This window comes from Pseudoflavonifractor sp. SW1122, assembly GCF_012027765.1.
Taxonomy (GTDB): domain Bacteria; phylum Bacillota; class Clostridia; order Oscillospirales; family Oscillospiraceae; genus Enterenecus; species Enterenecus faecium.
In genome coordinates, this window is the sequence record NZ_SJOS01000021.1 from 1 (window position 1) to 42406 (window position 42406).

Sequence of the window (42406 nt, forward strand, 5' to 3'; positions counted from 1 at the left end):
GGGCTGGATGTCTGCCCCCAGGGCCAGGGCTGCCCCGGACAGCCCCGCCAGCAGGGCGTGGCTCTCACTGGTGGGCAAGCCAAACCGCCACGCCGCCACCCCCCACAGGATGACCGCCAGCAGCGCCCCACACAGTCCCGCCTGGGTGTCCTGGGGGGAGGAAAAGCGCACCAGATTTTCCATGGTGGCGGCCACCGCGGGAAAACACAGACAGGCCAGGGCCACCCCGGCAAAGTTGCACACCGCCGCCAGAGCCACGGCGGGGCGGAAGGACAGGGCTCCGGAGCCTACGGCGGTGGCAATGGCGTTGGGGGCGTCGGTCCAGCCGTTGACCAGAATGACGCATAGCACCAGAACGGGTAACAGGGCGGCGTGAATGGGCATGAGACATTCCTCCTTGCCATACCCTATGGAGGGGACAAGAGGGGTATGAAAAAAGTTTTCAAAAAATTTTGATAAAAAGAAGGATTCCCGCCAGATATGGAGTATATAGTGATAGGAAATATCGGATAGGAGGGGTGCAAATGGAAATTCGTACCTATGCCGAGGAGTTGGAGCGACAGATTCTCTCTCCCCGGGCCTGCTTGGCTGCCCAGTCCAAAGGGCGGGCGGTGGACATCCCTCCCTGTCCCATGCGCACCTGTTTTCAGCGGGATGTGGACCGGGTGGTGCATTCCAAGGCCTTTCGGCGGCTGATGCACAAGACCCAGGTATTCCTCCAGCCGGAGGGGGACCATTACCGCACCCGCATGACCCACACCCTGGAGGTGTCGGGAATTGCCCGGAGCATGGCCCGGGCGTTGGGGCTGAACCAGGACCTCACCGAGGCCGCCGCCCTGGCCCACGATTTGGGCCACACCCCCTTTGGCCACGCCGGAGAGCGGGCGCTGAGCCGGATGGTGGAGGGGGGCTTCCGCCACTATGAACAGTCCTTACGGGTGGTGGACCGCCTGGAGCGGGACGGCGCCGGGCTGAACCTGTGCTATGAGGTGAGGGACGGCATCCTCCGCCACACCACCGGACCCATGGCGGAGACCCTGGAGGGGCAGCTGGTGCGCTACGCCGACAAGATCGCCTACATCAACCACGACATTGACGACGCCATGCGGGGCGGCATCATCTACCCCACCGACATCCCCGTGCACATCTCCCAGGTGCTGGGCTTCACCCACGGGGAGCGCATTGAGCGGCTGGTGCTGGACATTGTGGCCAATAGCCAGGAGGGAATGGAGATTCACCAGTCCCCGAAGGTGGCCAAGGCCATGGCAGAGCTGAAAAACTTCATGTTTGAGGCGGTGTACTTCAACCCCAAGGCAAAAGGGGAGGAGTCCAAGGCGGAGGACATGATCTGCCACATGTTTGAATACTACTGCAAGCACAACGATAAGCTCCCCTGTGAGTATCAGGACATTCTGGTGCGGGAGGGCGTGGAGCGGGCGGTCACCGACTACATCGCCGGCATGAGCGACGCCTACGCCGTAGAGAAATTCGAAGAACTTTTCATCCCCATGCGTTGGATGATTAAATAACAGGGCAACACCGAACAATATCGTCTGCGCACCTTTGCGGAAATTTTGCACCCATATTTCGTTGTGATTTTTTGCAATACACCAAGTATTGCTGCAAAACCACGCCTCATCTGGATGTAAAATTTACTCGCAAATCCGTCTTGCCGAATTGTGCGGTGTTACCCAGGTGAATTATGGCTACAATTGGGGGTGATACCATGGCCATACCGGAACAATTTTTGGACGAGCTGAGCAGTCGGCTCAACATTGTGGACGTGGTGTCCGCCTACGTCCCCCTCACCCGGAAGGGTGGCAACTACTGGGGCCTGTGTCCTTTCCACCGGGAAAAGACCCCCTCCTTCTCCGTCAACGAGAGCAAGCAGATTTTCCACTGCTTCGGCTGCGGCAAGGGGGGCGGTGCGGTGCGCTTTGTCATGGAGATGGAGAATCTCCCCTTCCCCGAGGCAGTGCGCAAGCTGGCCGCCCAGGCTGGCATGGAGGTGCCCGAGGACAACAGCAATGGGGCGTGGCGGGAAAAACGCCAGCGCATCCTGGAGCTGAATAAAGAGGCCGCCCGGTTCTATCGCTCCATGCTCTCCCAGCCCGAAGGTGCCCAAGTGGCGGAGTATATCGCAAAAAAGCGGCGCATCAGCCCCAAGTTTTCCGCTCGGTTCGGCCTGGGGGCCGCCCCCAATGCCTGGGACCGTCTCATTCTGGCCATGCGGGAGAAGGGATACGACAAGGCCGACCTCATCGAGGCGGGCCTGGCGGTGGCGGGGAAAAACGGCGGCATCTATGACAAGTACCGAAACCGCCTCATGCTCCCGGTCATCGACGTGCGGGGCAATGTCATCGGCTTTACCAGCCGGGTGATGGACGACTCCACCCCCAAGTACTTGAACACCCCGGAGACCGCCATCTTCAAAAAGCGGTCCATTTTGTACGGCCTCAACTACGCAAAAAACACCAAACGGCCCAACATGATTCTGGTGGAGGGCAACATTGACGTGATTACGCTACACCAGGCGGGCTTTGACAATACCATTGCCACCATGGGCACGGCTTTGACGGAAGAGCACATCCGCATTCTGGAAAAGTACACCCAGGAGCTGGTGCTGTGCTACGACAACGACAACGCGGGTGTGGACGCCACCCAGCGGGCCATCGCCCTGCTGAAAGGCTCCCAACTGCAAGTGAAGGTACTCCAGCTGCCCCGTCGGCGGGACGACAGTGGCCAGCTGGTGAAGCAGGACGCCGACGACTTCATCAAGCACCAGGGGCCCGAAGTATTTGAAGGACTGCTCCAGGGCTGCGCCAACTCGGTGGAGTACCGCCTGGAGGAGGTGCGCCAAGGCTTTGATTTGAGCCAGGACGACCAGAAGGCCCAGTACTTACAGGCGGCGGCGGGTCTGGTGGCGGGCCTCAACAGCCCGGTGGAGCGGGAGATCTACGGAAACCGAGCCGCAGACGCCGCAGGTATCAGCCGGGAGGCTATGGCCCAGGAGGTGGAACAGCAGCGCCGTCAAAAAGGGCGACAGGCCCGGCGACAGGAGGAGCGGCGCAGCCTCACCCCCACCCAGACGCTACAGCCCAAGCAGCGGGAGCTGCGCTACACCAATGTGCGTTCGGCTCTGGCCGAGGAGGGCGTGCTGCGGGTAGTGCTGCTGGACGGCAGCTACTTCAAGCAGCTCAGCGACTTACAGGAGTCCGACTTCTCCGCACCCTTGCTGGGGCGGGCCTATGGCCTATTGCGGCAGCGGTGGCAGGAGGGCAAGCCGGTGAGCTTGGCGGCCCTGGACGGGGTGTTTACCCCGGAGGAGATGGACCACCTGTCCGCCGTGGTGCAGCAGCCTCAGCCCATGCACACCGCTCAGGCGGCCTTAGACGATTATAAGCAGACCATCCTTGCGCAACACCGCAGGGCAGACATACACAGCGGCCAGGACTTGGCCCAACTCAGAGACCTACTCAAACAGAAAAAAAGCTACGGAGGATGAAAACCATGAGTGAAAAGAAGAAAAACGGCAAGAAGCCCGAGGTGGCTTCCGGCATTAGCATGGTCAGCAAGGAAAAGTTCGAGAGCGCCAAGGCCGAGCTGGTGAAGCTGGTGGACGGCATCCAGGGCGGTGAGCGTCTGGTGGAGCTGGTGGACGCCGGCTACAAGAAGGGCAAGCTGTCCTCCGGTGAGATGATGGAAGTGCTGGAGTCCATGAACCTGGAGAGCGAGCAGATGGACAAGATGTACGACATCATGGAGAACCTGGGCGTGGACGCCGCCGGGGAAGAGGACCTGATGCCCATCCTCAGTGAGGAGGACCTGCTGCCCCCCGCCGAGGAGATGGAGGACTTCAACGAGGAGGAGCTGGTGGACCCTAACACCCTGGTGGACTCCTTCGCCATCGACGACCCCGTGCGCATGTACCTCAAGGAGATCGGTAAGGTGGACCTGCTCTCTCCCGACCAGGAGATCGAGCTGGCCCAGGCCATGGCCGCTGGCAACCTGGCCAAGGAGCAGAAGGCCGAGCTGGAGAAGACCGGGGAGGAGCTGCCCGCCGAGGTGCTCCAGGAGCTGAACAAGAGCATCAAGGCCGGGGAGCGGGCCAAGCAGAAGCTGGCCGAGGCCAACCTGCGTCTGGTGGTGTCCATCGCTAAGCGGTATGTGGGCCGTGGTATGCTGTTCCTGGATCTGATTCAGGAGGGCAACCTAGGCCTCATCAAGGCCGTGGAGAAGTTCGACTACACCAAGGGCTACAAGTTCTCCACCTACGCCACCTGGTGGATTCGTCAGGCCATCACCCGCGCCATTGCCGACCAGGCCCGTACCATCCGCATCCCCGTGCACATGGTGGAGACCATCAACAAGGTCATCCGGGTCAACCGTCAGCTGCTCCAGGAGCTGGGCCACGACCCCACCCCCGAGGAGACCGCCGCTGAGATGAACATGCCCGTGGAGAAGGTGCGGGAGATTTTGAAGATCGCCCAGGAGCCCGTCTCCCTGGAGACCCCCATCGGCGAGGAGGAGGACAGCCATCTGGGCGACTTCATCCCCGACGAGGACGCCTCCGAGCCCTCCGAGGCCGCCTCGTTCACCCTGTTGAAGGAGCAGCTGGTGGACGTGCTGTCCACCCTCACCCCCCGAGAGGAGAAGGTGCTGAAGCTGCGCTTCGGCATTGAGGACGGCCGTACCCGCACCCTGGAGGAAGTGGGCAAGGAGTTCAACGTCACCCGGGAGCGTATCCGTCAGATCGAGGCTAAGGCCCTGCGCAAGCTGCGCCACCCCAGCCGCTCCAAGAAGCTGAAGGACTTTTTGAGCTAATAGAAGCACAAACCCCCGCTGTGTCTGCCTCTAATTTGGGCAGATGCAGCGGGGGTTTCACTTCTTTGGAAAGGAAGACATAGGCTTGCCAGCCTGGCGGGGACGCTCCCCGCTGGGGGTTCCTTTTGCCCGGTCAAAAGGAACCAAAACCCGCTTAGGGCGTTCCCCCCTAAGGACCTCCCTGGGGTACGAGGCTGGACCTGCGTCAAGTCTCAATTCGGCCCGTGACCCTTGCTGTGGCCCCTGTTTTTGCCACCAGACCAGGCCAACTCGGGCAACTGGCCCTATCACCAGGTGGTTTCCATGCCCGGGCCTACCTTGGCGCAGCGGCGTTCCCGCCGCCGGGAGCCAGGCATCCGAGCGCTGGGAACAGCGGCGCACCAGGGTAAGGCCCTGGGGGTAGAAGAACATGCTAACATAGAAGTAAGTGCCGCCCATAGGACTGGTAAGCCATCTATGTGACCCCACCGGGCCAAGGGCCGAAAAGAGAAGGTTGCACCCTCCACCCAGTGCCGCAGGGTGGATTCCACAAGGCGGGGGAAGGCCCCGCCTTTGGCGGTCTTTGGTGACTTTCTGGCGGCAGAAAGTTACCCCAGCGGAGCGTCCCTGCCAGGGGCGCAGATTTGCGCCTAGAAAATTGGAGAACATCAATGTTCTCTTGTAAAATACAATAAGCAAAAGACAGGCGGTGAACATCACCGCCTGTCTTTCTATCTTATTCTTCGTAATCCCAGTCCTCGTTTTCCTCCTCCAACTCGGGGTGGAAGGAGCGGAACTTGGAAAGCATGTACTCCACCGCTTCATCGTCCATGGGGTTGTAGTAGAAGCGGACAGGAGACTGGCCCGGCAGCTGATAATAAAAGTACAGGGCGTTGGTTCCTCCGCCAAAGGCAGTCCAGGCCTTATCCAGCTCGCTGTAGCGGTAATAATGCCCGTTTCCCGGTCTGGTTTTGTGGTAAAAGCCATTCTTGCCCACCAGGAACTTCATGATGAACTGGCGATACAGCACCATCAACGTCATCACCAGCATGAACAGAGCAAACAGGCTCATAAAGAATACCGCCGGATTGTTGGCCAAAGCCAGCGCAATGGCGATACCGCCAGATATGACCAAGCCAATCAGGGGGAACACCACAGCAAAACCATCTTTCCCAATTTCATAGACCCATTTATCTTCTTCCATGTTCTTTCCTCCTTGAACGGTCCAAACTCATCGAGTGGTTCGGTTGGAATCCCGACGCACCTTCACCGGAGCGGTGGCGGGCTTTTTTAAGTTCCAGGCCACCACACCCACACACCCCAGGCCCAAGACCGTGGAGAGGGACCCCAGCAGCGTTTTGCTCATGGGGACGGTTTCCCCGGTGCCTCCGCCTATGGAGTCCCGGGAGAACTGGGGAGAGGCGGGGTTATAGTACACCGAGATGGTGTCGCCCAACCGCATAGAGGTGTCCGAGGTGGTAGAGTTCTGATAGGACGCACCGTTGACGGTGTAGGAGTAGACGATATTGTAGGAATCGTCCTGGGTGGAGACGTTTACCACCGTGGCGGTGGTCTGGGTCCAACTGTTGTTCTGAGGGTTCAGACGCAGCATGGCCACGATGTGGGGGGAGAGCAGGTACAGCCCGATGCCCAGCAGCACAATCCCCAACAGCAACAGCGGCAGAGGGGGAACCTTGCTGGAAGCGGCGGTCCGGGTACGAGGGGACGCCGTGGGGCGAGTCGGCTCCTGGGCGTCCTGGTGCTGGGCCGCCGCAATGCGGGCCTTTAGCACCTGAATCTCGTGACTGAATCGCTCCTTCTGAAAGAAGAATTGCCGGGTGACCCCGGACCCATCGGTGAAGAAGAAGAGAAAGGCATAGGAACGGGTGGCTCTGCTGCCCTGGGCCCCACGGGGACGGTATACCCGCCGAACCTCTCGGCACTCCTTGATATCGGTGTAGCGGTAGTATTTACCGTTGAAGGGAGTGGTGCGAAGGTAGAACCCCTGGGCGTCTATCTTCACCTGAAAGCACCGATAGCGCGCCGCCAAATAGACGAGAATACCCACCATGGCCACAGCTCCGATGCCGGAAAAAAGGGCCAGGGAATTCTTGTGGGCAGTCACGCTGTGCAGGAGGATGGGCAGCAGGAGGAAAACCAGCAGCGCCAAAATCACCCCTGCCAACACCAGATAGCTCTTGCCGTTGGGCCTTCCGGTGATTTCACACCGCTCAGGCTCAGGTTCTGTGGCGGTGGATTCCAGGCTTTGGTCCCGGGTCCGGGCCTGCCTGGATGTGTCTTTGTATCTGTTCATGGCGTTTGCCCATCTCAGCGGAACACTCGGTTGAAGTCCCGGGGCATCTTAGCCTTGAAGGTGGTGGGCTGTCCGGTGGCGGGGTGGGTGAAGGACAGCTCATTGGCATGGAGGCACAGCCGCCCGATGGGGTTGGTGCGGGCGTCATACTGCTTGTCCCCGGCAATGGGACAGCCTCGCTCCTTCATGTGGACACGAATCTGGTTTTTCCGGCCAGTGTCAATGGAGATATCCAGCAGGGAGTAGCCAGAGCCGCTCTTAATGACCTCGTAGTTGGTGATGGCCTCCTTGGCCCCGGGGCCGGGGTCGCCGGAGAAGATCATGTGGGTCTTGGTCTCCACCAGGTAGGAGTGGATGGTGTCCCGTTCCGGCCGGGGGGTGCCCTCCACCACTGCCAGATAGCCCCGGCGGGTGACAATGTCGTTCCAACGGGACTGGAACAGCTCTTTGGTGGCCTCGTCTTTGGCGAACATCAGCACCCCGGAGGTGTCCCGGTCCAGCCGGTGGATGACAAAAATGCGGTTGTCGATGTGCTGGCTCTTCACGTAGTCGGTGACCATGTGGTAGGCCGTGCGCACCTTCTCCTTCTCGTTGCCCACGCTCAAAAGCTTGGCGGGCTTGTTGACCACAATGAGGTGCTCGTTCTCAAAGAGGATGGGGAAGGGGAGGGTGTCTTGCTTGGGGGCGGACACGGACAGGATGGTCACCACCTGGCCGGGGGCCAGGGGTGTGTCGAACTGGGAGGTGGGCTTGCCGTCCACCGTCACCAGCTTGCGGGAGAGCAGGGACTTGACGTTGTTGCGGCTCTTCCCCTTGAGGGTAGCCAGCAGAAAGGGAAGGAGCGTGGTGGGCTCGGCTACCGTGTAGCTGGGCTCCCGGCTCTTATCCCGGTATTTGGAGTTGTTTGGTTGCATGGATGTTGTACCGCCTTTTCTTCACATTCCTCTTTACTCTATCACAACCTGGGGCAAATGTCCACGTAAAATCCCATTGGGACAGGCAAGTGGAGGGCTGATGGTTCATAGAGTTTCCAGAGGTGATGGACATGGAGAAAAAGCAGAGCCTGTTGGAGCGGGCCTCCCGGCTGTTGGATGTGCCGGGGGATGTGTTGGCGGGGCTGCCCCGGCTGGAACTCATCGGAGACGGGGAGCTGCGCATGGAGCCACACCGGGGAATTTTGGCCTATGGACCGGAGGAAATCCACATCTCTGCGGGCAAACTGCTGGTGATGGTGAAGGGGGAGGGGCTGGAGCTGCGGGCCATGAACCCCACCCAGCTGCTCATTACCGGGCGCATCACAGCAGTGGAGTTGACGAGGTGAGAGTATGAAAAAATGGTTCAACCTGCTGTTGGGTTACGCCGTCATCCAGGTGACCGGGGCCTATCCCGAGCGGTTTCTCAATCTGTGCGCCCAGAACCGCCGGGGCTTTTGGCGGCTTAAGTGGCCCGACGCCCACACCGTCCAGGTGCGGGTGCACCTGTCCGACCTGGAGGAGCTCAAGGAGCTGGCAGGGCGGTGCGGGTGCACCCTGGAGGTGCTCTCACGCCGGGGCGGCGTGGCCCAGGCCCAGCGGCTGTCCAAGCGGTGGGGATTTGTATTGGGGCTGGGGCTGTGCCTGGCGGCGGTGAGCATCCTCAGCCAGTTTGTGCTGGTGGTGGAGGTGGTGGGCAATGAGACGGTGCCCTCTGCGGTGATTCTCACCCAGTTGGAGCGGCTGGGGGTGCGTCCGGGGGTGTACGCCCCCTCCATCGCCCAGCGGGAGGTGGTCAACGAGGCCCTCATCTCCCTGCCCGAACTGTCCTTTATGGCCATCAACATCTACGGCACCCGGGTGGTGGTGCAGGTGGAGGAGGCCGACCCCCAGCCGGAGCTTCTGGACCAGTCCACCCCGGCGGACATTGTGGCCACCGCCGACGGCATCATTGAAGACATCCAGACTTCCGCAGGCCAGGCGCAATTTGTGGATGGTGATATCGTGGCCAAGGGGGAAGTGCTCATCAGCGGGACCATTCCCCTCTACCAGCAGAACCCGGAAAAGCCCTACGCCGGGGACCTGGTGGTCCACGCCACCGGCACCGTCACCGCCCGCACCTGGCGCACCCTGGAGGAGCGTCTGCCCCTGACGGTGCCCACCAAAGTGTATGAGAAGGACACCCACACCGGGTACCGCCTGGGAATTTTGGGGCTGGAACTGGATTTTTTCGAAAAGAGTAGCATTTTCCCCGAAGGATATGATAAAATAACCAACACGGAGTTCCTGGAACTGGGCGGCTACACCTGGCCGGTGTGGTGGCAGACCACCACCTACCGGGGGTACACCGTTCAGGAGCAGCAGGTGGACCCACAGCAGGGAGAAGCGCTGTTGAAGGAATTGTTGCAGCAGCGGCTGGAGCAGCTGCTGGAGGTGGGAGACGGGGAGATTCTCCACCAGGACTTTGTCACCCGGGTAGAGGGGGACACCCTGGTGGTGTCCATGGTGGCCGAGTGCCGGGAACAGATCGGCCGCACCGTGGAGCGCCCAGGTACCACCGGACACATAGAACTGGAAACCCAGAGTGGGGAGGAATCTTAACAAATGACAGAGCAGTGCATCAGCATTGAGCGTATGGAGGAGGCCATCAACCTCTTTGGCCTCTTTGATGAAAATATCCGCATCATCGAGCAGGAACTGGGGGTCACGGTGGTAAACCGGGAGTCCAACCTGAAAATCTCCGGCGACGGGGAGGCGGTGATGTGGGCGGTGAAGGCGGTGCAGGGCCTTCTCTCCCTGTCCGCCAAGGGGGAGCCCATCAACCAGCAGAATGTGCGCTACATCATCGAACTGGTGCGAGCGGGCAACGAGGGCAAGATCGCCCAGCTGGCGGGGGACGTGGTGTGCGTCACCGCCAAGGGTAAGCCCATCAAGGCCAAGACCGTGGGCCAGAAGAAGTATATTGACTCCATCAAAAACAACACCGTCACCCTGGGCGTGGGCCCTGCCGGTACCGGTAAGACCTACCTGGCGGTGGCCGCGGCCGTGGCCGCCTTCCGGGAAAAGCAGATCAACCGCATCATCCTCACCCGTCCGGCGGTGGAGGCGGGGGAGCGGCTGGGCTTCCTGCCCGGCGACTTGCAGTCCAAGGTGGACCCCTACCTGCGCCCCCTGTACGACGCCCTCTTTGATATGCTGGGGGCGGAGACCTACCAGAAGTACCTGGAGCGGGGCAACATCGAGGTGGCCCCTCTGGCCTACATGCGTGGCCGCACCCTGGACGACAGCTTTATCATCCTGGACGAGGCCCAGAACACCAGTCGGGAGCAGATGAAAATGTTCCTCACCCGTATGGGCTTCGGCTCCAAGGTGGTCATCACCGGCGACGTGACCCAGATCGACCTGCCCGCCGACAAGACCAGCGGCCTGAAGGAGGCCATGCGGGTGCTGCGTGGGGTGGAAGACATTGCCATCTGCCAGCTCACCGACCAGGACGTGGTGCGCCACGTCATTGTCCAGCGCATCATCAAGGCCTATGACGACTACTATCACGCCAACCAGCCCCCCAAGGACAAGGATAAGGGCGGCGATAAGCAGGGGAGGAGGAAGACCCATGGCTGAGAAGCACCAGATCTCCATCTCCACCGAGGTGGAGGGAGCGGACACCGAGGAAACCTGTGCCCTCATCCGCTCCACCATTGCCACCGCTCTGGCTGCCCAGGGGGTGGAAGTGCCCTGCGAAATTGACGTGCTGCTCAGCGACGACGCGGGCATCCACGCCATCAATCTGGACATGCGGGGGGTGGACCGCCCCACCGATGTCCTGTCCTTCCCCATGTTCGACCTCACCCCCGGGGAGAAACCCCAGGCGGATTGGGCCGACCCAGACAGCGGCTGTGTCCCCCTGGGGGATATGGTGCTGTCTCTGGAGCGGGTAGAGGCCCAGGCCCAGGAGTACGGTCACAGCCGGGAGCGGGAGCTCTCATACCTGGTGGTGCACTCGGTGCTCCACCTGCTGGGCTACGACCACCTGGACGAGGGACCCCAGAAGGCCCAGATGCGGGAGCGGGAGGACGCCATCATGGAGGAAATTGGACTGACCCGATAACCAACGTGTGAAAAGGAGGCTGTACCATGAAGAGGTTGCTGATGTTATCCGCTGCCACCCTGTGCGCCGGGCTGCTTCTCACCGGATGCACAGCCTTTATCAACAAAACCGAAGTGACTACGGAGGAGAAGGTCACCACCCTAAAGCCCGTTCAGACCCCAGAACCCGTGGGACAAACAGAGGTGTTTGACGCCCTGGCGGGAGAGAGCATTCTGGGTGTGGTGATTCTAAATCCCACCCAGGCGGAGCTGGACCTGGCGGGCAATGTGGACCAGGTGTACCCCGACCAGGAGTACGGCGAGTATATGCTCATTGTGCCCAAGCTTCCGGGGAGCACCATCACCTTGCAGGAGATCTCCTACGATACGAACACCGGAGAGATCACCGACATCCAGGACGTGCACACCACCAGCGGCCCCGAACCCGTGTCCATGCTGGTGCAGCAGGATATCCCCGAGGGCTTTCCCACCCTGCGGGTGGTCATTGAGGCCGACGGCCGCACCGGAGCCTATGAGTTGAGCTATTACGGCAAAGGGGACGGACGGCGGGACTTCTATGTCATGTGGGATAGAGAGAATTAAATTCTCTTCCAAATAAAACTGGCTATGTTCAATGCCAATACCAAAGAAAGTTGAGGATCATCTACTATGTCTCAGATCAAGAAAAGCGGAATTATCACCATCGTGGGCCGCCCCAACGTGGGCAAGTCCACCCTGACCAATACCCTGGTGGGGGAGAAGATCGCCATTGTCTCCTCCAAGCCCCAGACCACCCGTAACCGCATCTGTGCGGTGCTCAACCGGGGAGACACCCAGTTCGTCTTTGTGGACACCCCCGGCCTGCACAAGGCCCGCACCCGCCTGGGCGACTACATGGTGAAAGTGGTGCGCCAGTCCGTGGCGGACGTGGATGGCGTGATGCTTCTGGTGGAGCCTGTGGACCGCATCGGCCCCGCCGAGGAGGAGCTCATCGGCCGCATCAAGGCCCTGGGCGCCCCCGCCGTGCTGGTCATCAATAAGATTGACACCATCGAGAAGGAAAAGCTGCTGTCTGTGATGGCCGTGTATGGCGCCGCCCACAACTGGGACGCCGTCATGCCCATTTCCGCAAAAACCGGGGAGGGTGTGGAAGAACTGCTGGACCTGCTGGCCAAGTGGATTCCCGAGGGACCCCAGCTGTTCCCCGACGACGTGGTCACCGACCAGCCCGAGCGGCAGATCATGGCGGAGATCGTCCGGGAGAAGCTGCTGCGCAACCTGGACCAGGAGATTCCCCACGGCACCGCCGTGGAGGTGACCCGATTCACCCAGCGGGACGATGACATCATCGACTGCCACGTTACCATCTACTGTGAGAAGGACTCTCACAAGGGCATCATCATCGGCAAGAAGGGCTCCATGCTCAAGAAGATCTCCACCCAGGCCCGGGAGGACATGGAGGCCTTTATGGGGGCCAAGGTGTACCTGGAAACTTGGGTGAAGGTGAAGGAAAACTGGCGTGACAATGTGAATCTGATTCACAATTTCGGATATACCGAGGACTAAAGCCTCGCAGAGTTCGCACCCGCAGGTGCGAAAAAATTGAAAACCATTTTCTTCGGCGACATGTGCGGCGAAGAAAATACTTCTCAGCCCGCAAGTGTGGAATTTGTCCTCCCACGCTGGACAAATTATGCGCGCGGCGGGCTGCAACCCACTCAAAAAGATGCTTGCATCTTTTTGAAGGATTTTCCACACATAACCCCACACATCCCCTCTCACCCTAAGGGTAGAAAGGGGATGTGAAGCGTGAAGCCATTGGGGAACTGGGACCTGTTTTGGAAGACCGGGCTGCCCGAGGCGTGGCTCATGACCCGCTGGGAGCGCCCGGAGACGGAGAAAGAAGGAAAGACCAATGCTCAAACGTGTCACCCAGGTGGAGCCGGAGACGGTGCGCCGTCTGGTGGACCTCTACCGGGAGTCCATGGACCAACTGGCGCGCCATTTTGAATCGCCCCAGGCCATGGAACAGGCCTATGAAGAATTTTTAACCGAATTTGTCACCCACCACCGCCAGATGGTGCTGGTGGAGGAAGTGGACGGCGAGTGGGTCAGCGCCCTGCGCTGCGTAGAGAGCGCCCCGGGGGTGTGGTATCTGGAAGCCCTGGAGACTGCTCCCCAGGCCCGAGGCAAGGGCTGGGCCAAACAGCTGATGAAACACACCCAGGAGCTGCTCACCGGGCAGGGAGCGGGCGAGCTATTCAGCCTGGTCTCGCCTCGGAATACTCCCTCCATCGCCACCCATGTGTCCTGCGGCTTTGTGGCCACGGATCGCCAACCCATCAACGGCTGGGGAGAGGAGGAGCCGGGCATGATTTTGTATGCCTGGCAATCGGAGGACACCCCATGTACCTGACCACCACAGCTCTGGTCCTGCGGGAAGTGGAGTACAAGGACTCGGATAAGCTGCTCACGGTGCTCACCCCGGAGCAGGGCAAGCTCACCCTGTCCGCCCGAGGGGTACGCAAGAAGAAGGACGCCACCGCCGCGGCCTGCCAAGTGCTGACCTGGGCCGAGTTCACCCTCTCCCAGCGTCAGGGCCGCTGGCAGGTGAAGGAGGCGGTGACCCAGCGGGCCTTTCGTGGAGTGCGGGAGGACTTGGACAAGCTGGCCCTGGGCAGCTATTTCGCCCAGGTCACCGAGACCCTGTGTGAGGAGGAACAGCCCGAGCCGGAACTTCTGGCCCTCACCCTCAACGCCCTCCACGCCCTGGATGAGATGTCCGTGTCCCTCACCCAGGTGAAGACCGCCTTTGAGTGGAAGGCCATGGCCCTGGCGGGCTATGAGCCCATGGTGGGAGAGTGCGGGGTGTGCGGCTGTGAGACCCCGGAGGCCCCCTGCCTCCACCTGCGGGAGGGCGTGCTCCACTGCAAGGGGTGCCGGGAGAAGCTGGGGGAGGGAGTGTCCATGCCCCTGACCGGGGCGGCTCTGGCGGCCCTGCGATACATCATGTGGGGCAACCCCAAGCGGCTGTTCTCCTTTACCCTGGATGAACCGTCCCTTAGGAAGCTGGCGGACGCCTCCGAGGCCTATCTCATGACCCAGTTGGAACGAGGATTTCATACCCTGGACTTCTATAAGTCCTTGCATACGGAGACTATGACATATGACAGAACTACTTGAAAAATCCATACAGACCCTGGAACTGCCGCGGGTGCTGGCCATGCTGGCTGACGAGGCGGTGACCGAGGAGGGCAAGGAGACCTGCCGCAAGGTGCGACCTCAGACGGTGGTGTCCGACGTGTCCCGGCTGCAAAAGCAGACCTCGGCCGCCTTTCAAATGCTGGTCAAGCACGGCACGCCCTCCTTTTCCGGGGTGCGCCCGGTGGCCGCTGCCTTGCAGCGGGCGGACCGGGGCGGCGCATTGAACACCCGGGAGCTGCTGGACATCGCCCAGGTGCTGCGCTGCGCCCGCAACGTGCGGGAGTACGGAGTGGGGGAGAGCACGGAAAAGACCGTGCTGGACGGCTATTTCCACAGCCTGTCCCCCAACCGCTTTTTGGAGGAGAAAATCAGCGGTTCCATTCTCAGCGAGGATGAGATTGCCGACTCCGCCTCCCCCGAACTGGCGGACATCCGCCGCCACATCCGGGCGGCGGCGGGGAAGGTGCGGGACGTGCTCAACCGCCTCATCTCTTCCAACCAGTCCAAGTATTTGCAGGAGTCCATCATCACCATGCGGGGTGGCCGCTACGTGGTGCCTGTAAAGAGCGAGCACAAAAACGAGATTCCCGGCCTGGTCCACGACGTGTCCGGCTCCGGCGGCACCTTCTTCATCGAGCCCATGGGGGTGGTCAACGCCAACAATGAGCTGCGAGAGCTGCAAATGAAGGAGCAGAAGGAGATCGAGCGCATTCTGGCGGAGCTGTCCGCCGACTGCGCCGGGTTCCGGGAGGGCATCGAGGACAACTACCGCACCCTCATTGCCCTGGACGTGATCTTCGCCCGGGCCAAGCTGTCCACCCACATGGGGGGCATGGAGCCGGTACTGGGGGACTACATCGAGCTGAAAAAGGCCCGCCATCCCTTGCTGGACCCCAAGACCGCTGTGCGCAACGACCTGTACTTGGGCAAAGATTTTGACACCCTGGTCATCACCGGCCCCAACACCGGCGGTAAGACGGTGACCTTGAAGACCCTGGGCCTCTTGACCCTCATGGCCCAGTGCGGCCTCCACATTCCCGCCATGGACGGGTCCACCATCCGGGTGTGCTCGGCGGTGCTGGCGGACATCGGCGACGAGCAGTCCATTGACCAGTCTCTGTCCACCTTCTCCTCCCACATGGTGAACATTGTGGCCATGTTGGAGCAGCTGGATGAGGACACCCTGGTGCTCTTCGACGAGCTGGGTGCGGGCACCGACCCGGTGGAGGGCGCCGCTCTGGCCGCCGCCATCATCGAGTCCGCCCGTCAGCTGGGGGCCCGTGTGGCGGCCACCACCCACTACGCCGAGTTGAAGGTGTACGCCATGACCACGGAAGGGGTGGAGAACGCCTCCTGTGAGTTCAACGTGGACACCCTGGCCCCCACCTACCGGGTGCTCATCGGCATTCCCGGCAAGTCCAACGCCTTTGCCATCTCTCGCCGCCTGGGGCTGCCCGACTACATCATCCAGCGGGCTGCCGACCGGATCGATGCAGAGAACGTCCGGTTTGAGGACGTCATCAGCCAGCTGGAGAGCCAGCGCCAGGCCATGGAGCGGGAGAAGGAGAAGGCCCAGGAGCTGCGCCGAGAGATGGAGCGCACCAAGGCCGAGGCGGACCACTACCGGGAGCGCATCGAGGAGGAGCGGCGGAAGGCCACCGAGAAGGCCCAGGCCGAGGCCCGTGCCATCATCCAGGAGGCCCGGGACACCGCCGATGCCGTGTTTAAGGAGCTCAACGCCATGCGCCGCCGCCAGGAGAAGGCCAAGGAGTGGGTGGACGACAACCAGCAGCGCTCCGACCTGCGTCGCACCCTCAACGAGGCGGAGAACGCCCTGGGCGCCAAGGGCGAGGAGCTGGAGACCCCTGCACCCACCCGTCCGGCTGTGGTGGGAGACATGGTGGAGGTGCTGAAAACCCACACCCAGGCCCAGGTGGTGGGGGTGAACAAGGACGGCACCCTCCAGCTCCAGGCGGGCATCTTGAAGCTCAAGGCCAAGCAGGACGAGGTGCGGGTGCTGGAAGAGGCCACCGCCCGTCACAAGCAGAGCCAGAAGGACAAGGCCCGCAAAGCCACCGTCCCCCGCCCCTTCCGGGCCGCTGCCGCCAAGGCGGAGCTGGACCTGCGGGGCATGATGGTGGACGAGGCCCTGGCCGCTGTGGACATGTTCCTGGATAACGCCCTCATGGGCAAGCTGGAGACGGTGACCATCATCCACGGCAAGGGCACCGGGGCTTTGCGCAAGGCAGTGCGGGAGCACCTCAAGCACAGCCGATATGTGAAATCTGCCCGCCCTGGTGCATATGGTGAAGGAGAGGACGGCGTCACCGTGGTGACCATGAAATAACCAAGGAACGGGTGAATCGTACTTTTCACCAAACGGACCGCTGCGATTTGTACAAAATGCTGTTGACGTTACTTGCCAAATTTGGTATGCTAGGAATGCAAAATATTTTCGGGGAAAGCGCGGGATAGTACTCCCCCAATCCAAGCAAGAATATGGAGGGACTCTCTTATGGTAACGAAAGAGACTGTTGTGAACAACCAGGTTGGCCTGCACGCTCGTCCGGCCACCTTCTTTATCCAGAAAGCCAATGAATTCAAGAGCTCCGTGTGGGTGGAAAAGGAAGAGCGCCGTGTCAACGCCAAGAGCCTGCTGGGCGTGCTCTCTCTGGGCATCGTGAAGGGCACCGCCATCACCCTCATCGCCGACGGCCCCGACGAGGAGGAGGCTGTCAACGCTCTGGTGGAGCTGATCAACTCCGATTTTTCTGAGTAAGCCAGACAAATAGATGAAAGCGCCGCAATTTGCGGCGCTTTTTTCGTGGGGAGGGTATCTATGACCTTTGAAGAGCTGCGGGACAAGGCCCACGCACTGCCGTTAAAGCCTGGGGTGTATATCATGCAAAACGCCGCCAGCGAAGTGATCTACGTGGGCAAGGCCAAGGCGCTGAAAAACCGGGTGAGCCAGTATTTCCAGGACCAGAGCCGCCACAATGAGAAGACCCGGGCCATGGTCGCCCAGATCCACCACTTTGACGTCATTGTGGTGGCCACGGAGTTCGAGGCCCTGGTGCTGGAGTGCGCCCTCATCAAGCGCCACCAGCCCCGGTACAACATTCTGCTCAAGGACAGCAAGGGCTACCCCTATATCCGCCTCAGCGTCCAGGAGGAGTACCCCCAGTTCTCCTTCACCAGCAAGGTGGCCCGGGACGGGGCCCGGTACTTCGGTCCCTACGGCACCCGGGGAGCCAGTCAGGGCATCATCGACGCCCTGCTCTCCGCCCTGCGCCTGCCCACCTGCAAGCGGAAGTTCCCCCGGGACATCGGCAAGGAGCGCCCCTGCCTCAACTTCCACATGGGCACCTGTGACGGCTATTGCCGCGCCGATATGGACCAGAGCCAGTACCGGGCCAACATGGACAAGGCGGTGCAGCTGCTGGAGGGCAAGCTGGACCAGGTGGTGGCGGAGTGGACCGGAGAGATGGAACAGGCGGCCGAGGACCTGCGCTTTGAAAAGGCCGCCCAGTACCGAGACCGGATTCGAGCGGTGCAGCTGCTGGCCAAGCGGCAGAAGGCGGTGGTGGGCTCTCTGGCGGACACCGACGTGGTGGGCTACCACCGGGGAGAGGCCAAGAGCTGCTTTGTGGTGCTCCACTATGTGGACGGGGAGCTGGCGGCCAAGGACTGGCAGCTGCTGCCCCTGCCCATGGAGGAGGACGAGGGGGAGAGTGTGGCCACGCTGACCGCCCAGTATTACCAGGGGCGCCAGGCCCTGCCCCGGCAGATTCTCCTCCCCCTGGACTTTGACGGCCAGGTGGAGCTGGCCCGGATGCTCACCCAGGCGGTGGGCCGGAAGGTGGAGCTGCTCACCCCCCAGCGAGGGGCCAAAACCGAGCTGGTGGCCATGGCCAACCAAAACGCCGCCGAAGAGGTGCAGCGGGCCACCTCCGCCCAGGAGCGCACCTCCAAACTCATGGAGGCCCTGGGGCGGCTGTTGGGCCTGCCCAAGCCCCCCCACCGCATGGAGGCCTTTGACATCTCCAACAGCGGAAATGCGGACATTGTGGCCTCCATGACGGTGCACGTGGACGGCAGGCCCCTGAAACGGGATTATCGCCACTTCACCCTCAAGGGGCTGGAGCACGCCGACGACTACGCCTCCATGGAGCAGGTCATTTCTCGCCGCTTCCGGCGGTATCTGGACGGGGACGAGAAGTTCGGGGAGATGCCCGACGTGCTGCTCATGGACGGCGGCGTGGGACAGGTGCGGGCGGCGGCCTCTGCCCTGAAGGAGCTGGGCCTCAGCGTCCCCATCTTCGGCATGGTCAAGGACGACCGACACCGCACCCGGGCCCTGGTGGACGGGGAGGGGCAGGAGATCGGCTTGCAGCAAAACCAGGCCCTCTTTGCCCTCATTGGCCGCATCCAGGAGGAGACCCACCGCTTTGCCATTGAATTTATGCGCTCTAGGCAGGGCAAGCGGATGAAGGGTTCGGTGCTGGACGAGATTGCCGGGGTGGGCCCCACCCGCAAGACCGCTTTGCTCCGCCATTTTAAAAGCATTAAGGCCATTCGAGGAGCCTCGATGGAGCAGCTGCGAGAAGTGGTGCCTCAAAACGCCGCCCAGGCGGTATATGACTATTTTCATAAGGAGTGAGACGTTACCATGCGTGTCATCACGGGAACGGCCCGGGGAAAGCGGCTCAAGGAGCTGCCCGGCATGGACACCCGCCCCACCACCGACCGGGTGAAAGAGGGGCTTTTCAACATCATTCAGTTTGACATTCCCGGCCGACGGGTACTGGACCTGTTTGCCGGCACCGGGCAGCTGGGCATTGAGTGCCTGTCCCGGGGGGCGGCCTGGTGCGATTTTGTGGACCACTCGCCCGCGGCCATGAAGATCGTGCGGGAGAATGTGAAGGCCTGCAACCTCACCGACCGGGCGGCTTTCAACCAAACCGAGTTCGACGCCTTCCTGGCCAGCGCCAAGGGGCCCTATGACCTGGTGTTTCTCGACCCGCCCTATGCCTCTGACTGCATAAAACAGGCCCTGGAACGCATGACGGCAATTGACATTGTGTCGAGAAATGGTATAATAGTATGCGAGTCTCCAGTGGAAGCCCAGCTTCCGGAGCTTGCGGTCCCCTATGAGAAGGGGCGTGACTACCGGTACGGGAAGATCAAGCTGACCTTGTACCGCAGGAGTGTGTGACCCAATGAAACGAGCCATCTACCCCGGCAGCTTTGACCCGGTGACGCTGGGGCATTTGAACATCATCAAGCGGGCGGCCGCCATTTTTGACGAGCTCATCGTGTGTGTGATGGTCAATTCCAGCAAAAACGGCCTGTTCACCCCGGAAGAGCGGGTGGAACTCATTGAGAAGGTGACGGAAGGATTACCAAATGTGAAGGTGGACTGTTCCCGCCAGCTGCTGGCCGACTACGCCAGACAGCACGGGGCCAAGGTGCTGGTGAAGGGTTTGCGGGCCGTGTCCGACTATGAGTCTGAGATTCAAATGGCCATGATCAATGCCAAGCTGTATGAGGAGCTGGACACCGTGTTTTTGTACACCAGTCCCAAGTACGCCTATCTCAGCTCCACCGTCGTGAAAGAAATGGCGAGATACGGGGCGGACCTATCGGAATTTGTCCCGAGACAGATTATTACCCAGGTACAGAATCGGGTCAATGGGGCCCAGGAACAATAAGGAGGAATTACCTATGGCAACTTCTGTGGAAGAATTGCTGAATATGCTGTTTGATATGGTGGACGAGGCCCGCAATGCGCCTTTGAGCTCTGAGAAGTGCGTCATCGAGCGGGACAAGGCCCTGGACCTCATCGAGGACGCCAAGGCCCAGCTGCCCGTGGAGCTGGCCGAGGCCCGCAAGGTGCTCAACAACCGCAACGAGCTGCTCTCCAGCGCCAAGCGTGAGGCCGAGGAGCTGCAGAAGCGGGCAGAGAACGAGGCCCGCCGCCTGGTCAGCGAGACCGAGGTGATGGCAGTGGCCCGCCAGAAGGCCAGCGAGATGATGGCCCAGGCCGACCAGAAGTCCAAGGAGATGCGCACCGTTGCCAACCAGTACTGTGAGGACGTGATGCGCCGGGCGGAGGAGGCTCTGGGCGAGGCCCACGCCGAGATGCGCCGGGTGCAGAGCAAGTTCCACGAGGCCCTGGGAATTCCCAGCAGCACAACCTCTGCCAACCGCGCCTACGACGCCGAGGCAGATCAATAAGAGAGATTTGAATGGAGGACCGCAGGATGGCGCACATTCTGCGGTCCTTTCCAATTTTAAACCCTTCGTTGGGAGGCACACGCTTTGTGGTCCTCCATTTTACTCCACCACCCGGGGCGCCCGGGAGGTATGGAACGAATAAGTGACCCAATTCCCGGCGTTTGGCAGAATAAACAGTGGAATCCGTGATTTTATTCAAGAAAACTTCATATTTTTCCAGGAAAAAAGTCCTTGCAATTTCCACCAGGGGGATGTATACTAGGGATAACTTGGAGTGAAATGGAGTGAAATGGAGGGGACGCAGGATGACTGGCACCTACGAGCATAGTCTTGACAGCGCCGGGCGTCTCATTGTGCCGTCCAAACTCCGGGAGAAATTGGGCTCCCAGTTTTACCTGGCTGTGGGGGTCAAGGAGAACTTGACCCTGTACCCCATGGCGGCGTGGAACAAGCTCCAAGAGCGGGTGGCCAACCTGACCACCGCGCAGGCAGCCTCCATGGATGTCTTCTTTGCCTCGGCTCAGTTGTGTGAGCCGGACAAGCAGTGGCGCTTTCAGGTGCCCTCTTATTTGAAGGACTATGCCAAGATTGATCGGGATGTGGTGATCACCGGCAACAACGACCGGGCCCAGATCTGGAGTGCGGAGAACTGGAAGGCCAAGACCGCACAGCAGCTCAACCCCGAGCACATTGCGGCACTGTTGGAAGGACTGGGGATTTAATCCATGGAATATACACACAAGTCTGTGCTGCTCCAGGAGTGTCTGGACGGCTTGAACATCAAGCCCGACGGCATCTATGTGGACGGCACGTTGGGCCGGGCGGGGCACTCGCGAGAGATTGCCAAGCGCTTGACCTCTGGCCGACTCATCGGCATTGACCGGGACGCCGCCGCTCTGGAAGCCGCGCCGGCCCGATTGGAAGGGCTCATGGACCGGGTGACCCTGGTGCGTGGGAACTTCAGCCAGGTGGGGGAGATTCTCCGCAAGTTGGATATCCCCGCCGTGGATGGTATGTTGTTTGACCTGGGTGTGTCCTCGCCCCAGCTGGACGAGGCGGCCCGAGGTTTTTCCTATTTACAGGATGCCCCTCTGGACATGCGGATGGACCAGTCCGCCGCCCTCACCGCCTATGAGGTGGTCAACGAGTGGTCTCAGGAGGAGCTGAAACGAATCTTGTGGCAGTACGGGGAGGAGCGTTACGCCGGCCCCATCGCCGCAGCCATTGTACGCCACCGGGCTCAGGCTCCGGTGCGCACCACCCTGGAGTTGGCGGATTTGATCCGCAGCGCCATGCCCGCCAAGGCGTGCCGGGAGAAACAGCACCCGGCCAAGCGGTCCTTCCAGGCCATTCGCATCGCCGTCAACGACGAGTTGGGGGAAGTGGAGCGGATGCTGAATACCGCCCTGGACCTCTTGAATCCCGGCGGACGGCTGGCCATCATTTCCTTCCACTCCCTGGAAGACCGCCTGGTGAAGACGGCCTATGCAGGGTGGGCCAAGGGTTGTACCTGCCCCCCGGACTTCCCCGTGTGCGTGTGCGGGAAGACCCCCAAGGTGCGCCTGGTGGGGAAAAAGCCCATTGTTTCCACCCCCCAGGAACTTGAAGAGAATCCAAGGGCTCGCAGTGCCAAGTTGCGTGTGGCAGAGAAGCTGTGAGTGAGATAATAAAAGGAGACATCACTATGGCAACCCAGCGCAAAGTTAGACAGTACGCCACCTATGGCAACGTAGCTTATAAAGTAGACAACACCGCCCCCGCCCGGGAGCGGAGAAGAGAGGTGGAGCAGCCCCGGCGGCCCAGAGTCAGACCCCGGGAGCGGGTGGCCACCCGGCCCCAGGTACAGGTCCGGGCCCAGAGCGCTGTGGCGCCCTTCACCATTGTGGGATTTGTGGCAGCCATCGCCTGTGCCCTGTTGCTGGTGGTGTGCAGCGCCCAGCTGGCCATGGTCAACGCGGAGACGGTAGAACTGCGTTCTACCCTGTCCGAGTTGCAGGATGAGAAAAAAACACTGATGGCCCAGTATGAAAAGACCTTTGACCTGACGGCGTTGGAGCAGCAGCTCACCGCTGACGGTTCCATGGTGGAGGCGGGCGCAGGCCAGACCGTCTACCTGGACTTGTCCCAGGACGACAGTGTGGTGTACTACCAGGAGGCTCGGGAGGGAGTCTCCGGCCTGATTCGCCAAATTGAGGAATTTCTGAGCGGCATGCTGTCATAATGGCCGCCCCAGAACACATACAATGAAATGCGGACATAAGAGAGAATGAGGGGCGTAAGAAAACTTTGACCGGTTTCTTACGCCCTTCTTGTCCCGATATGCCGCCACGCCAAACCGGAATATATATAGGAGCGAAGACATATGCAAAAACCCAAATCCAATTCACGCCGCTCCCCTGGACAGGGAAACCGTAGTCTCTTCCGCCGCACGGTGGTGCTGCTGGCGGTGGTGGGAGTGGTGGCCTTTGTGCCCCTGGTGGCCCAGCTGGTGAAGCTGCAAATCTTCCAGCACGACCAGTGGGAGCAGCGGGCGGCCAATCAGCAGACCCTGGACGTGGCGGTCAACGCCGGACGGGGTGCCATCTACGACGCCCAGGGCCGTACCCTGGCCCGGTCCGGCACCGTCTATCAGCTGATCCTCTCCCCCCGGGACGTGGTGGTTTCGGTGAATAAGAGCAGCTATGAGGACGAGGACGGCAACCTGAAGCAGGAGGAGTACGAGCAGGCCATCGAGGACAAGCGGGACCTGATTGTGGACGGCCTGGTGGACCTGCTGGGCCTCAACGAGGACCGGCTGCGCCAGCGCATTGAGAACACCGACTCCGCCTATGAGCCTCTGGCCTACGAGCTGGAGGAGGAGGAGACCACCGCGGTGCGGGAGTTTATTAAGGAGAACAAACTCTCCTCCATGCTCTACTTCGAGCCCTCCAGCAAGCGCTACTACCCCTACTCCTCGGTGGGCGCCCACATCCTGGGCTTCATGGCCTATACCGAGAGCAGCGGCAGCGTGAAGGTGGGTGCCCAGGGTGTGGAGGCCCTGTACCAGGATGTGCTGTCCGGAGCCACTGGACGAGTGGTCACCTCCAAGACCGGAGCCGGCACCGAGATGCTCTCCACCTATGAGGAGTACATCGACGCCGAGAACGGCGGCAACCTCCACCTGACCATTGATGCCACCATCCAGTCCATGCTGGAGCAGACCCTGGAGGAGGGCATCCAGACCTACAACGTGAAAAAGGGTGGCTTCGCCATCGCCCTGGACCCCTCCACGGGAGCGGTGTTGGGTATGGCCAGCAGCCCCAACTTTGACCCCAACAGCTATGCCAGCGTCTTCGACCAGGAGCTGCTGGATGAGCTGAAATCCCTGGCCGAGGAGTACGGCGAGGACAGCGACGAGTACAACCAGGCCGTCAGCGACGCCCTCAACCTCCAGTGGAGAAACAAGGCCCTGTCTGACACCTACGAGCCTGGTTCTACCTTTAAGCCTCTGGTGGTGGCGGCAGCTCTGGAAGAGGGCATCATCTCTCCCGACGACCACTTCTACTGTGACGGCGGCCAGAAGGTGGCCGACCGATACATCACCTGTCACAAGCGCACCGGACACGGGGACCAGACGGTGACCCAGGTGCTGGAGAACTCCTGTAACGACGGTATGATGCAGATTGCCGCCAAAATGGGCGCCGATACCTTCTGGGATTACCTGGAGAGCTACGGCCTGTTTGACTCCACCGGCATCGACCTGTACGGAGAGGGCGCCAGCGTGTTCTGGTCCGGCGGACGGGACTTCTTCACCAGTATCTACGGTGAGACTTCCGTGGCCACCGCCTCCTTCGGTCAGACCTTTAAGATCACCCCCATCCAGATGGTGAGCGCCTTTGCCTCTGTCATCAACGGCGGCCACCTGTTGGAGCCCTACGTGGTGCAGTCGGTGAGCGACGACGACGGCAACAGCACCTACTACCACCAGGTGCAGGAGGTGCGCCAAGTCATCAGCGAGGAGACCTCCTCCACCCTCCGCGGTATGCTGGAGAGCGTGGTGGCAGGCCCCTCCGCCTCTGGCCGTAACGCCTACATGGCAGGCTACCGCATCGGCGGTAAGACCGGTACCTCCCAGAAGCGAGATGAAAAGACCGGCGACCTGATCTGTTCCTTCATGGGCTTTGCCCCTGTGGATAACCCCAAGGTGCTGGTGCTGCTGGCCTACGACTCTCCCGAGCAGTCGGCCTCCAACTCCAACTACACCCCCTCCGGCACCTACATCAGCGGCGGTAACATCGCCGCCCCCATGGCCGGGCAGCTGCTGGCCGACATTCTGGACTACATGGGCGTGGAGAAGCAGTATACCACCGACGAGCTGGAAGCTTCGGACACCACCATGATCAACGTCACCGGCTATGAGCTCACCGTGGCCAAGGGCCTGCTCACCGACCGTGGCATCCGCTGCCGCACCGTGGGCAGTGGCAACACCGTCACCGGACAGCTGCCCGCCTCCGGTGTGACCATCCCCGGCAGCTCCACCGTGATCTTGTATCTGGGCGAAGAGGTGCCCAAGGACAAGGTGAAGGTGCCCGACCTGGAGGGGTTGAGCCCCTCGGAGGCCAAAAATACCCTGGAAGAGATGGGCCTATTCCTGCGAGCCACAGGTGTTACTGACGACGGCGGCAACCTGGAGGCCATCAACCAGAGCATCGCCGCCAATACCGAGGTATCACCGGGCACCGTGGTGGAAGTGAGGTTTGTCAGCAGTGTTATCGACTACGCCGATCAAGAACTCCCAGATTGATGACCCCATTGCCGTGGTGGGACGGGGAAACACCGCCACGGCCCACCTGCTGCGCCGATTGACCGGGGCACCGGTGGTGGAATTGACCCCATATGAGGCCGCCATGGCTGGGGACGACACGTCCCGCTACCAGGCTGTGGTGGTGGAAAACTTCGAGCTCCGGGACCGCCGCACCCTATCCCCCTGTGCGGTGGCCCGGTGGGAGCTGTCCCGGCGGGCCGGGGTCACGGTGGTGGCCCTGGACGACGGGGAGGGGCGGCGGACGGCCCGGGCCATGAGGGGCCGGGTGTTCGCCTACTCCGACGGCAGGCCCCAGGCGGACCTCACCGCCAAAAATGTCTGTCTGCGCCGCCAGCGGGTGGAGTTTGAGGCTCTCACCCGAGACGATTTGCTCCGGGTGCGGGTACCCCGGGGCCAGGGCGGCCTCTATGAGAGCCTGGCCGCCTTGGCGGCGGCTGTGGCGCTGGGCGTGCCGCTGGAGCAGGCGGCCCAGCGTTTGAACCAATCCTAGATACAAAAGAGAGAGTGGAGGTTTATAAACCATGATGAGTTTCGCAGCGGCGGCAACCGCCTTTCTGGTCACTGCGGTGGTGGGTAAGTTCCTGATTCCCGTCCTCCGGGCCATGAAGGCCGGCCAATCCATCAAAGAGATTGGCCCCAACTGGCACATGACCAAGCAGGGTACCCCCACCATGGGCGGCATTATGTTTATGGTGGGCATTACGGTGGCGGTGCTGATCTTCTGTTGGAAGGACCTGATGAGCGGAGACTATTCCGCCCTCATCGTGCTGGGCCTGGCCCTGGTATACGGGGGCATCGGCTTCATCGACGACTTTGCCAAGGTGCGCAAGCATGAGAACACCGGCCTCACCGCCGGGTGGAAGCTGCTGCTGCAGCTGGCCGTGTCCGTGGCCTTCCTGGCCCTGATGCGCAATTTCGGCTATCTCTCCCCCAACCTGTACGTCCCCTTTGCCAACATTGATATCCCTCTGCCCTGGGCAGTGTACCTGGTGTTTGCCGCCTTCGTGCTGGTGGGCTGTGTCAACTCGGTGAACCTCACCGACGGCCTGGATGGCCTGGCGGGCTCTGTGACCCTGCCCGTGGCCATCTTCTTCTCCCTGCTGGCTGCCTGGTGGGATAAGGGCAGCGTGGGCGCCTTTGCCGCCGCTCTGGCCGGAGGCATTCTGGGCTTCCTCATTTACAATTTCTATCCCGCCAAGGTGTTCATGGGGGATACCGGCTCCCTGTTTTTGGGCGGCGCCGTGTGCGGCATGGCCTTCGCCGTGGACGCACCCCTCATCCTCATCCCCGTGGGTATCATCTACATCGCTGAGACCATGAGCGATATCATCCAGGTGACCTACTTCAAGCTCACCCACGGCAAGCGTATTTTCCGTATGGCCCCCCTCCACCACCACCTGGAGCTGGGTGGGTGGAGCGAGGTGCGCATTGTGCTCACCTTTACCGCCATCACCGTGGCCTTCTGTCTGCTGGCCTTTGCCGGCGCGATGTACCGCTACGGCGTATAACAGGACCTGATTCCAGGCCCTACTTCGCATTTTTCGTTCCGGGAAGGAGGCGCACCCGTGCGCAAAACAGCCAAACGAGATCTCACCATAGAGCAGCAGCTGGCCCGGGGGCCGCTGGACCTGCCCTACCTGGCCCTGGTGCTGCTACTGACGGCCATCGGCCTGGTTATGCTGCTCTCGGCCTCCTATGCTTCTGCCTACTACGACCTGGACCCCGGCGTGAAGACAGGAGGCAACCCCTATTACTACTTTTTGGGACAGCTGAAGTTTGCCGTGGCAGGTGTGGTCGGCATGTATATCGTGTCGAAAATCGACTACCAGTGGTGGCGGGGGCTGTCGGTACCCGCCCTTGCGGGCAGTATTTTTCTGCTGATTCTGGTCTTTACTCCTCTGGGACGGTCCAGTAACGGCGCACGGCGCTGGCTGGACATCGGCTTCTCCTTCCAGCCCTCCGAGCTGGTGAAGGTGGCGGTGATTCTGTTCTTCGCTGCCCGGCTGTCCAAGCGGAAGGACCAGATCAAAGCGCCCCCCAAGAAGTGGAATCGGCGTACCCTCCGGGGCCGCATGGGGGAGTTTGCCGAGAACATCGGCCTGCTGGAGCTGATTCCCTACGGGGTGATTCTGCTGCTGATCCTCTTCTTGCTCTACAAGCAGCCCCACATGTCGGGTATGATTCTGGTGTGCTCGGGGGCGGCGGCGGTGCTGTTCGCCTCGGGCATCCGGCTGTACTGGTTTGTGGGCGGCGGCGCTGCCGTGGGTGCGGCGCTGCTCTTCCTCATCACCCAGACCGAGTACATGACCGCCCGTATGCAGTCCTGGCTCAACCCTGGCAGCGACCTGCGGGGAGACGGCTATCAGCTGTGGCAGTCCCAGATTGCCATCGGCTCCGGCGGTCTGCTGGGCACTGGGCTGGGCAACAGCCGCCAGAAGTACATGTTCCTCCCCGAGGAGCACAACGACTTTGTGTTCGCCATTGTCTGTGAGGAGCTGGGGCTCATCGGCGCCTGCCTCATCATTATCCTCTTCGCCCTGCTCATCGTCCGGGGCTATTGGCTGGCCCTCCACGCCCGAGACCGCTTCGGCAGCCTGATGATCGTGGGTATCAACACCCAGCTGGCGGCCCAGGTCATCCTGAACATCGGCGTGGTCACCGGCGCTCTGCCCACCACGGGCATCTCGCTGCCCTTCTTCAGCTACGGCGGCACCGCTCTCATGGTGCAGCTGGCGGAAGTGGGCCTGATCTTAGCGGTGTCCAGGCAAATCGTGGCGCCAAAGGAAGAGTAGGAGGGGGAGCATGAAGGTACTGTTTACCTGCGGCGGCACGGCGGGGCACGTCAACCCGGCCCTGGCCGTGGCCCAGACCTTTGAAAAATACCATCCCGGCTGTCAGGTCCTCTTTGTGGGGGCCGAGAAGGGGATGGAAAAGCGATTGGTGGAGCAGGCGGGGTATCCCATCCGCTGCGTGAAGGTGTCCACCTTCGAGCGGCAGCTGAGTTGGAAGATCATCCGCCACAACTTCAAAAGCGTGTTTAAAGTGCCGGTGGGGCAGTGGCAGGCTTCCCGGATTTTACGACAGTTCAAGCCCGACCTGGTGGTGGGTACCGGAGGCTACGCCTCCTTTCCCGCTGTGCGGGAGGCCACCCGCATGGGCATCCCCACCGCCATTCACGAGTCCAACGCCTTCCCCGGCCTCACCACTCGGGTGCTGGCCAAGCGGGTGGACCTGGTGATGGTGGGCTTCCCTGAGGCGGCGGAGTATTATACCCACGCCAAAAAAGTGGCGGTGACAGGTACCCCGGTGCGGGGTGCCTTTTTCCGCCTGGACCGGGCCCAGGCCCGGCGGGAGCTGCGCATCACCGACGACAAGCCCCTGGTGGTGTCCTTCTGGGGTTCCCAGGGGGCCCGGGACATGAACCTCATGACCGAGGACTTTGTGCAGCGGTGGGTGGAGGAGGGCAGACCCTTCCACTACATCCACAGCGGTGGCCGGGACTATGAGACCATGGCCCAGCACCTCAAAGAGCGGGGCGTGTCGGTGACCGACCACGAGGTCCGTCCCTACATTGACAACATGCCCACGGTGATGGCAGCCGCTGACCTGGTGATCTGTCGGGCCGGGGCCTCCACTCTGGGCGAGCTCACCGCCATGGGCAAGCCTGCGGTGCTGGTGCCCTCTCCCTATGTGGCTGCCAACCACCAGTTCAAAAACGCCAAGGTATTGGCGGACCGTGGCGCGGCGGAGTTGCTGGAGGAAAAAAACTGCTCCGGCCAGAGCTTGTACGACACTGCGGTATCCCTGCTGGCCAACGCCGACAAACGCCGGGAGATGAGCCGGGCCATGAAGGAACTGGCTACCCCCCGGGCGGCTGAGGACATCTACAAGGCTCTGATGGAGCTTCTTTAACCCTTTTCCCTTTTCTTTCATAGAATGTGCCAATGGAAGGAAAGGGAGGCGTTTTCATGAGCGTCATGTACATACAGGGCGGTGCCCCACTGGAGGGGGCATGGCGGGTCCAGGGGGCGAAAAACAGTGTGCTCCCCGTTTTGGCGGGGTGCCTGCTGTCCCCCCAGCCGGTGGTGATTCGCAACTGTCCCCGCCTGTCCGACGTGGACGCCGCCGTGGACATCCTCCAACACCTGGGGGCCAGCTGCCGCTGGGAGGGGGAGAAACTGGTGGTGGATGCCGGGCAAGCCTCGGGCACCGCCATTGACGAGGGCCGTATGCGGGCCATGCGGTCCTCCATTATGTTTCTGGGCCCTCTGGCCGCCCGGATGGGGGAGGCCACCCTCACCTATCCCGGCGGCTGTGAGCTGGGCCCCCGGCCCATCGACCTGCACCTGGAGGCCCTGCGGGCCATGGGGTGTCAGGTGGAGGAGCAGGACGGCACCATCACCTGCCGGGGCCGTCCCCGGGGCGGGGTGGTGACCTTGAAGTTCCCCAGCGTGGGAGCCACGGAAAATGCCATGCTGTGCGGGGCAGGGGCGGCGGAGGACACCACCATTGTCAACGCCGCCCGGGAGCCGGAGATTGTCCAGCTCCAGCAGTTTCTCAACGCCCTGGGCGGAGAAGTGACGGGTGCCGGAGGCAGCGTCATCACCGTCCGGGGCGGGCGACCCCTCCACGGCGGAGCGATCTCCATTTTGGGCGACCGCATTGTGGCGGCCACTCTGCTGTCCGGGGTGGCGGCGGCAGGGGGCGAGGTGGAGCTCCAGGGCGTGGACTGGCGGCACCTGTCCACGGTGCTCCAGCTGTTCGAGCAGGGGGGATGCCGGGTGCGCAGCGCACCGGGCCGCATCTGGTTTTGCCGTAGGGAAGATGTCCCCATGAAGTCGGTGGGACCGGTGGCCACCGCCCCCTATCCCGGCTTTCCCACCGACGCCCAGGCTCCGGTGATGGCGGCCTTTGCCACCGCCCGGGGCACCACCATTTTTCAAGAGACCATGTTCTCCCGCCGCTTCGGCCACGTGCCGGAATTGCGGGAGATGGGAGCGGATATCTCCCTCCACGGCCAAGGGGCGTGGGTGCGGGGAGTGAAGCGGCTCCACGGGGCCCAAGTGTCCGCCACCGACCTGCGGGGCGGGGGCGCACTGGCCGTGGCCGCCCTGGGGGCCCAGGGTGAGACCCAGCTGCGGGGCGTGGAACACATCGACCGGGGCTATGAGCACCTGGAGGAGATGTTCAACCGCCTGGGGGCCCAGATACAGCGCAGATAAATTTACCACAGAGGTGATTTGGCATGGCACGTGAGCGGAAGCACCCCCGGCGCACCAGGCGCCGAGGCCGGTTTCGGTTTTTCTATAAATTGATCTCTCTGGTGGCAGTGGTAGCAGCCATTGTCACCGCCTGTGTCATCTTCTTCCGCGTCAATGAGGTGAAGGTAGAGGGCAACTCCCACTACACCGCCCAGGAGATCATTGACGCCTCGGAGATCGAGATGGGGGATAACTTGGTGACCCTGTGGACCTGGCAGATCAACCAGCTGGTGGGCAGCAAGCTGCCCTATGTCCAGCGGGTGGTGGTGGGCCACACCTTCCCGGACAAGGTGACCCTCCAGGTGGTGGAGCGCACGGTGGCCGCCACCGTGGAAGGCAATGGCCGCCAATGGCTTATGGCCTCCGACGGCTATCTGCTGGAGACCACCAACCAAAACCAGGGCATTGCCATTGTGGGCCTGGAGGTGGTGGACCCCCAGGCGGGCCAGCCCATGCAGGTCAGCGAAGCGGACCAGTCCAAGGGGGAGGCCATTGTCCCTCTGATGGAGGCCTTGGACCAGGCGGGGAAGCTGAGCCAGTGCACCCAGTTTGACTGCTCGGCGGCCTCTTCCATTCTGGTCAGCTACGGCATCCATCAGCTGCGGTTCCCCCTCCACGGAGACTATGCCCAGATGCTCAACCTGTTCCAGGCGGCCTTGGACAGCGGCAAGCTGCCCCAGGGTGAGGCCCGGGTGTTTGACTTCACCGTTTCCGACAACAAGGTGTTTGTCCAAAACCCCAAGCAGTCCGCCCAGCCCGAGCCCAGTGCCAGCCCGGACCCGGACGCCACAGCTTCGGACGCTCCGGACCCCGCGGCCTCCCAGTCTCCGGACCCTGAGCCTTCGGCCTCCACAGAGCCCGCAGCCTCGGCGTCCCCGGAGCCCTCTGCCACTCCAGAAGCGTGAGACCCATGAGTCCCCATCCCGCCCATGTGTGCGGGGTGGGGGCTTTTTTCGTTTTATTGGCTGGAACTGCCAAAAGGACGCGACAAAATTCTGCAAAAAAACTTGCATTTCACTATTGACCCCGTGAGGAAAAGCCGCTAAAATAAAATGTGATTTGTAGTCTGGATTATTGCAGGCATTGACACAAACTGTTTTGGATATAGGAGGGTCATATTTATGGCTTTTGTCATGGATTCTGAGGTAAAAAGTGGCGACACCTTGAAGGTCATCGGTGTCGGCGGCGGCGGTTGTAACGTGGTCAACCGCATGGTGCGTGTGGGCATGCAGGGTGTGGAGTTCATTGCTGTGAACACCGACCGTCAGTGCCTGGCCGCCTCCGAGGCCACCCAGAAGCTGCCCATCGGCGAGAAGCTCACCGCCGGTAAGGGCGCTGGCGCCAACCCCGAGGTGGGCCGTGAGTCCGCCAAGGAGAGCAAGGACCAGATTTCCGCCCTGCTGGACAACACCGATATGGTGTTCGTCACCGCCGGTATGGGCGGCGGCACCGGCACCGGCGCCGCTCCCGTGGTGGCTGAGATCGCCAAGTCCCGTGGTATCCTCACCGTGGGCGTGGTCACCAAGCCCTTCAGCTTTGAGGGCCGCCGCCGTATGGACCAGGCCATGAAGGGCATTGAGGAGCTGCAGTCCAAGGTGGACTCCCTGGTCATCATCCCCAACGACCGCCTCCAGTACGCCACCGACGAGAAGATCACCTTCGCCAACGCCTTCGCCATCGCCGACGACGTGCTGCGTCAGGCTGTGCAGTCCATCTCCGACCTGATCACCACCACTGGTCTGATCAACCTGGACTTCGCCGACGTCACCGCCGTCATGAAGGACGCCGGTCTGGCCCACATGGGCGTGGGCCGCGCCGCCGGTAAGAACCGCGCTGAAGAGGCCACCCGTCTGGCCATCAACAGCCCCCTGCTGGAGACCTCTATCCAGGGCGCCAAGGGCATCATCGTCAACATCACCGGTCCCATGGACATCGGTCTGGACGAGGTGGAAGTGGCCGCCGAGATGGTCAAGGAAGTGGCCGATCCCGACGCCCTGTTCATGATGGGCGCTGCCTTTGACGACTCCCTCCAGGATGAGATCCGGGTCACCGTCATCGCCACCGGCTTCGGCGGCGTGAGCAACCCCACTCCCGGCAAGGAGGAGGCCGAGCAGCCCAAGGAGAAGGAGAAGGACCCCTTCGACGACATCTTCCAGATTTTCCAGAATAAGTAATCCATATTCACTCGTGCCGCTGCTTTTTGCAGCGGCACGAGCGCTATTTTATCAACAGGAGAGATGGACCATGACGGTACGGGGACGGTTTGCCCCCAGTCCCAGCGGGCGGATGCACCTGGGCAACCTGCTGGCGGCGCTGCTGGCCTGGCTGGATGTGCGCAGCCAGGGCGGAGTGATGGTGCTGCGCATTGAAGACCTGGACCCCCAGCGGTGCTCTCTGGACAAGGCGGCCCAGCTTGTGGAGGATTTGCAGTGGCTGGGCCTGGACTGGGACGAGGGGGGCTTAGAGCCGGAGTACTGCCAGTCCCGCCGCTGGGACCACTATGAGGCGGCGTTCCGCCGTCTGGAAGAGCTGGAACTCATTTACCCCTGCTACTGCACCCGGGCGGAGCGTCTGGCCGCCTCGGCCCCCCACGCCTCGGACGGGGCGGTGGTGTATTCGGGCCGCTGCGCCCACCTCACGGCCCAGCAGCGGAAGGACCTGGAGGCAGCGGGGAGACGCCCGGCCTTCCGGGTGCGGGTGCCCCGAGAGGAGATTACCATAGAGGACGGCCACATGGGCTCCTACACCCAGCAGCTGGACCGGGACTGCGGGGACTTCATTGTCCGCCGCTCCGACAGGGTGTGGGCCTATCAGCTGGCTGTGGTGGTGGACGACGCCCTCATGGGCGTGAGCCACGTGGTGCGGGGCTGTGATCTGCTCTCCTCGTCCCCCGCCCAGGCGTGGTTACACCGGATCCTGGGGTATGAGCCGCCCCAGTTTTACCACCTGCCTCTGCTGGTAGACGCCCAGGGGCGGCGGCTATCCAAGCGGGACCGGGACTTGGATATGGGGGTGCTGCGGGAAACATACACGCCCCAGGAGCTGGTGGGCTGGCTGGGGTGGCTGGCGGGTTTGCAAGATACGCCAAAAAGTGCCACACCGGACCAGCTGATTTCCCGGTTCCACTGGTCAAAAGTACCGAAAACATCCATTGTTGTCGGTTCAACTTGACACCCTTTTTTCCAGAGCGTAAAATAAAATATCAATACAATTTTGGAGGAGTGGTAAAATGTCGCAGATTCAATACAATGACAAATTTGTAAAAATGGGTCTGACCTTCGACGACGTGCTGCTGATTCCTGCCGAGAGCAACGTGCTCCCCGCAGACATCGACTTGCACACCCGTCTCACCCGCAAGATCACCCTGAATATCCCTGTGGTGAGCGCCGCCATGGACACGGTCACCGAGTCCCGGATGGCCATCGCCCTGGCCCGGGAAGGCGGCCTGGGTATCATCCACAAGAATATGTCCATCGGCGCTCAGGCCGAGCAGGTGGACATGGTCAAGCGCAGTGAGAACGGCGTTATCACCAACCCCTTCTTCCTCGGACCAGGCCACACCCTGGCTGAGGCAGACGAGCTGATGGCCAAGTACCGCATCTCCGGTGTGCCCATCTGCGACAACGGCAAGCTCATTGGTATCATCACCAACCGTGATATGAAGTTTGAGACCGACATGTCTCAGCTCATTGACAACGTGATGACCAAGGACCACCTGGTCACCGCTCCCGAGGGCACCACCCTCCAGGAGGCCCGTGAGATCCTCCGCCGCCACAAGATCGAGAAGCTGCCCATCGTGGACAGCGAGAACCACCTGAAGGGCCTGATCACCATCAAGGACATTGACAAGGCCCAGGTGTACCCCAACTCCGCCCGTGATGAGAAGGGCCGCCTGATGGTGGGCGCCGCCATCGGTGTTACCGCCGACGTGCTGGACCGTGTGGCTGCCCTGGTGGAGGCTGGTGCCGACGTGCTGTGCCTGGACTCCGCTCACGGCCACTCCCAGAACATCCTCAACTGCGTCAAGCGCATCAAGAGCCTGTACCCCGACGTGCAGCTCATCGCCGGCAACGTGGCCACCGCCGAGGGCACTCGGGCCCTCATCGAGGCTGGCGCCGACTGCGTGAAGATCGGTATCGGCCCCGGCTCCATCTGCACTACCCGTGTGGTGGCCGGTATCGGTGTGCCTCAGATCACCGCCGTGTACGATGCCGCCCGTGTGGCTGCTGAGTACGACGTACCCATCATTGCTGACGGCGGCATCAAGTTCTCCGGCGACATCGCCAAGGCCATCGCCGCTGGCGGCAACGTGGTCATGCTGGGCTCCCTGCTGGCTGGCTGCGAGGAGTCCCCCGGCGACACCGAGGTCTACCAGGGCCGTCAGTTCAAGGTCTACCGTGGCATGGGCTCTCTGGGCGCCATGGCCTGCGGCTCCAAGGACCGTTACTTCCAGCAGAACAACAAGAAGCTGGTGCCCGAAGGCGTGGAAGGCCGCGTGCCTTACAAGGGACCTGTGGCCGACACCATCTATCAGATGATGGGCGGCCTGAAGGCCGGTATGGGCTACTGCGGCTGCGGCACCATCGACGAGCTGCGCACCAAGGCTCAGTTCACCCAGATCACTGCCGCCGGTCTCCGGGAGTCTCACCCCCACGATATCTACATCACCAAGGAAGCTCCCAACTACACCGTCAATCCCCAATAATTACTTCTCGAAAATGCGAGCATTTTCTCGAGGGGATGCAGCCCGCTGCATGCATAATCGGGTCAAAGGGCGACCCGATTCCACACTGGCGGGCTGAGAAGTGTTTTTTCCGATGCGCATGTCCTCGGAAAAAACGCCATTCCAATTTATTTTCCCGCCAGCGGGCGGGAAAACTCTGCCGAGGGCTTTGGCCTATGCAAGCAAGTCCGAACTTCTTGTGTGGACGTTGGCTTTTTGACAGTCTTCATCTGCCACAGAGGGAAACCTCTGTGGCAGATTTTTTCATTGCATTCAGTAGCGAAAATCCATATAATGTGGGGAAAGGAGGGATACCCGTTGGAACATCAGATGTTAGACCAGGAGAGAGAGACAGCGGAGGAGACCTCTGACCAGCTGGGGCGGGCACCTCAGCGAACCTCGCAGAAACAGAAATGGCCGGGGAAGAAATGGGCGTTGGCTTTGTGTGTGGCGGTGGCCATCTTCGGCGGCCTGTGCCTGAAGGTATATCAGCTCCATAACCGGGTGGAGTGGCTGCTGGAGAACACTGTGGCCAAGAGCACCATCCGGGACCTGGCCTACCAGTACGGCCTTACCACCACCTTTCTCCAAAAGCTGTTCCCCCAGTCCTATGTATATATGGGGGCCAACGGCATCACCATTTCACCCCTCAAGGACGACTTGGTCCAACACAGCTACGACTGGAGCGGACTGAGCGAGGAGAACGGACGGTATCAGTACACGGCCCCAGACGGCACCCAGGCTCTGGCAGGGGTGGACGTGTCCACCTATAACGGGGACATCGACTGGGCGGCGGTGAAGGCCGACGGCATCTCCTTTGCCATGATACGCCTGGGCTTCCGGGGCTACGGGGAGACAGGCAACCTGGTGCTGGATGACAAGTTCCAGCAAAACATCCAGGGAGCCACCCAGGCGGGGCTGGACGTGGGGGTGTACTTCTTCTCCCAGGCGGTCACCGTGGACGAGGCGGTGGAGGAGGCAGAGTATGTGCTGGACGCCCTGGAGGGGGATTCCATCACCTACCCCGTGGCATTTGACCTGGAGCAGGTGGCCCACGACGAGGCCCGCACCGACGATCTGAGCGTGGAGACTGCCACGGAAATCACCCAGGCGTTTTGCCAAACCATTGCCCAGGCGGGCTATCAGCCTATGATCTACGGCAACGTGACGTGGCTCATGGACCGCATTGACCTGACCCAGCTCACCGAGTACCAGCTGTGGCTGGCCCAGTACCAGAGCACCCCTACGTTTCCCTATCAGTTTACCATGTGGCAGTACAGCCATCAGGGCAGCGTGGCGGGGATTGAGGGGAATGTGGACCTGAATCTACTGCTGACGACCTTGTCCTGAGATGCGTACAACAACCAAAACCACCCATCTGACCTTGCTCGGATGGGTGGTTTTCTTCGTTATAGTGATCAATCGAAGGAGGGAATGGCGTGGTAGTTGGATAGGGCTTGTTCCAGACTTTCCACCACACGCTGTGCAAGGGGGAGGGGCTTTAAGACGGTTACATCTGGGGAATAGGTTTTGGCAAAGTGTTCAATGGCCATTTCGTTGGCATAAACGGTCATTGTGACATGGGAGTCTGTCTCATCGTGAAAATCCACCTGGTGGCCGAACAGGTCGATCACATCGCTGACCATGAATTTGGAAATACGCAGACTTGCATGAATGTTTTCACTGGAATACATGTAGGGGTGTTGTCTCATGTAGGTGGCCAAATCCAGAGAATCACCATTGGCCCATTTTAGTTGAGAAAACGGCTTTGCTGCCTCATCCAGAATGCGCAGGTTTAGAATACGATCCAGACGGTAGTTGGAGATGTCATCGTATTTGTCATGATTGCATATGAGGTAGTACTTGCCCTCTCTGGCGGCCATTTGATAGGGGCTGATGACATATTCCCGAGCTGACCCATCGGGACGTTTGCGCACGTGTACTTTTTTATCCGTTCCATATTCGGTATACTGGAAGGAGACCTTTCGGTGCTTGCTGATGGCCTCATCCAAGAGCTCAATGGTGTAGAACAGCTGCTTGTTATGTCCAACATCCTGGGGCATCCGGGCAATATGCTTGACCCGGGAGCGAAAGTAGACGTTGGACAACCCTTCCAGCTTGCCAATCAGGTCTTTGCACTGGTTGTGTGGAATGTGGCCGGAAAACAGGAGGCTGTCAATGAGCAGCCGGAGTTCTCCGGCGGTAAAGTCCCGTTTTAGGTAGAAATCGGACCAGAGATAGCTCTCTTCCTGGGTGGTTTGCCCGGTTTTAGGATTGGTGACCGGAACCATGCGGACGGTTTCGGTGTACTCGATGTCATAGCCGCAGTCCATCAGGTTGAGCAGATTGCGCCGAATGGATTTTCGATCGGCACGCATGGAATATTCCCGTTCCAGGATATCGGCAATCTGCTTTTGGCTGAGTCGATGCTCTTCATCGGTGTATCGCTTAAGAATGTCCAGAATATTGAGAATCAGCATTTTTTTCGGCTGCTTGGAGTACATGGTAGCCCCACCTCTCAAGGTATATGAGTTTATTATAGCGCATATGCCAGGTTTGACAAGGAGATGGGTGGGGAGAAAATGCCCCACGGTATGAGGTATTCTGTTCGTAAGCTTAAACCAGCACACGTTGGAATAGGAGTGGTATGTCATGGATGTGGAGATTTCTCAGCAGGTTCAAGATTGGGTGGAGTTGTGGCAGGATGCCAACCGAAAGAATGACCCCAGGGCGCAGTATCGGTTGGCCACGTTGTATGCGGCTTCCTCCGATGTGGAGGCAGAGAAGAAGGCGTTTGAGTGGTATAAAAAGTCAGCCGCTCAGGGATTTACAGATGCTTGCTTTTCCCTAGGAAAATGCTACGAGGATGGGAAAGGGACGAGAAAGAACTATCGTCAGGCCGTCCGATGGTACAAAGCAGCCCAGCGGGGTGTATCCGACGATTTAATGGAACATCCGGCGCCCATGGACCGCATTGAGGACGCTATGGTACAGCGATATATGGAATATGAGGCATATGCCCAGAGCGTGGACGAAGTGCTGGAGGCCCAAGGTAGTCTATGGGAGGATTCCTTTCAGAGAGATCTAGAGGAGGCTGAGAATGGGGATGCGGAGGCCCAGAATCGCCTTGGACACCGGTATCGGTATGGACAAGGAGTGGAGCCGGACATGGAACAGGCGGTGTACTGGTTCTGGAAATCCGCTCAACAGGGGTGTGAAGCGGGAATCTCTCATTATGCGACGTGCATGGAAGAGAGAAAAGAGTACAAAGAGGCGGCAAAATGGCACCGCAAATATGCACAGATACTTATCAAGTGGAGAAAACGGCGATTGGGCTGGTAAATGAAAAGAAGGGAATGAGCTACATGGATTTATCCAAGGTATCCACTCAGGAGCTGGTGGAAGAGTTGAGAAAACGGGAGGCGGTGGAGGTGGTGCAGGTACTGCCCTATCAGGAGTATCGCATTTTGGTGGGAGACCGGGAGACCCGCGACAGCGGTCCCGCCCTTCTTCTGCGGGTCTGGGATTAACTTTATGTTGCTGGGTTTGGGGGGGCAGTGGTAGAATAAACCTACAAGCAGGATGCTTTGCGGTAGAGTACAGGGAACGAAAGGTTCAAGGGGCGGCGAATCGCCGTCTGGGGTTTCGATGCAGTGTTCGACTTTGACTGGGCAAAGTCGGTGGCTTGAATGGATATTCAAGTATTTTGGTACCGCAAGGAATCATGGTTTGTGAGTGGTGGGGAAACGTATGTATATCCGAGAGGATGGCACCATCTATTTTCATGAATGGGATAGACCGTTTGTCGCCAAGTTTGGGGAGTACACAGCCACTCAAATGGTGCTGGCGTTCCAAGCCGAACACCGTGGCCTACCATTTCTCTATGACACTCACCAGCTGGCTGCGTTCTTACAGATGAACCGCAAACGGCTGTTCGATCTAGTAAAACAAGTGGATGAGCATTATGACCAGGTGAAAATAGTCCAAAAGAACGGAAAAATGCGAGTGCTCCATGTTCCGGATGGAGCATTGAAGGCGGTGCAGCGTCAAATTCAACGAAACATCCTGATGCACTTTTTGCCCTCGCCGTATGCCACGGCGTACATCCGCCGGAGAACTCTGGTGGACAACGCAGCGCCCCATGTGGGAAAGCGATATCTCTTGAAATTGGATATCACCGACTTTTTTGGCAGTATCCAGTTTGCACAGGTGTACCGCAGTGCCTTTTGTACCCCCTATTTTCCCAAGCAGGTGGGGGTGTTGCTCACACGTCTGTGTTGTTGGCAGGGAGCTTTGCCCCAAGGCGCACCCACATCTCCGGCCCTTTCCAATTTGGTGATGAAATCCTTTGATGTATACCTGGGAGATTGGTGCCAGAAGCATGCCATTGCCTATACCCGTTATTGCGATGACATGACCTTTTCCGCAGACCGTCCCCTGTACATGGTCTACCAGAAGGTACAAACCATGTTGGAGCATATGGGGTTTTCCCTCCACGAGGACAAAACCTGTTTTGTCACCCGAGCTTCCCGGCAGTGTGTCACCGGGCTCACTGTAAACGAAGCTGTGTCGGTGTCCAGGGTATACAAACGTCAACTTCGCCAGGAGCTGTATTATGCCCAAAAGTTCGGTTTGGCGGACAGTCTGAGGCACACCAAAAGAGAGAAGTTCTTCACAGGTGAGACGCCAGATGTGGAGAGATATCGGAATCACCTGCTGGGTCAGGTGGGATTTGTCCTCCAAGTGGAGCCGGAAAACCGTTGGTTTCAACACGCAAGGAATGCGTTGAAAACAATGAGATAAACGAAAAAGGAGTGACCATAACATGAGCAAACCGGAGTGGATGACGCAGAAGGACTTTGACAAAAAGATGAAGGAGAAGGATCGAGATTTCTTCAAATGTCCCGCAGAAGAGTTGGCCCAAAAGCTGATCGGTAAGAATCTGTGCCATGTTGTCGATAAAGACAACAAGGACGAAGGACCCTTTGTGATTAAGGCTCGGATTCGGATCGCAGAGGCCTATCCAGAAAAGGACAAATTCACAGACGGGAATCGGGAAAAGAACAAGACCTCCCAAGCGTTGGAAGGTGGGCATCTGCACCTGTTTACCAAAAAAGGAAATGAGAGGAAACGCATGGATGTGGTAGCCAATAAGGTTGATGTATCCGAAGGGGTTTTGATTTGCAACGCCGATCCCTATGATGGCCCTCGAAATGTGGTGGATGGGCTGTATATTCCCAACAGTGCCGATGGCATGGATATGCTGAAAGATGACGCCGAAATCTGGATTGAGGACGATGGCACCCAGGCGGAGTTGAAGGAGCCGACGAAACGAAAGAACATCCCCGACGACAAGCCCCTGCGCTTCGAGGCAAAGCGGTTTATCTTCAAGTGAGGGGGAGGGGGGAGAAACCGAATGCTCTATCTTTCTTCTTTGCTCCAAACAACCCCCATTTATCAAGCTGCGGCGGACAGATTGTCCGCCGCACTTGCGTCTCAACAGATTCCATTCCGATTTTTGACGGGCGCCAAGGACATCTGGCTGCGAGATTTCATGCCAGTCCAAATTCGAGACGGCACCTTTGTCTCCTTTTGTTATGACCCGGGGTATCTCCAAAACACTCCCGAGCTGAAAACAGACTATGAGAAGGACATTGCCCCCCAGCTTTCTTTGGCTGCGACGTATTCCTCCATCAACCTGGACGGCGGAAATGTGGTGTTCTCCCCATCCAGGGAACAGGTGGTCATCAGCGATCGGGTGCTGGGAGAAAATCCTGCATATGCTCCCCAAGAGCTGGTGAAGACACTGGAGGAGCAGCTGATGGCCCAGGTGATTTTGATTCCATCCCTACCCAGTGATATGACCGGTCATGCGGACGGAATGGTTCGGTTTGTGGATGAGAACACCGTGGTGGGTAATCGTGTTCCCTCCAAATATGGCCTGGAGCAGCGCATCAAGCGGGCGTTGCGCACCTACCACATAGAGGTCATTGACTTTCCCTACTTCTCCTCTCCCAAAGACAGCGCCGTGGGGTGCTATCTCAATTTTCTGGAGACGGACACTTGCATCTTCCTACCTGTGTTCGACGTTGCCATGGACGAGGAAGCGGTGGCACAGGCACAAGATATCTTTTCCAAGCCCGTGGTACCGGTGTGTATCAATGAAATTGCAAAACAAGGCGGTGTCCTCAACTGCATCAGCTGGGAGATGCCGTAAGGTTTCACGGATTGCTTTCCCGCTACAAATCCGGTAGAATGAAACCCATCAACCCACGAGAGGAGGGTGCGCCATGCTCACCCTATTGTATGCCCGGGCGGGGCAGGAAATACGAAGAGAATTGCTGGAGCGGCTGGGGGCGTCCCCGGCCCAGCGCCGCCTGCTGCTGGTGCCTGAGCAGTACTCCCACGAGAGCGAGCGGGCCATGTGCCAGGTGCTGGGAAACGGAGCCTCCCGCACCTGTGAGGTGCTCTCCTTCACCCGTTTGGCCGGACGGCTGCGGGAGGTGGCAGGGGGCGGCGCCGCCCCGGTGTTGGACGGAGGCGGGCGGATGCTGCTGATGTACGCCGCCCTGCGTCAGTGCGCCCCCCAGCTGCGTATCTACCGCTCCCCCTCCCGCAAGCCCGCCTTCCTCACCCACGTGCTGGCCACCATCGACGAGTGCAAGAGCTGCTGTGTGCAGCCCCAGCAGCTCTTGGAGGCCGGGGAGGAGCTGGGGGGCCAGCAGGGGGACAAGTGGCGGGACATTGGCCTACTCTACGCCGCCTATGAGGCCCTGGCGGCTCAGGGAGCCGCCGACTCCCGCAGCCGCCTGGACGTGCTGGCCCAGCAGCTCACCGAGACGGGCTGGGCCCAGGGCAAAGAAATCGCCGTATTCGGCTTTACCGACTTCACCCCCCAGGAGGAGCAGGTGCTGGAGCAACTCATACACCAGGCCCATGTCACCGTGGCCCTGGTGTGTGACCCAGACAACGACCCGGAGGGCATCTTTGAGCCTGCCCTGC

41 protein-coding genes and 1 pseudogene are annotated in these 42406 nt (G+C 60.4%); 37 read left to right on the forward strand and 5 right to left on the reverse strand.

Annotation, left to right across the window (positions count from 1 at the left end; all coding sequences use genetic code 11):
• A partial coding sequence (locus E0L15_RS06490; RefSeq protein ID WP_168124978.1) for an inorganic phosphate transporter occupies positions 1–384 on the reverse strand: 384 nt, incomplete at its 3' end.
• 140 nt (positions 385–524) lie between these two features.
• On the opposite strand from E0L15_RS06490, the gene E0L15_RS06495 reads away from it, so the two are divergent.
• The 3 genes from E0L15_RS06495 to rpoD all read left to right on the forward strand — a co-directional run bounded on the left by E0L15_RS06495 (position 525) and on the right by rpoD (position 4824).
• Complete coding sequence (locus tag E0L15_RS06495; RefSeq protein WP_168124979.1) at positions 525–1529, forward strand: deoxyguanosinetriphosphate triphosphohydrolase; 1005 nt, start codon at positions 525–527, stop codon at positions 1527–1529.
• Between the two features lie 197 nt (positions 1530–1726).
• On the forward strand, positions 1727–3505 hold the full coding sequence (gene dnaG, locus E0L15_RS06500; RefSeq protein ID WP_168124980.1) for a DNA primase: 1779 nt from the start codon (positions 1727–1729) through the stop codon (positions 3503–3505).
• A 5-nt stretch (positions 3506–3510) separates the two neighbouring features.
• On the forward strand, positions 3511–4824 hold the full coding sequence (gene rpoD, locus E0L15_RS06505) for an RNA polymerase sigma factor RpoD (protein WP_087231205.1): 1314 nt from the start codon (positions 3511–3513) through the stop codon (positions 4822–4824).
• A gap of 715 nt (positions 4825–5539) precedes the next feature.
• Here rpoD and E0L15_RS06510 read toward each other — a convergent pair.
• From E0L15_RS06510 to E0L15_RS06520, 3 genes are read right to left on the reverse strand one after another with little or no spacing between them, the layout of a single operon-like run.
• The gene (locus E0L15_RS06510) at positions 5540–6007 is read right to left on the reverse strand and encodes a SoxR reducing system RseC family protein (RefSeq protein WP_168124981.1); all 468 of its coding nucleotides are present in this window, start codon (positions 6005–6007) and stop codon (positions 5540–5542) included.
• Positions 6008–6034: 27 nt separating this feature from the next.
• On the reverse strand, positions 6035–7117 hold the full coding sequence (locus E0L15_RS06515) for a DUF3592 domain-containing protein (RefSeq protein WP_168124982.1): 1083 nt from the start codon (positions 7115–7117) through the stop codon (positions 6035–6037).
• 14 nt (positions 7118–7131) lie between these two features.
• Positions 7132–8031: an RluA family pseudouridine synthase gene (locus E0L15_RS06520; RefSeq protein ID WP_168124983.1), complete on the reverse strand. Its 900-nt coding sequence runs from the start codon at positions 8029–8031 to the stop codon at positions 7132–7134.
• A gap of 131 nt (positions 8032–8162) precedes the next feature.
• Between E0L15_RS06520 and E0L15_RS06525 the strand changes: the two genes are divergently transcribed.
• From E0L15_RS06525 to E0L15_RS06660, 28 genes are all read left to right on the forward strand, one after another.
• Positions 8163–8438 carry a YabP/YqfC family sporulation protein gene (locus tag E0L15_RS06525; protein ID WP_087231399.1) on the forward strand — a complete coding sequence of 92 codons (276 nt, stop codon included), beginning with the start codon at positions 8163–8165 and terminating at the stop codon, positions 8436–8438.
• A 4-nt stretch (positions 8439–8442) separates the two neighbouring features.
• The gene (locus E0L15_RS06530; protein ID WP_168124984.1) at positions 8443–9690 is read left to right on the forward strand and encodes a sporulation protein YqfD; all 1248 of its coding nucleotides are present in this window, start codon (positions 8443–8445) and stop codon (positions 9688–9690) included.
• A 3-nt stretch (positions 9691–9693) separates the two neighbouring features.
• Complete coding sequence (locus E0L15_RS06535; RefSeq protein ID WP_087369587.1) at positions 9694–10710, forward strand: PhoH family protein; 1017 nt, start codon at positions 9694–9696, stop codon at positions 10708–10710.
• Positions 10703–11197: an rRNA maturation RNase YbeY gene (gene ybeY, locus E0L15_RS06540; protein ID WP_168124985.1), complete on the forward strand. Its 495-nt coding sequence runs from the start codon at positions 10703–10705 to the stop codon at positions 11195–11197. The genes E0L15_RS06535 and ybeY overlap by 8 nt, the downstream gene beginning before the upstream one ends.
• Positions 11198–11223: 26 nt before the next feature.
• A complete protein-coding gene (locus tag E0L15_RS06545) occupies positions 11224–11778 on the forward strand; it encodes a hypothetical protein (protein WP_168124986.1) in 555 nt (184 codons plus the stop codon).
• A 66-nt stretch (positions 11779–11844) separates the two neighbouring features.
• Positions 11845–12741, forward strand: a complete 897-nt coding sequence (era, locus tag E0L15_RS06550; RefSeq protein ID WP_087231230.1) for a GTPase Era — start codon at positions 11845–11847, stop codon at positions 12739–12741.
• 349 nt (positions 12742–13090) lie between these two features.
• Positions 13091–13591: a GNAT family N-acetyltransferase gene (locus E0L15_RS06555; protein ID WP_168124987.1), complete on the forward strand. Its 501-nt coding sequence runs from the start codon at positions 13091–13093 to the stop codon at positions 13589–13591.
• Entirely contained in the window at positions 13582–14358 is a 777-nt protein-coding gene (recO, locus tag E0L15_RS06560; protein WP_168124988.1) for a DNA repair protein RecO, read from the forward strand. Before E0L15_RS06555 ends, recO begins: the two co-directional genes overlap by 10 nt.
• The gene (locus E0L15_RS06565) at positions 14342–16726 is read left to right on the forward strand and encodes an endonuclease MutS2 (RefSeq protein WP_168124989.1); all 2385 of its coding nucleotides are present in this window, start codon (positions 14342–14344) and stop codon (positions 16724–16726) included. The genes recO and E0L15_RS06565 overlap by 17 nt, the downstream gene beginning before the upstream one ends.
• A gap of 168 nt (positions 16727–16894) precedes the next feature.
• Entirely contained in the window at positions 16895–17158 is a 264-nt protein-coding gene (locus E0L15_RS06570) for an HPr family phosphocarrier protein (protein WP_087231242.1), read from the forward strand.
• 60 nt (positions 17159–17218) lie between these two features.
• Complete coding sequence (gene uvrC, locus E0L15_RS06575; RefSeq protein WP_168124990.1) at positions 17219–19039, forward strand: excinuclease ABC subunit UvrC; 1821 nt, start codon at positions 17219–17221, stop codon at positions 19037–19039.
• Between the two features lie 9 nt (positions 19040–19048).
• Entirely contained in the window at positions 19049–19594 is a 546-nt protein-coding gene (gene rsmD / locus E0L15_RS06580; RefSeq protein WP_168124991.1) for a 16S rRNA (guanine(966)-N(2))-methyltransferase RsmD, read from the forward strand.
• A gap of 4 nt (positions 19595–19598) precedes the next feature.
• Complete coding sequence (gene coaD / locus E0L15_RS06585) at positions 19599–20090, forward strand: pantetheine-phosphate adenylyltransferase (protein WP_087231249.1); 492 nt, start codon at positions 19599–19601, stop codon at positions 20088–20090.
• Between the two features lie 13 nt (positions 20091–20103).
• Positions 20104–20616 carry a hypothetical protein gene (locus E0L15_RS06590; protein WP_087231252.1) on the forward strand — a complete coding sequence of 171 codons (513 nt, stop codon included), beginning with the start codon at positions 20104–20106 and terminating at the stop codon, positions 20614–20616.
• Positions 20617–20921: 305 nt separating this feature from the next.
• Positions 20922–21338 (forward strand): division/cell wall cluster transcriptional repressor MraZ, encoded by a 417-nt coding sequence (locus tag E0L15_RS06595; RefSeq protein ID WP_087369578.1) that lies wholly within the window; start codon positions 20922–20924, stop codon positions 21336–21338.
• 3 nt (positions 21339–21341) lie between these two features.
• Positions 21342–22274 carry a 16S rRNA (cytosine(1402)-N(4))-methyltransferase RsmH gene (gene rsmH / locus E0L15_RS06600; RefSeq protein WP_168124992.1) on the forward strand — a complete coding sequence of 311 codons (933 nt, stop codon included), beginning with the start codon at positions 21342–21344 and terminating at the stop codon, positions 22272–22274.
• A 26-nt stretch (positions 22275–22300) separates the two neighbouring features.
• Entirely contained in the window at positions 22301–22837 is a 537-nt protein-coding gene (locus E0L15_RS06605) for a hypothetical protein (protein ID WP_087231261.1), read from the forward strand.
• 141 nt (positions 22838–22978) lie between these two features.
• Positions 22979–25399 carry a penicillin-binding transpeptidase domain-containing protein gene (locus E0L15_RS06610; RefSeq protein ID WP_168124993.1) on the forward strand — a complete coding sequence of 807 codons (2421 nt, stop codon included), beginning with the start codon at positions 22979–22981 and terminating at the stop codon, positions 25397–25399.
• Entirely contained in the window at positions 25353–25910 is a 558-nt protein-coding gene (locus tag E0L15_RS06615) for a hypothetical protein (protein WP_168124994.1), read from the forward strand. The genes E0L15_RS06610 and E0L15_RS06615 overlap by 47 nt, the downstream gene beginning before the upstream one ends.
• 31 nt (positions 25911–25941) lie before the next feature.
• Positions 25942–26928 carry a phospho-N-acetylmuramoyl-pentapeptide-transferase gene (mraY, locus tag E0L15_RS06620; RefSeq protein ID WP_168124995.1) on the forward strand — a complete coding sequence of 329 codons (987 nt, stop codon included), beginning with the start codon at positions 25942–25944 and terminating at the stop codon, positions 26926–26928.
• Between the two features lie 57 nt (positions 26929–26985).
• Positions 26986–28212: a putative lipid II flippase FtsW gene (gene ftsW / locus E0L15_RS06625; RefSeq protein ID WP_347565979.1), complete on the forward strand. Its 1227-nt coding sequence runs from the start codon at positions 26986–26988 to the stop codon at positions 28210–28212.
• A 10-nt stretch (positions 28213–28222) separates the two neighbouring features.
• Positions 28223–29332, forward strand: a complete 1110-nt coding sequence (gene murG / locus E0L15_RS06630; protein WP_168124996.1) for an undecaprenyldiphospho-muramoylpentapeptide beta-N-acetylglucosaminyltransferase — start codon at positions 28223–28225, stop codon at positions 29330–29332.
• Positions 29333–29388: 56 nt separating this feature from the next.
• A complete protein-coding gene (gene murA, locus E0L15_RS06635) occupies positions 29389–30642 on the forward strand; it encodes a UDP-N-acetylglucosamine 1-carboxyvinyltransferase (protein WP_168124997.1) in 1254 nt (417 codons plus the stop codon).
• A 23-nt stretch (positions 30643–30665) separates the two neighbouring features.
• Entirely contained in the window at positions 30666–31586 is a 921-nt protein-coding gene (locus E0L15_RS06640) for an FtsQ-type POTRA domain-containing protein (RefSeq protein ID WP_168124998.1), read from the forward strand.
• Positions 31587–31802: 216 nt separating this feature from the next.
• Positions 31803–32855 carry a cell division protein FtsZ gene (gene ftsZ / locus E0L15_RS06645; protein WP_087231282.1) on the forward strand — a complete coding sequence of 351 codons (1053 nt, stop codon included), beginning with the start codon at positions 31803–31805 and terminating at the stop codon, positions 32853–32855.
• Between the two features lie 70 nt (positions 32856–32925).
• Positions 32926–33852, forward strand: a complete 927-nt coding sequence (gluQRS, locus tag E0L15_RS06650; RefSeq protein WP_168124999.1) for a tRNA glutamyl-Q(34) synthetase GluQRS — start codon at positions 32926–32928, stop codon at positions 33850–33852.
• A gap of 58 nt (positions 33853–33910) precedes the next feature.
• A complete protein-coding gene (gene guaB, locus E0L15_RS06655) occupies positions 33911–35386 on the forward strand; it encodes an IMP dehydrogenase (RefSeq protein ID WP_168125000.1) in 1476 nt (491 codons plus the stop codon).
• 336 nt (positions 35387–35722) lie between these two features.
• On the forward strand, positions 35723–36754 hold the full coding sequence (locus E0L15_RS06660) for a glycoside hydrolase family 25 protein (protein WP_168125001.1): 1032 nt from the start codon (positions 35723–35725) through the stop codon (positions 36752–36754).
• A gap of 68 nt (positions 36755–36822) precedes the next feature.
• Here E0L15_RS06660 and E0L15_RS06665 read toward each other — a convergent pair whose 3' ends face one another.
• Entirely contained in the window at positions 36823–37908 is a 1086-nt protein-coding gene (locus tag E0L15_RS06665; RefSeq protein WP_168125002.1) for a WYL domain-containing protein, read from the reverse strand.
• Between the two features lie 148 nt (positions 37909–38056).
• On the opposite strand from E0L15_RS06665, the gene E0L15_RS06670 reads away from it, so the two are divergent.
• The 6 genes and pseudogenes from E0L15_RS06670 to E0L15_RS06695 all read left to right on the forward strand — a co-directional run.
• Positions 38057–38746, forward strand: a complete 690-nt coding sequence (locus E0L15_RS06670; RefSeq protein WP_168125003.1) for a tetratricopeptide repeat protein — start codon at positions 38057–38059, stop codon at positions 38744–38746.
• A gap of 23 nt (positions 38747–38769) precedes the next feature.
• Positions 38770–38934: a BC1881 family protein gene (locus E0L15_RS06675; protein WP_158096609.1), complete on the forward strand. Its 165-nt coding sequence runs from the start codon at positions 38770–38772 to the stop codon at positions 38932–38934.
• 220 nt (positions 38935–39154) lie between these two features.
• Positions 39155–40207 carry a reverse transcriptase domain-containing protein gene (locus tag E0L15_RS06680; RefSeq protein ID WP_168125004.1) on the forward strand — a complete coding sequence of 351 codons (1053 nt, stop codon included), beginning with the start codon at positions 39155–39157 and terminating at the stop codon, positions 40205–40207.
• A gap of 22 nt (positions 40208–40229) precedes the next feature.
• On the forward strand, positions 40230–40799 hold the full coding sequence (locus tag E0L15_RS06685) for a DNA-3-methyladenine glycosylase (protein WP_087391055.1): 570 nt from the start codon (positions 40230–40232) through the stop codon (positions 40797–40799).
• Positions 40800–40820: 21 nt separating this feature from the next.
• A complete protein-coding gene (locus E0L15_RS06690) occupies positions 40821–41621 on the forward strand; it encodes an agmatine deiminase family protein (RefSeq protein WP_168125005.1) in 801 nt (266 codons plus the stop codon).
• A 73-nt stretch (positions 41622–41694) separates the two neighbouring features.
• Positions 41695–42406: pseudogene (locus tag E0L15_RS06695) on the forward strand (ATP-dependent nuclease subunit B); the annotation flags it as partial.

Coding starts and splice junctions, on each gene's coding strand:
- E0L15_RS06495 (WP_168124979.1), top strand. CDS start 525: ATGGAAATTCGTACCTATGCCGAGGAGTTGGAGCGACAGATTCTCTCT.
- dnaG (WP_168124980.1), top strand. CDS start 1,727: ATGGCCATACCGGAACAATTTTTGGACGAGCTGAGCAGTCGGCTCAAC.
- rpoD (WP_087231205.1), top strand. CDS start 3,511: ATGAGTGAAAAGAAGAAAAACGGCAAGAAGCCCGAGGTGGCTTCCGGC.
- E0L15_RS06510 (WP_168124981.1), bottom strand. CDS start 6,007: ATGGAAGAAGATAAATGGGTCTATGAAATTGGGAAAGATGGTTTTGCT.
- E0L15_RS06515 (WP_168124982.1), bottom strand. CDS start 7,117: ATGAACAGATACAAAGACACATCCAGGCAGGCCCGGACCCGGGACCAA.
- E0L15_RS06520 (WP_168124983.1), bottom strand. CDS start 8,031: ATGCAACCAAACAACTCCAAATACCGGGATAAGAGCCGGGAGCCCAGC.
- E0L15_RS06525 (WP_087231399.1), top strand. CDS start 8,163: ATGGAGAAAAAGCAGAGCCTGTTGGAGCGGGCCTCCCGGCTGTTGGAT.
- E0L15_RS06530 (WP_168124984.1), top strand. CDS start 8,443: ATGAAAAAATGGTTCAACCTGCTGTTGGGTTACGCCGTCATCCAGGTG.
- E0L15_RS06535 (WP_087369587.1), top strand. CDS start 9,694: ATGACAGAGCAGTGCATCAGCATTGAGCGTATGGAGGAGGCCATCAAC.
- ybeY (WP_168124985.1), top strand. CDS start 10,703: ATGGCTGAGAAGCACCAGATCTCCATCTCCACCGAGGTGGAGGGAGCG.
- E0L15_RS06545 (WP_168124986.1), top strand. CDS start 11,224: ATGAAGAGGTTGCTGATGTTATCCGCTGCCACCCTGTGCGCCGGGCTG.
- era (WP_087231230.1), top strand. CDS start 11,845: ATGTCTCAGATCAAGAAAAGCGGAATTATCACCATCGTGGGCCGCCCC.
- E0L15_RS06555 (WP_168124987.1), top strand. CDS start 13,091: ATGCTCAAACGTGTCACCCAGGTGGAGCCGGAGACGGTGCGCCGTCTG.
- recO (WP_168124988.1), top strand. CDS start 13,582: ATGTACCTGACCACCACAGCTCTGGTCCTGCGGGAAGTGGAGTACAAG.
- E0L15_RS06565 (WP_168124989.1), top strand. CDS start 14,342: ATGACAGAACTACTTGAAAAATCCATACAGACCCTGGAACTGCCGCGG.
- E0L15_RS06570 (WP_087231242.1), top strand. CDS start 16,895: ATGGTAACGAAAGAGACTGTTGTGAACAACCAGGTTGGCCTGCACGCT.
- uvrC (WP_168124990.1), top strand. CDS start 17,219: ATGACCTTTGAAGAGCTGCGGGACAAGGCCCACGCACTGCCGTTAAAG.
- rsmD (WP_168124991.1), top strand. CDS start 19,049: ATGCGTGTCATCACGGGAACGGCCCGGGGAAAGCGGCTCAAGGAGCTG.
- coaD (WP_087231249.1), top strand. CDS start 19,599: ATGAAACGAGCCATCTACCCCGGCAGCTTTGACCCGGTGACGCTGGGG.
- E0L15_RS06590 (WP_087231252.1), top strand. CDS start 20,104: ATGGCAACTTCTGTGGAAGAATTGCTGAATATGCTGTTTGATATGGTG.
- E0L15_RS06595 (WP_087369578.1), top strand. CDS start 20,922: ATGACTGGCACCTACGAGCATAGTCTTGACAGCGCCGGGCGTCTCATT.
- rsmH (WP_168124992.1), top strand. CDS start 21,342: ATGGAATATACACACAAGTCTGTGCTGCTCCAGGAGTGTCTGGACGGC.
- E0L15_RS06605 (WP_087231261.1), top strand. CDS start 22,301: ATGGCAACCCAGCGCAAAGTTAGACAGTACGCCACCTATGGCAACGTA.
- E0L15_RS06610 (WP_168124993.1), top strand. CDS start 22,979: ATGCAAAAACCCAAATCCAATTCACGCCGCTCCCCTGGACAGGGAAAC.
- mraY (WP_168124995.1), top strand. CDS start 25,942: ATGATGAGTTTCGCAGCGGCGGCAACCGCCTTTCTGGTCACTGCGGTG.
- murG (WP_168124996.1), top strand. CDS start 28,223: ATGAAGGTACTGTTTACCTGCGGCGGCACGGCGGGGCACGTCAACCCG.
- murA (WP_168124997.1), top strand. CDS start 29,389: ATGAGCGTCATGTACATACAGGGCGGTGCCCCACTGGAGGGGGCATGG.
- E0L15_RS06640 (WP_168124998.1), top strand. CDS start 30,666: ATGGCACGTGAGCGGAAGCACCCCCGGCGCACCAGGCGCCGAGGCCGG.
- ftsZ (WP_087231282.1), top strand. CDS start 31,803: ATGGCTTTTGTCATGGATTCTGAGGTAAAAAGTGGCGACACCTTGAAG.
- gluQRS (WP_168124999.1), top strand. CDS start 32,926: ATGACGGTACGGGGACGGTTTGCCCCCAGTCCCAGCGGGCGGATGCAC.
- guaB (WP_168125000.1), top strand. CDS start 33,911: ATGTCGCAGATTCAATACAATGACAAATTTGTAAAAATGGGTCTGACC.
- E0L15_RS06665 (WP_168125002.1), bottom strand. CDS start 37,908: ATGTACTCCAAGCAGCCGAAAAAAATGCTGATTCTCAATATTCTGGAC.
- E0L15_RS06670 (WP_168125003.1), top strand. CDS start 38,057: ATGGATGTGGAGATTTCTCAGCAGGTTCAAGATTGGGTGGAGTTGTGG.
- E0L15_RS06675 (WP_158096609.1), top strand. CDS start 38,770: ATGGATTTATCCAAGGTATCCACTCAGGAGCTGGTGGAAGAGTTGAGA.
- E0L15_RS06680 (WP_168125004.1), top strand. CDS start 39,155: ATGTATATCCGAGAGGATGGCACCATCTATTTTCATGAATGGGATAGA.
- E0L15_RS06685 (WP_087391055.1), top strand. CDS start 40,230: ATGAGCAAACCGGAGTGGATGACGCAGAAGGACTTTGACAAAAAGATG.
- E0L15_RS06690 (WP_168125005.1), top strand. CDS start 40,821: ATGCTCTATCTTTCTTCTTTGCTCCAAACAACCCCCATTTATCAAGCT.